At 64.6% G+C, this 55863-nt stretch carries 54 protein-coding genes, 1 pseudogene and 1 riboswitch (2 of these 56 running past the window's edge); of the genes and pseudogenes, 30 read left to right on the forward strand and 25 right to left on the reverse strand.

Going from position 1 to position 55863, the window contains the following annotated elements:
• The 18 genes and pseudogenes from ACEN2S_RS10400 to ACEN2S_RS10485 form a co-directional block, all read right to left on the reverse strand.
• Positions 1-864, reverse strand: the 5' portion of a protein-coding gene (locus tag ACEN2S_RS10400; RefSeq protein ID WP_441865907.1) for an NADH-quinone oxidoreductase subunit M. 675 nt of this gene lie to the left of the window's left edge; only the first 864 of its 1539 coding nucleotides appear in the window; it begins with the start codon at positions 862-864; its stop codon lies beyond the left edge, outside the window.
• Entirely contained in the window at positions 864-2984 is a 2121-nt protein-coding gene (nuoL, locus tag ACEN2S_RS10405; RefSeq protein WP_441865908.1) for an NADH-quinone oxidoreductase subunit L, read from the reverse strand. The genes ACEN2S_RS10400 and nuoL overlap by 1 nt, the downstream gene beginning before the upstream one ends.
• A 6-nt stretch (positions 2985-2990) precedes the next feature.
• Positions 2991-3296: an NADH-quinone oxidoreductase subunit NuoK gene (nuoK, locus tag ACEN2S_RS10410; RefSeq protein ID WP_441865910.1), complete on the reverse strand. Its 306-nt coding sequence runs from the start codon at positions 3294-3296 to the stop codon at positions 2991-2993.
• Between the two features lie 72 nt (positions 3297-3368).
• A complete protein-coding gene (locus ACEN2S_RS10415) occupies positions 3369-3977 on the reverse strand; it encodes an NADH-quinone oxidoreductase subunit J (RefSeq protein ID WP_441865912.1) in 609 nt (202 codons plus the stop codon).
• Positions 3974-4393 (reverse strand): carboxymuconolactone decarboxylase family protein, encoded by a 420-nt coding sequence (locus ACEN2S_RS10420; protein ID WP_441865914.1) that lies wholly within the window; start codon positions 4391-4393, stop codon positions 3974-3976. Before ACEN2S_RS10420 ends, ACEN2S_RS10415 begins: the two co-directional genes overlap by 4 nt.
• A complete protein-coding gene (nuoI, locus tag ACEN2S_RS10425; RefSeq protein WP_441865916.1) occupies positions 4390-4881 on the reverse strand; it encodes an NADH-quinone oxidoreductase subunit NuoI in 492 nt (163 codons plus the stop codon). The genes ACEN2S_RS10420 and nuoI overlap by 4 nt, the downstream gene beginning before the upstream one ends.
• A gap of 4 nt (positions 4882-4885) precedes the next feature.
• The gene (gene nuoH, locus ACEN2S_RS10430; protein WP_441865918.1) at positions 4886-5923 is read right to left on the reverse strand and encodes an NADH-quinone oxidoreductase subunit NuoH; all 1038 of its coding nucleotides are present in this window, start codon (positions 5921-5923) and stop codon (positions 4886-4888) included.
• 13 nt (positions 5924-5936) lie between these two features.
• A complete protein-coding gene (locus ACEN2S_RS10435; RefSeq protein ID WP_441865919.1) occupies positions 5937-6347 on the reverse strand; it encodes a hypothetical protein in 411 nt (136 codons plus the stop codon).
• Positions 6347-8377 (reverse strand): NADH-quinone oxidoreductase subunit NuoG, encoded by a 2031-nt coding sequence (gene nuoG / locus ACEN2S_RS10440; RefSeq protein WP_441865921.1) that lies wholly within the window; start codon positions 8375-8377, stop codon positions 6347-6349. Before nuoG ends, ACEN2S_RS10435 begins: the two co-directional genes overlap by 1 nt.
• Positions 8378-8381: 4 nt before the next feature.
• Positions 8382-9677, reverse strand: coding sequence for an NADH-quinone oxidoreductase subunit NuoF (gene nuoF, locus ACEN2S_RS10445; RefSeq protein WP_441865923.1), 1296 nt, complete (start codon positions 9675-9677; stop codon positions 8382-8384).
• Between the two features lie 10 nt (positions 9678-9687).
• Positions 9688-9921 (reverse strand): DUF5337 domain-containing protein, encoded by a 234-nt coding sequence (locus tag ACEN2S_RS10450; RefSeq protein WP_441865925.1) that lies wholly within the window; start codon positions 9919-9921, stop codon positions 9688-9690.
• A gap of 10 nt (positions 9922-9931) precedes the next feature.
• Positions 9932-10159 (reverse strand): hypothetical protein, encoded by a 228-nt coding sequence (locus ACEN2S_RS10455; protein ID WP_441865927.1) that lies wholly within the window; start codon positions 10157-10159, stop codon positions 9932-9934.
• Positions 10160-10188: 29 nt separating this feature from the next.
• A complete protein-coding gene (locus ACEN2S_RS10460) occupies positions 10189-11343 on the reverse strand; it encodes an NADH-quinone oxidoreductase subunit E (protein ID WP_441865929.1) in 1155 nt (384 codons plus the stop codon).
• Positions 11343-12551 (reverse strand): NADH-quinone oxidoreductase subunit D, encoded by a 1209-nt coding sequence (locus tag ACEN2S_RS10465; protein ID WP_441865931.1) that lies wholly within the window; start codon positions 12549-12551, stop codon positions 11343-11345. Before ACEN2S_RS10465 ends, ACEN2S_RS10460 begins: the two co-directional genes overlap by 1 nt.
• 51 nt (positions 12552-12602) lie before the next feature.
• A complete protein-coding gene (locus ACEN2S_RS10470; RefSeq protein WP_441865933.1) occupies positions 12603-13202 on the reverse strand; it encodes an NADH-quinone oxidoreductase subunit C in 600 nt (199 codons plus the stop codon).
• A gap of 13 nt (positions 13203-13215) precedes the next feature.
• On the reverse strand, positions 13216-13740 hold the full coding sequence (locus ACEN2S_RS10475) for a NuoB/complex I 20 kDa subunit family protein (protein WP_441866149.1): 525 nt from the start codon (positions 13738-13740) through the stop codon (positions 13216-13218).
• The gene (locus ACEN2S_RS10480) at positions 13740-14105 is read right to left on the reverse strand and encodes an NADH-quinone oxidoreductase subunit A (RefSeq protein ID WP_441865935.1); all 366 of its coding nucleotides are present in this window, start codon (positions 14103-14105) and stop codon (positions 13740-13742) included. Before ACEN2S_RS10480 ends, ACEN2S_RS10475 begins: the two co-directional genes overlap by 1 nt.
• Before the next feature lie 1063 nt (positions 14106-15168).
• Positions 15169-15447: pseudogene (locus ACEN2S_RS10485) on the reverse strand (phosphorylase family protein); the annotation flags it as partial.
• 212 nt (positions 15448-15659) lie between these two features.
• Here ACEN2S_RS10485 and ACEN2S_RS10490 point away from each other — a divergent pair.
• The 3 genes from ACEN2S_RS10490 (at position 15660) to ACEN2S_RS10500 (ending at position 18357) form a co-directional block, all read left to right on the forward strand.
• Positions 15660-16391, forward strand: coding sequence for a hypothetical protein (locus tag ACEN2S_RS10490; protein ID WP_441865937.1), 732 nt, complete (start codon positions 15660-15662; stop codon positions 16389-16391).
• Between the two features lie 520 nt (positions 16392-16911).
• Entirely contained in the window at positions 16912-17535 is a 624-nt protein-coding gene (locus ACEN2S_RS10495; RefSeq protein ID WP_441865939.1) for an OmpW/AlkL family protein, read from the forward strand.
• A 276-nt stretch (positions 17536-17811) separates the two neighbouring features.
• Entirely contained in the window at positions 17812-18357 is a 546-nt protein-coding gene (locus ACEN2S_RS10500) for a CreA family protein (RefSeq protein ID WP_441865941.1), read from the forward strand.
• 83 nt (positions 18358-18440) lie between these two features.
• On the opposite strand, the gene ACEN2S_RS10505 is transcribed toward ACEN2S_RS10500, so the two are convergent.
• Both ACEN2S_RS10505 and ACEN2S_RS10510 read right to left on the reverse strand, forming a co-directional pair.
• Positions 18441-19625 (reverse strand): DegT/DnrJ/EryC1/StrS family aminotransferase, encoded by a 1185-nt coding sequence (locus ACEN2S_RS10505; RefSeq protein WP_441865943.1) that lies wholly within the window; start codon positions 19623-19625, stop codon positions 18441-18443.
• Positions 19625-20290: an HAD-IA family hydrolase gene (locus tag ACEN2S_RS10510; RefSeq protein ID WP_441866151.1), complete on the reverse strand. Its 666-nt coding sequence runs from the start codon at positions 20288-20290 to the stop codon at positions 19625-19627. The genes ACEN2S_RS10505 and ACEN2S_RS10510 overlap by 1 nt, the downstream gene beginning before the upstream one ends.
• A 125-nt stretch (positions 20291-20415) precedes the next feature.
• Here ACEN2S_RS10510 and glmU point away from each other — a divergent pair, with 125 nt between their 5' ends.
• The 4 genes from glmU (at position 20416) to moaA (ending at position 25510) form a co-directional block, all read left to right on the forward strand.
• Positions 20416-21765 carry a bifunctional UDP-N-acetylglucosamine diphosphorylase/glucosamine-1-phosphate N-acetyltransferase GlmU gene (gene glmU / locus ACEN2S_RS10515; RefSeq protein ID WP_441865945.1) on the forward strand — a complete coding sequence of 450 codons (1350 nt, stop codon included), beginning with the start codon at positions 20416-20418 and terminating at the stop codon, positions 21763-21765.
• Positions 21766-23580, forward strand: a complete 1815-nt coding sequence (gene glmS / locus ACEN2S_RS10520; protein WP_441865947.1) for a glutamine--fructose-6-phosphate transaminase (isomerizing) — start codon at positions 21766-21768, stop codon at positions 23578-23580.
• A gap of 6 nt (positions 23581-23586) precedes the next feature.
• On the forward strand, positions 23587-24366 hold the full coding sequence (locus tag ACEN2S_RS10525) for a DNA alkylation repair protein (RefSeq protein WP_441865949.1): 780 nt from the start codon (positions 23587-23589) through the stop codon (positions 24364-24366).
• Positions 24367-24493: 127 nt separating this feature from the next.
• The gene (gene moaA, locus ACEN2S_RS10530) at positions 24494-25510 is read left to right on the forward strand and encodes a GTP 3',8-cyclase MoaA (RefSeq protein ID WP_441865951.1); all 1017 of its coding nucleotides are present in this window, start codon (positions 24494-24496) and stop codon (positions 25508-25510) included.
• Positions 25511-25514: 4 nt separating this feature from the next.
• On the opposite strand, the gene ACEN2S_RS10535 is transcribed toward moaA, so the two are convergent.
• Positions 25515-25892: a hypothetical protein gene (locus ACEN2S_RS10535; RefSeq protein ID WP_441865953.1), complete on the reverse strand. Its 378-nt coding sequence runs from the start codon at positions 25890-25892 to the stop codon at positions 25515-25517.
• A 118-nt stretch (positions 25893-26010) separates the two neighbouring features.
• Here ACEN2S_RS10535 and ACEN2S_RS10540 point away from each other — a divergent pair, with 118 nt between their 5' ends.
• Positions 26011-26739 carry a Crp/Fnr family transcriptional regulator gene (locus ACEN2S_RS10540; RefSeq protein ID WP_441865955.1) on the forward strand — a complete coding sequence of 243 codons (729 nt, stop codon included), beginning with the start codon at positions 26011-26013 and terminating at the stop codon, positions 26737-26739.
• A gap of 61 nt (positions 26740-26800) precedes the next feature.
• On the opposite strand, the gene ACEN2S_RS10545 is transcribed toward ACEN2S_RS10540, so the two are convergent.
• Positions 26801-27967, reverse strand: coding sequence for a M20 aminoacylase family protein (locus ACEN2S_RS10545; protein ID WP_441865957.1), 1167 nt, complete (start codon positions 27965-27967; stop codon positions 26801-26803).
• A gap of 590 nt (positions 27968-28557) precedes the next feature.
• Between ACEN2S_RS10545 and ACEN2S_RS10550 the strand changes: the two genes are divergently transcribed.
• The 5 genes from ACEN2S_RS10550 to ACEN2S_RS10570 all read left to right on the forward strand — a co-directional run bounded on the left by ACEN2S_RS10550 (position 28558) and on the right by ACEN2S_RS10570 (position 34442).
• Positions 28558-29607: an ABC transporter ATP-binding protein gene (locus ACEN2S_RS10550; RefSeq protein ID WP_441865959.1), complete on the forward strand. Its 1050-nt coding sequence runs from the start codon at positions 28558-28560 to the stop codon at positions 29605-29607.
• Positions 29600-30658: an ABC transporter ATP-binding protein gene (locus ACEN2S_RS10555; RefSeq protein WP_441865961.1), complete on the forward strand. Its 1059-nt coding sequence runs from the start codon at positions 29600-29602 to the stop codon at positions 30656-30658. The genes ACEN2S_RS10550 and ACEN2S_RS10555 overlap by 8 nt, the downstream gene beginning before the upstream one ends.
• A gap of 91 nt (positions 30659-30749) precedes the next feature.
• The gene (locus ACEN2S_RS10560) at positions 30750-32453 is read left to right on the forward strand and encodes a peptide ABC transporter substrate-binding protein (RefSeq protein WP_441865963.1); all 1704 of its coding nucleotides are present in this window, start codon (positions 30750-30752) and stop codon (positions 32451-32453) included.
• An 80-nt stretch (positions 32454-32533) separates the two neighbouring features.
• Positions 32534-33541, forward strand: coding sequence for an ABC transporter permease (locus tag ACEN2S_RS10565; protein WP_441865965.1), 1008 nt, complete (start codon positions 32534-32536; stop codon positions 33539-33541).
• On the forward strand, positions 33534-34442 hold the full coding sequence (locus ACEN2S_RS10570; protein WP_441865967.1) for an ABC transporter permease: 909 nt from the start codon (positions 33534-33536) through the stop codon (positions 34440-34442). Before ACEN2S_RS10565 ends, ACEN2S_RS10570 begins: the two co-directional genes overlap by 8 nt.
• A gap of 509 nt (positions 34443-34951) precedes the next feature.
• Here the strand turns inward: ACEN2S_RS10570 and ACEN2S_RS10575 are convergent.
• Positions 34952-35377 (reverse strand): GlcG/HbpS family heme-binding protein, encoded by a 426-nt coding sequence (locus ACEN2S_RS10575; RefSeq protein ID WP_441865969.1) that lies wholly within the window; start codon positions 35375-35377, stop codon positions 34952-34954.
• Between the two features lie 9 nt (positions 35378-35386).
• The gene (locus ACEN2S_RS10580; RefSeq protein ID WP_441865971.1) at positions 35387-37516 is read right to left on the reverse strand and encodes a malate synthase G; all 2130 of its coding nucleotides are present in this window, start codon (positions 37514-37516) and stop codon (positions 35387-35389) included.
• Between the two features lie 129 nt (positions 37517-37645).
• On the opposite strand from ACEN2S_RS10580, the gene ACEN2S_RS10585 reads away from it, so the two are divergent.
• The 10 genes from ACEN2S_RS10585 (at position 37646) to ACEN2S_RS10630 (ending at position 48725) form a co-directional block, all read left to right on the forward strand.
• Positions 37646-38428, forward strand: a complete 783-nt coding sequence (locus ACEN2S_RS10585) for an IclR family transcriptional regulator (RefSeq protein WP_441865973.1) — start codon at positions 37646-37648, stop codon at positions 38426-38428.
• Positions 38429-38579: 151 nt separating this feature from the next.
• The gene (locus tag ACEN2S_RS10590) at positions 38580-39554 is read left to right on the forward strand and encodes a helix-turn-helix transcriptional regulator (RefSeq protein ID WP_441865975.1); all 975 of its coding nucleotides are present in this window, start codon (positions 38580-38582) and stop codon (positions 39552-39554) included.
• Positions 39555-39700: 146 nt separating this feature from the next.
• Complete coding sequence (locus ACEN2S_RS10595) at positions 39701-40687, forward strand: hypothetical protein (protein WP_441865977.1); 987 nt, start codon at positions 39701-39703, stop codon at positions 40685-40687.
• Complete coding sequence (locus ACEN2S_RS10600; protein WP_441865979.1) at positions 40684-43254, forward strand: vWA domain-containing protein; 2571 nt, start codon at positions 40684-40686, stop codon at positions 43252-43254. Before ACEN2S_RS10595 ends, ACEN2S_RS10600 begins: the two co-directional genes overlap by 4 nt.
• The gene (locus ACEN2S_RS10605; RefSeq protein WP_441865981.1) at positions 43251-43997 is read left to right on the forward strand and encodes a hypothetical protein; all 747 of its coding nucleotides are present in this window, start codon (positions 43251-43253) and stop codon (positions 43995-43997) included. Before ACEN2S_RS10600 ends, ACEN2S_RS10605 begins: the two co-directional genes overlap by 4 nt.
• Positions 43998-44153: 156 nt before the next feature.
• A complete protein-coding gene (locus ACEN2S_RS10610) occupies positions 44154-44651 on the forward strand; it encodes a GNAT family N-acetyltransferase (protein ID WP_441865983.1) in 498 nt (165 codons plus the stop codon).
• A gap of 358 nt (positions 44652-45009) precedes the next feature.
• Positions 45010-45224, forward strand: a riboswitch (cobalamin riboswitch).
• 221 nt (positions 45225-45445) lie between these two features.
• A complete protein-coding gene (locus tag ACEN2S_RS10615; protein ID WP_441866153.1) occupies positions 45446-46465 on the forward strand; it encodes an ABC transporter substrate-binding protein in 1020 nt (339 codons plus the stop codon).
• The gene (locus ACEN2S_RS10620) at positions 46462-47517 is read left to right on the forward strand and encodes a FecCD family ABC transporter permease (protein ID WP_441865985.1); all 1056 of its coding nucleotides are present in this window, start codon (positions 46462-46464) and stop codon (positions 47515-47517) included. Before ACEN2S_RS10615 ends, ACEN2S_RS10620 begins: the two co-directional genes overlap by 4 nt.
• Positions 47514-48278, forward strand: coding sequence for an ABC transporter ATP-binding protein (locus ACEN2S_RS10625; RefSeq protein ID WP_441865987.1), 765 nt, complete (start codon positions 47514-47516; stop codon positions 48276-48278). Before ACEN2S_RS10620 ends, ACEN2S_RS10625 begins: the two co-directional genes overlap by 4 nt.
• A gap of 12 nt (positions 48279-48290) precedes the next feature.
• Complete coding sequence (locus ACEN2S_RS10630) at positions 48291-48725, forward strand: pseudoazurin (RefSeq protein WP_441865989.1); 435 nt, start codon at positions 48291-48293, stop codon at positions 48723-48725.
• A 19-nt stretch (positions 48726-48744) separates the two neighbouring features.
• Here ACEN2S_RS10630 and ACEN2S_RS10635 read toward each other — a convergent pair whose 3' ends face one another.
• Complete coding sequence (locus tag ACEN2S_RS10635; protein WP_441865990.1) at positions 48745-49626, reverse strand: LysR family transcriptional regulator; 882 nt, start codon at positions 49624-49626, stop codon at positions 48745-48747.
• 127 nt (positions 49627-49753) lie between these two features.
• Between ACEN2S_RS10635 and ACEN2S_RS10640 the strand changes: the two genes are divergently transcribed.
• From ACEN2S_RS10640 to ACEN2S_RS10670, 7 genes are all read left to right on the forward strand, one after another.
• Positions 49754-50233 carry a hypothetical protein gene (locus ACEN2S_RS10640; protein ID WP_441865992.1) on the forward strand — a complete coding sequence of 160 codons (480 nt, stop codon included), beginning with the start codon at positions 49754-49756 and terminating at the stop codon, positions 50231-50233.
• The gene (locus ACEN2S_RS10645; protein WP_441865994.1) at positions 50230-50820 is read left to right on the forward strand and encodes a peroxidase-related enzyme; all 591 of its coding nucleotides are present in this window, start codon (positions 50230-50232) and stop codon (positions 50818-50820) included. Before ACEN2S_RS10640 ends, ACEN2S_RS10645 begins: the two co-directional genes overlap by 4 nt.
• Positions 50821-50832: 12 nt before the next feature.
• Complete coding sequence (locus ACEN2S_RS10650; protein WP_441865996.1) at positions 50833-51207, forward strand: Rid family detoxifying hydrolase; 375 nt, start codon at positions 50833-50835, stop codon at positions 51205-51207.
• A gap of 1 nt (position 51208) precedes the next feature.
• The gene (locus ACEN2S_RS10655) at positions 51209-52336 is read left to right on the forward strand and encodes a PLP-dependent cysteine synthase family protein (protein WP_441865998.1); all 1128 of its coding nucleotides are present in this window, start codon (positions 51209-51211) and stop codon (positions 52334-52336) included.
• 209 nt (positions 52337-52545) lie between these two features.
• A complete protein-coding gene (locus tag ACEN2S_RS10660; RefSeq protein WP_441866000.1) occupies positions 52546-53490 on the forward strand; it encodes a LysR family transcriptional regulator in 945 nt (314 codons plus the stop codon).
• 5 nt (positions 53491-53495) lie between these two features.
• On the forward strand, positions 53496-54953 hold the full coding sequence (locus ACEN2S_RS10665) for an NAD(P)-binding domain-containing protein (RefSeq protein ID WP_441866002.1): 1458 nt from the start codon (positions 53496-53498) through the stop codon (positions 54951-54953).
• Between the two features lie 40 nt (positions 54954-54993).
• Positions 54994-55863 carry the 5' portion of a tripartite tricarboxylate transporter substrate binding protein gene (locus ACEN2S_RS10670; protein WP_441866004.1) on the forward strand. It continues 111 nt past the right edge of the window, so 870 of the gene's 981 nt are visible here — the first part of the coding sequence; the start codon lies at positions 54994-54996; its stop codon lies off the right edge, out of view.

The raw sequence follows: 55863 nt of genomic DNA on the forward strand, positions 1-55863 counted from the left end.
CACGAGCGAGGACATCACGTCGGACCCCACCGGGAACATCGGCAGCGAGAAGCGCAGGAAGCCATAGCCCCCCATCTTCAGCAGCACCGCAGCCAGCAGGACCGAGCCCGCCGTCGGCGCCTGAACGTGGGCGTCGGGCAGCCAGGTGTGCACCGGCCACATCGGCATCTTCACCGCGAAAGAGGCGAAGAAGGCGAGGAAGAGCATCGTCTGCACGCCGCCGACCACGCTGAAGCCCAGCACCTTGATGGTTTCATGCGCGAATTCATGCCCCATCAGCGCGACCATGTCGGTCGTGCCCGCATCAAGATACATGTAGATCATCGCCACCAGCATCAGCACCGAGCCGAGGAAGGTGTAGAGGAAGAATTTGAACGCCGCATAGATCCGGTCTTTGCCGCCCCAGATGCCGATGATCAGGAACATCGGGATCAGACCGGCCTCAAAGAACAGATAGAAGAGCACCAGATCCAGCGCGACGAACACGCCGAGCATCAGCCCCTCAAGGACGAGGAAGGCGATCATATATTCCTTGACCCGCGTCTCGACGCCCCAGCAGGCGGCGATGGTCAGCGGCATCATGAAGGTGGTCAGCATGACGAAGAGCACCGAGATGCCGTCGACCCCGACTTTGTAATGCAGGCCCATGATCCAGGCGTGATCCTCGACGAACTGGAAGCCGGTGTTGGCCGGTTCAAAGCCGAAGAGGACAAAGAGCGAGACGAGGAAGGTGGCCGTGGTGGCGATCAGCGCAAGCCATTTGGCGTTGCGTTGGGCCGCCGCATCATTCCCCCGCAGGAACAGCGCGAGGATCGCGGCGGCCACCAGCGGCAGGAAGGTGATGATGGAGAGCAGGTTTTGCATCAGTTCGACCCTCCGAGCGTCACCCAGAGCATCAGAAGTGCCATCCCCGCCACCATCGCGAAGGCGTAGTGGAACAGATAACCCGACTGGAAGCGACCGGCGAGGCGGGTGACCCAGGGGATCAGACCCATCGCGATGCCATTGATGGTGCCGTCAATCACCGCGCCATCCCCCCGTTTCCACAGGAAAGCCCCGAGAGCTTTGGCCGGACGCACGAAGAGGAAGTCGTAGATCTCATCGAAGTACCATTTGTTCAGGAGGAACTGGTAAAGCGCGGGCTGCGCTTCGGCCAGTTGGCGCGGGGTGGCCGGGCTGCGGATGTAGAAGATCCAGGCCGCGATCAGACCGCCGAGCATGGCGATAAAGGGCGAAACCTTGACCCAGGCCGGGCTTTCATGCGCGGCTTCCAGCACATGGTTGTCGGCGCCGATATAGATGGCACCCTGCGGTGCCGCCCCGGCTTCGGCATGCGTGGCCGCAGCATGGGCCTCGGTCGCGGCCGCTTCGGTCGCAACGGTCGCACTGGCCCCTTCGGTGGCGGCCGCAGCGTGACCGGCTTCGGGAGCAGCGCCTTCGGCCGTGGCTTCGGCGTGATGCGGCATGCCGAAGAATTCGGACATTTTCGCATGATCGCCAAAGAAGCTGTTGTACCAGACCATCCCGGAGAAGACCGCACCAAGCGCCAGCACGCCCAGCGGCACCAGCATGACCATCGGGCTTTCATGCGCGTGATCATGCGCATGATGATCGCCGCGCGGTTTGCCGAAGAAGGTCATGAACATCAGCCGCCACGAGTAGAAGGAGGTGAAGGCCGCAGCGATGACCAGCATCCAGAAGGCATACATGTTGCCGCCGCCAAAGGCGCTCTCGATGATCGCGTCCTTCGACAGGAAGCCGGCAAAGCCGATATGGGTCAGCGGGATGCCCACGCCGGTGATCGCCAACGTGCCGATCAGCATCGCGTAATAGGTCACCGGGATCTTTTTGCGCAGACCGCCGTAGTTCCGCATGTCCTGCTCATGGTGCATCGCATGGATGACCGAACCGGCGCCGAGGAACAGCATCGCCTTGAAGAAAGCGTGGGTCAGCAGGTGGAACATGGCCGCGCCATAAACGCCCGAGCCCGCGGCCACGAACATATAGCCCAGCTGCGAACAGGTCGAATAGGCGATCACGCGCTTGATGTCGTTCTGCACGAGACCGACGGTGGCCGCGAAAAAGGCGGTGGTGGCACCGAGATAGACGATGAAGGCCTTGGCTTCCGGCGCATATTCAAACAGCGGCGACATCCGGCAGACGAGGAAGACGCCCGCGGTCACCATGGTTGCGGCGTGGATCAGCGCCGACACCGGGGTCGGGCCTTCCATCGCATCCGGCAGCCAGGTGTGCAGGATCAGCTGCGCCGATTTCCCCATCGCGCCGATGAACAGCAGCACACCGATCAGATTGGCGGCGTTCCACTCGGTCCACAGGAAATGCAGCTGCGTTTCGGCCAGCTTCGGCGCGGCGCCAAAGACCACATCCATGTCGATCGAGCCGGTCAGATAGAAGAGCGCGAAGATCCCCAGCGCAAAGCCGAAGTCGCCCACACGGTTGACCACAAAGGCCTTGATCGCCGCGGCATTGGCCGAGGGTTTCTTGTAGTAGAAACCGATGAGCAGATAGGAGGCAACGCCCACCCCTTCCCAGCCAAAGAACATCTGCACGAGGTTATCGGCGGTGACCAGCATCAGCATGGCGAAGGTGAAGAACGACAGATAGGCGAAGAAGCGCGCCTTGTAATGCTCGTGGTGGCCCCAGGCGTCGTCATGCGCCATGTAACCCCAGGAATAGAGGTGCACGAGCGAGGAGACGGTGGTGACCACGATCAGCATGATCGCCGTCAGACGGTCGACGCGGATGCCCCAGGAGGTGTCGAGCGCGCCCGATTGCACCCAGTCGAGCAGGTGAATGTGCTGCGTCGTGCCATCAAAGGTCAGGAAGACGATCCAGCTCAGCAGACAGGCGAGGAACAACAGCCCGGTGGTGACCACCTGCGCGCCTTTTTCCCCGATCACCCGCCAGCCGAAGCCACCGATGAGCGCCCCCAGAAGCGGGGCAAAAAGAATGATCTGCTCCATTTGCCCTTACCCTTTCATCACGTTGACGTCTTCGACGTCGATGGTGCCGCGGTTGCGGAAGAAGACCACCAGAATGGCAAGGCCAATCGCGGCCTCAGCCGCTGCGACGGTCAGGATGAACATGGTGAACACCTGCCCCGCCAGATCGCCGAGCGACGCCGAAAACGCCACCATGTTGATGTTCACCGCCAGCAGCATCAGCTCAATCGACATCAGGATGACGATGACGTTCTTGCGGTTCACGAAAATGCCGAAGATGCCGATGACGAACAATGCCGCCGCCACGCCCAGGTAATGTGTCAATCCGATCATTTGGTCCCTCCGGGCGCCCGCCCGATGTCTTTATATTGTGCGGCCCCCGAAGGGACCGCCGCCCTGGCGGCCTTAGAGCCCCTGCCCCGGTTTCACGTCTTTCAGTTCCATCTGTTTCGCCGGGTCGCGGTACATCTGGCTCAGAACATTCTGACGCTTGACGTCCTTGCGGTGGCGCAGGGTCAGAAGGATGGCCCCGATCATCGCGACCAGCAGCACCAGACCCGCGGTCTGGAACAGGAAGAGATATTTGTCATAGAGCAGCAGCCCCAGCGCTTCGGTGTTGCTCACCCCGTCCTGCATCGGTGCCACGCGCAGGTTCATCGCCAGTTCCGACGTTTTCCACACGCCAAAGGCCATGCCCAGCATCAGCAGCATGATCACGCCCATCAACAGACCCAGCGGCATGAAGCGCGCCAATTCGCCCTTCAGCTCGGCAAAGTCGATGTCGAGCATCATCACCACAAAGAGGAAGAGCACCGCCACCGCGCCGACATAGACGATGATCAGCAGCATGGCGACGAATTCCGCCCCCATCAGCACAAAGAGCCCCGAGGCCGAGAGGAAGGCCAGGATCAGCCAGAGAACCGAATGGACCGGGTTTTTCGAGACCACGACCATGAAGCCCGATACCACCACCGAGATGGCGAAGAGATAGAAGGCGAATGCAAACACCGTCATGCGGTCTCTCCCGATTTGTCGGCCTGTTCTGCGAACACGCCTTGCGCGATTTCCAGCGCCTTGGTCATGGCGGGAACCCCGCCGAACATACTCATCTGAAAGATCACTTCCGCGATCTCGCGTTCGGTCGCCCCGGCGGCCATCGCATTGCGAATGGTCAGCCGCAGCTGGGCATCGGCCTGCGCCCCCAGCACGACCAGCGCCGCGATGGTGACCAGAAGGCGTGTGCGCGCATCCAGCCCCTCGCGGTTGAAGGTCTTGCCAAAGAACATCTCCAGCATGTCTTTCGACATGGTGGGGAAGAGCTTTTCAAAGGCGGCCGGATTGAAGGTTTCCAGCGCCGGATTGAAAGCACGGGCCATTTCGGCCCCCTGCTCCATCATCGACTTAAAGAGTTTCTGGAATTCTTCATTCATCTGTAGGGGGCATCCATCTCAAGGTTGCGCGCGATCTCACCCTCCCAGCGGTCGCCGTTCGACAGGAGTTTTTCCTTGTCATAGAACAGCTCTTCGCGGGTTTCGGCGGCGAATTCAAAATTCGGCCCTTCGACGATGGCATCCACCGGGCAGGCTTCCTGGCAGAAACCGCAGTAGATGCATTTCGTCATGTCGATGTCATAGCGCGTGGTGCGGCGGCTGCCGTCTTCGCGGGGTTCCGCGTCGATGGTGATCGCCTGTGCGGGGCAGATCGCCTCGCACAATTTGCACGCGATGCAGCGCTCTTCACCGCTGGGATAGCGGCGCAACGCATGCTCGCCCCGGAAACGCGGGGACAGCGGCCCCTTTTCATGCGGGTAGTTCAGCGTCGCCTTCGGGGCGAGGAAGTATTTCATCCCAAGGCCAAAGCCCTTGATGAAATCCAGCATGAAGAAATATTTCGCCGCGCGGGAATAGTCGAGTGCCATGCGCTTAGCCCCCCATGGTCCAGCGGGCCCAGAAGCCGCCGAGGATTTCAAATTTCGCGAGGAATGCCACGATCACCACCCAGCCGAGCGAGAGCGGCAGGAACACCTTCCAGCCAATCCGCATCAGCTGGTCATAGCGGTAGCGCGGGACGATGGCCTTCACCATGGCGAAGAGGAAGAAGAAGAAGACGAGCTTGACCACGAACCACAGGAACCCGTCGGGGATCCCCGGGATCGGCGAGAGCCAGCCGCCGAAGAACAGCAAGGTGATCAGCGCGCACATCAGCCAGATGGCGATGTATTCACCCGCCATGAACAGCAGGAACGGTGTCGAGGAATATTCCACCTGATAGCCGGCGACGAGTTCGGATTCCGCTTCCGGCAGGTCGAACGGCGGGCGGTTCGTCTCGGCCAGCGCCGAGATGAAGAACAGCACCACCATCGGCAAATGCGGCAGCCAGTACCAGTTGAACAGACCGTACGAACCCTTCTGCGCCATGACGATATCGCCAAAGTTCATCGAGCCGGTCGAGATGATGATGCCGACGATGATCAGACCCAGCGAGACTTCATAGGAGATCATCTGCGCCGCCGAGCGGAGCGAGCCGAGGAAGGGATATTTCGAGTTCGAGGCCCAGCCGCCCATGATCACGCCGTAAACCTCGAGCGAGGAGACGGCCATCACGAAGAGCACGGCGACGTTGATGTCCGAGAGCACCCAGCCATCGTTCATCGGGATCACCGCCCAGGAGACCATCGCCAGCACAAAGCTGGCCACCGGCGCCAGGAAGAACACGAATTTATCCGCGCCTGCCGGGACCACGATTTCCTTGACGACATATTTCAGCGCGTCGGCCACGGTTTGCAGCAAGCCCCAGGGGCCTACCACGTTCGGGCCCCGGCGCATCTGCACCGCCGCCCAGATCTTGCGGTCACCGTACACCAGGAACAAGAGCGAGATCATCACGAAGGCGATGACCCCGAGCCCCTGAACCGCGATCAGGAGAAAAGTGCCCAGAGGTGTGGATAGAAAGTCAGCCATTTGCCATTGTCCCTCAGACCGTCGGTATTCCCAGTTCAGCGCAATCGGCCACTGCCACTTCGGCATCGATGGTCCGCAGGCCGCGTGGCAAGGCGGGCGATATGGTGTAAACCGCATCCGCCCGCCAGACGCCACCTTGATGATCAACAGCCGTGCGCACGTGGCGCGCAAAGCCATAGCCGCGGATCAGCGCATATTGCGCCGCCGCACATTTCGCATAATCCGCCGCATCCTGCTCATTCCGCGCGCCCTTCATCGACACGTGGAAATTCACCAGATTGCCCTCCAGCAGCCGCGTCTCCACCCCTTGATAGATCGGGGTGAACGGCTTTTCGGGCGCGGTGGCCCCCGCCTCTGCACAGGCCGAGAGGGCGCCCGGAAGGGCGACCAGCAGGGCCAGGGCAAGAGGCGGGCGCCGGATCATTATTCGGCCGCCAGTGCGGTCGCGCCGCGTGCTTTCGCCCCGGCCGAGAGTTCGGCCATCAGCGTGCTCGCGCGGGCGATCGGGTTGGTCAGGTAGAAATCGGTCACCGCATTGCGGAAATCGGCCACGCCCGGATCGCGGAGCGCCAGCGGCACCCAGTCGTTTTCCGGCACGGTGTCGATCTTGGCCAGATGCGGCACCGCCGCGACCAGCGCCCGACGCAGCGCGGCAAGGCTGTCCCAGGGCTGAACGGCACCCAGTTCCGCCGACAGCGCGCGCAGGATCGCCCAGTTTTCTTTCGCCTCGCCCGGCGCGAAACCGGCGCGGAACGCCAGCTGCGGGCGGCCTTCGGTGTTCACGAAGAGGCCGTTTTCTTCCGTATAGGCGGCCGCCGGCAGGATGATATCGGCGCGGTTGGCCCCGCGGTCGCCGTGCGAGCCCTGGTAGATCACGAAGGGGCCGCCTTCAGCCGCCGGGGTGATCTCGACCTCATCGGCGCCGAGGTTGTAGATCACCTCAACCCCTTGCGTCGCCGCGATCAGACCGCCTTCGGTCACAGCGCCCACATCCATCGCGCCCACGCGGGCGGCGGCGGTGTGCAGCACCAGAAGTTTCGAGCCGGTGGTCTGCGCGAGGTTCATCGCATGCGCCAGCACCGCTTCGCCATCGGCTTCGCGCAGCGCGCCCTGCCCGATGATGATGATCGAGGCTTCGTCCTGCACCTTGCCAAAGGCCATATTTTCCAGATTGACCAGTGCGGCGCGGTCGGTGCCGACGTGATCATAATCATAGGTCAGATCAGCCGCCTGACCGATCAGCCCGACATGCGCGCCCGCGGCCCAGGCCTTGCGGATCCGCGCGTTCAGCACCGGCGATTCAAGACGCGGGTTGGTCCCGATCAACAGGATATGCTTGGCGCTGTCGATGTCTTCGATCTTCGCGGTCCCGGCATAGGCCGAGCGGTTGCCGATCGGCAGACGCGCGCCATCGGTGCGGCATTCCACCGTGCCACCCAGACCCTCAACCAGATTTTTCAGCGCGAAAACCGCCTCAACCGGGGCGAGATCGCCCACGAGGCCCAGCACTTTCTTGCCCTTCAGCGCGGCGCTTGCGGCAGCCAGAGCCTCGCCCCAGCCCGCTTTGCGCAGGCGGCCATTTTCGCGGATATAGGGCGTGTCGAGACGCTGGCGGCGCAGACCGTCCCAGACAAAACGGGTTTTGTCCGAGATCCACTCTTCGTTCACGCCATCATGGTTGCGCGGCAGAATGCGCATCACTTCGCGGCCCTTGGTGTCCACACGGATGTTCGCCCCAAGCGCATCCATCACGTCGATGGTTTCGGTCTTGGTCAGCTCCCACGGACGGGCGGTGAAAGCATAGGGTTTCGAGGTCAGCGCGCCCACCGGGCAGAGATCGATGATGTTGCCCTGCAGGTTGCTGTCGAGCGTCCCGCCAAGATACGAGGTGATTTCCGCATCTTCGCCGCGCCCGGTCTGGCCCATCTGGGTGATCCCGGCAACTTCCGAGGTGAAGCGCACGCAGCGGGTGCACGAGATGCAGCGGGTCATCGAGGTTTCGACCAGCGGCCCCAGATCAAGGTCATCGCTGGCGCGTTTCGGCTCGCGGTAACGGCTGAAATCAACGCCATAGGCCATCGCCTGATCCTGCAGGTCGCATTCGCCACCCTGATCGCAGATCGGGCAATCGAGCGGGTGGTTGATGAGCAGAAACTCCATCACCCCTTCGCGGGCCTTTTTCACCATCGGCGAGTTGGTTTTCACCACCGAAGGCGCGCCATCCGGGCCGGGCCGCAGATCCTTGACCTGCATCGCGCAGGAAGCCGCCGGTTTCGGCGGGCCGCCCACCACTTCCACCAGACACATCCGGCAGTTACCGGCGATTGACAGGCGTTCGTGGTAGCAAAAACGCGGCACTTCGACCCCGGCCTGCTCACAGGCCTGGATCAGGGTGAGGTTGGGATCAACCTCGACTTCGATGCCGTCGATAAGGAGTTTGCGCAGGTTGCTCATGTTCTTACTCCGCCGCCATCGCGCCCATGCGCCCGGTGCGCTTGGCTTTGATACGGTCTTCAATCTCTTCGCGGAAATGCCGCACGAGGCCCTGGATCGGCCAGGCGGCCGCATCGCCGAGCGCACAGATGGTGTGACCTTCGACCTGTTTGGTCACCGCGAGCAGCATGTCGATCTCTTCGACTTCCGCGTCGCCGGTCACCAGACGTTTCATCACCCGCATCATCCAGCCGGTGCCTTCGCGGCAGGGCGTGCACTGGCCGCAGCTTTCGTGTTTGAAAAAGCTCGACAGACGCCAAATCGCTTTGATGATGTCGGTGTTCTGATCCATCACGATCATGCAGGCGGTCCCGAACGAGGATTTGTTTTCCCGCATCCAGTCGAAATCCATGATCGCATCTTCGCACATCGAGGCGGGCAGCACCGGGCAGGACGCGCCGCCGGGGATGACGGCTTTCAGGTTCTTCCAGCCGCCGCGCACACCGCCGCCATGCTTCTCGATCAGCTCTTTCATCGAGATCGACATCGATTCCTCGACGACGCAGGGGGTGTTGATATGGCCCGACATCCCAAAGAGTTTGACGCCCACGTTGTTCGGACGGCCAAAGCCCGCGAACCATTCCGGCCCCCGGCGCAGGATCGTCGGGACAACGGCGATGCTCTCCACGTTGTTCACCGTGGTCGGGCAGCCGTAAAGGCCCGAGCCTGCCGGGAACGGCGGTTTCATCCGCGGCATGCCCTTCTTGCCCTCAAGGCTTTCCAGCAGCGCGGTTTCTTCGCCGCAGATATAGGCCCCTGCCCCGTGGTGCAGGTAAATGTCGAAATCATAGCCGGATTTCGAGGCGTTGCGGCCGATCAGACCCGCATCATAGGCCTCGTCAATCGCCGCCTGCAGCGCCTCTTTCTCACGGATGTACTCGCCGCGGATGTAGATGTAAGCGGCGACGGCATTCATCGCAAAACCGGCGATCAGGCAGCCTTCGATCAGCGTGTGCGGATCGTGGCGCATGATTTCGCGGTCTTTGCAGGTGCCCGGCTCGGATTCGTCGGCGTTCACCACGAGGTACGAGGGGCGGCCATCCGATTGCTTGGGCATGAAGGACCATTTCAGACCGGTCGGGAAACCCGCCCCGCCCCGGCCGCGCAGGCCCGAGGCTTTCATCTGATCGATGATCGTGTCACGGCCGCGCGCCAGAATATCGGCGGTGCCATCCCAATGGCCACGCTTTTGGGCGCCTGCGAGGGTGCGGTCATGCATCCCGTAGAGGTTGGTGAAGATCCGATCCTGATCTTTCAGCATGTCTTTTCCCTCAATCGCCCCGTTGGGCCTTTTGTCGCTGCCAGATGCGCCAGGTCACAACCAGCGCCCAGATAAAACCGGCGATTGCCGCCAGATCGGCCAGAAAGGCATAGCGGGCTTCCCAGCCCAGTTTTGCCCCCAAGGCCTGTACCGCAAGCCAGAGCAGCATCGTGCCCGCGATCACAAGGGCGACAATGCGCCCCTCGCGGGCCATATTTTGCGGCTCAGGTTGCGGTTTCTTCATTCCGTCCCACTTAACTTCCGTCGTTCTTCTTGCCTGCGACCCGATGCCGGGCCCGGTTCTTGCTTGCCTTCACCCCCGCGAACCAGGTCAGAAAAGACCCGATCAGCCCGCAGGCCGTGATCGCGAGGAACAGCGCCAACAGGAAACTTGCCCCCGCGCCGTAGACCACCGCCAGCACCAGCACCGCCACCGCCCCTGCGATGATCCAACTTTGCTGACGTTCCGCCCCGCTTATCATTCCCACGACCTCATGCTTGGCCCGCAGGCTCACTCTGCGTCGTAGATACCGTCTTTTTTCGCACGAGCCGAGAATTCCGTCTCGGCACCGTTGGCCAATTGCTGCGCCTGCCCGACCCAATTGTCGCGGCTGGCCCGGCCCTTGAAGCCTTCGAGGTTCTGATCCACCCAGGCCAGTTCCGCCTCCGACCAGGCCGCAACCTGATCGTAGTGGTAAAAGCCCATGCTGTTCAGCAATGCTTCCAGTTTCGGACCGACGCCTTTGATCAGCTTCAGATTGTCCGCGCCCGTGTCGCGCGCTGCCAAAAGCGAGACCGGCTTTTCCGCCATGACCGCGGGCATAACACCTTCGGGCTCGGCCACCGACGCCACCGGCGCCTCTTGCACGGTCACGCCCGTCGGGCTGACAGGCACGCCCGCCGCCGGTTTCGGCTCGGTCACCATCGGGGCATCGACATCGCCCTGACCGTGGTTCATTCCCTGTTGCCAGGGCGCACGCAGCGGCACTTCGGTGCCATCAATCCGTTTGATCCCGTCACCGATGCTTTGCGCCGCCGCGACCGAAGCGTTGTTTTGCGCCCGACCCTCAACCCACTGGGTGAGCGAGGTGGCGCCGTTCGCCGGTTCCGACGAGAAACGGCCGATTTCGCTGCCCGGACGCGGAATATAGCCGTTCGCCATATCGTTGATCAGCGCGGTCAGACCAGCCTGCGTCAGGTCTTCGTAGTAATCTTTGCCGATCTGCGCCATCGGCGCATTGGCGCAGGCGCCCAGACACTCAACCTCTTCCCACGAAAACTTGCCATCGGCCGAGATTTCATGCGGGTTGGCAGCGATCTTTTCCTTGCAGACCTTCATCAGGTCTTCGGCACCGCAGATCATGCAGGACGTGGTCCCGCAGATCTGGATATGCGCCACCGAGCCGACCGGCTGCAGCTGGAACATGAAGTAGAAGGTCGCCACTTCCAGCGCGCGGATATAGGGCATGCCCAGCATATTCGCGACATATTCAAGCGCGGGCCGCGACAGCCAGCCCTCTTGTTCCTGGGCGCGCCACAACAGCGGAATGATCCCCGAAGCCTGACGGCCCTCGGGATATTTCGTCAATTGCGCCTCGGCCCAGGCCTGGTTGGCGGGGGTGAAGGCAAAGCTCTCGGGTTGAACCGGATGAAGGCGGCGAAGCATTAGCGGTCGATCTCCCCGAACACCACGTCCATCGTGCCGATGATGGCCGCGACGTCGGCCAGCTGGTGGCCTTTGGCAATGTAATCCATGGATTGCAGATGCAGGAAACCGGGGGCCCGGATCTTGCTGCGGTACGGTTTGTTGGTGCCATCGGCGACCAGATAGACGCCAAACTCACCCTTCGGCGCCTCCACCGCGGCATAAACCTCGCCCGCGGGGACGTGGAAACCTTCGGTGTAAAGCTTGAAGTGGTGGATCAGGCTTTCCATGTTCCGTTTCATGTCACCGCGTTTGGGCGGGGTGATCTTGCCACGGGCCAGAACATCGCCCTTTTCCACCTTCAGCTTGGCCACAGCCTGACGGATGATGCTGGTCGACTGGCGCATCTCTTCCATCCGGCAGAGATAGCGGTCGAAACAATCGCCGTTCTTGCCGACCGGAATGTCAAACTCGAACTCATTGTAGCATTCATAGGGCTGCGAGCGGCGCAAATCCCAGGCGAGGCCCGAACCGCGCACCATGATGCCGGAATAGCCCCATTTCAGAATGTCATCCTCGGTCACGATGCCGATGTCGGCGTTGCGCTGTTTGAAGATCCGGTTGTCCGACAAGAGGCCGTCGATGTCATCGAGCACGCGCGGGAATTCCACCGCCCATTGGTCGATGTCTTCCAAAAGGCCCTCGGGCAGGTCCATATGCACGCCACCCGGGCGGAAATAGGCTGCGTGCAGACGCGCGCCCGAGGCGCGCTCATAAAAGCCCATCAGCTTTTCACGCTCTTCAAAGCCCCAGAGCGGCGGCGTCAGCGCGCCCACGTCCATCGCCTGCGTGGTGACGTTGAGGATGTGGTTCAGAATCCGGCCGATTTCCGAATAGAGCACCCGGATCAGGCTGGCGCGGCGCGGCACCACGGTGCCGGTCAGCTTTTCGATGGCCAGACACCAGGCATGTTCCTGGTTCATCGGCGCAACATAGTCGAGCCGGTCGAAATAGGGCAGGTTCTGCAGATAGGTGCGGCTTTCCATCAGCTTTTCGGTGCCGCGGTGCAGCAGGCCGATATGGGGATCGCAGCGCTCCACGATCTCGCCATCCAGCTCCAGCACCAGACGCAGCACGCCGTGTGCCGCGGGGTGCTGAGGCCCGAAGTTGATGTTGAAATTGCGGATCTTCTGTTCGCCCGTCAGAACGTCGTCAAAGCTGCCGTCCATAGTCTCACCTTTTTCCTTGCGGTCAGGGCCGGGATCAACCGGCCCCGGGGCTCAGGCCTGCTTTTCGTCGCCGGGAAGCACGTATTGCGCGCCTTCCCAGGGGGACATGAAATCGAATTGGCGGTATTCCTGCACCAGCTGGACCGGCTCATAGACAACGCGCTTTTGCACGTCATCATAGCGCACTTCCACATAACCGGTGGTCGGGAAATCCTTGCGCAGCGGAAAGCCCCGGAAGCCGTAATCCGTGAGGATGCGGCGCAGGTCGGGGTGACCCGAGAACAGGATGCCGAACATGTCGAAGACTTCGCGCTCAAACCAATCCGCGGAGGGATGCACCGAGGTGATCGAGGGCATGAAATCTTCTTCGCGGATCGCCGCTTTCACGCGGATCCGCTGGTTTTGGTACATCGACAGGAAATGATAGACCACGTCGAACCGCGCGGGGCGCTGCGGCCAGTCGATCGCGGTGATGTCCACCAGCGAGGAAAAGCGGCAGGTCGCATCCGTGCGCAAAAACTCGGCAAATTCGACGATCGCCGTGGGCGTGATGGTCACCGTCAGCTCGCCAAAGGCGACCTCGGTGGCCAGTACCGCGTCGGGACGTTTCATCTCGATATGCGCGGCCAGTTCCAGAAGGGCTTGGGTCATGCTCGCATCTCCCTCAGCGAACCAGCGTGCCGGTGCGGCGGATTTTGCGCTGCAACTGCAAGATGCCGTAGAGCAGGGCTTCGGCGGTCGGCGGGCAGCCCGGAACATAGATGTCCACCGGGATCACCCGGTCACAGCCGCGCACCACGGAATAGCTGTAGTGGTAATAGCCGCCGCCATTGGCGCAGGAGCCCATCGAGATCACATAGCGCGGCTCGGGCATCTGGTCATAGACCTTGCGCAGCGCCGGGGCCATCTTGTTGGTCAGCGTGCCTGCGACGATCATCAGGTCAGACTGGCGCGGGGAGGCGCGCGGCGCGGTGCCGAAACGCTCAACATCATAGCGCGGCATGGCGACGTGGATCATCTCAACGGCGCAGCAGGCCAGACCAAAGGTCATCCAGTGCAGCGAGCCGTTGCGCGCCCAGTTGATGATATCCTCGGTCGAGGTGAGCAAAAAGCCCTTGTCCTGCAGTTCGGCGTTCAGGGCCTGCGTGGCCACTTCACGGTCCGCGCCTGCGGTATTGGCTCCGGTCATCACGCCCATTCCAGCGCCCCTTTCTTCCATTCATAGGCAAAGCCCACGGTCAGCACGCCCAGGAACACCATCATGGACCAGAAGGCGACCATGCTGATCGAGCCGAAGGCCACGGCCCAGGGGAACAGGAAGGCGACCTCGAGGTCGAAGATGATGAAGAGGATGGAGACGAGGTAGAAACGCACGTCGAATTTCATCCGGGCGTCGTCGAATGCGTTGAAGCCGCATTCATAGGCCGACACTTTTTCCGGGTCCGGATTCCGCACCGCGACAATCACCGCGGCGAGGATCAGGATAAGACCCAGGGCAATGGCCATCGCAAGAAAAATGAGGATGGGAAGGTATTCTCTCAGCAGTGTGTCCACTGGTGGCTCCCTCGGTTCGCGGCGTTGCGCGCAGGTTCTGGCTATTTGGGGGTTTACTCCCCAAGGTTTGCCGGGTCAACCGAACCCAGCACGGATTTTGGTGCTTTGAGAGAGGTTTGCTCTGTGCATCTGCGCGGGAACTGCGGCTTTTTTAACCAATGCCGCCTGCCGCCTTAACCAAATCGCCGCGCCGGATGATTCCCCCGCACCGGCAAAAGCGCGGTCAGATGCTGCAAATGCAGCATCGGCGCCCGCGGCGGCACCGGGACAGCGGCGGGCGGCGGGACTGAGTCTCTCCCCTCCCGACCTCTGGCGGCCCGGGGCGCACCCGCGCGCCGCTGCCGCGACGGCAAGAAGCGCCAAGGCCCGCCTCCCGGGGTTGGACGGGCAGCGCCCTGCCGCCCCTGCGCCGCCCTCCCCTCACCCCTGCCCCTGAAGCCCTGCCATGCCCCGCCTGAGCTGCCAGCACCGCCCGGGCCGCAAGCGAATTCCACAGGCGCGGTCACATGCCACCGCGCAGCCGCCTGCGTGTCAGGTCACCAACGCGGCCGAGCGTCCGTGCTGGGCGCCGACCAGCGCGCGGCGTGTCCGCCAGCGCGCCCTTCGCGGGCGGAGGCATGGCGGCCTGCCGGGGCAGCTTTTGCCCATCGAATGCCGCGCAACGTCGCCTCTTCTTCGCGCATTTTCTGAAGCGTGCCAGTGGGTCCTGCCGCATCCTTCCGCCCGAAGTGCCCGGCGCGCCCGGCCCAAACCGGATCCTGAGCGCGGTTTGCGGCGCGGGCCTCGCCTCCGGACCTCCAGCCGGGCACCGGAGGCTGACCGCTCCACAGCCACGTCAGGTCATTGCCATTAACTTCCGTGATCCGCAGCAGGTCATTCGCCTCCATGATCTTCCGAACTTCGGGCACAGGACGGTCAACGCGTTCCAATGCATCTGCATGGCCTGCGACATCGCGGCCATGCCCCCCCCTCGCTGTCAAACGCGACGATATTGACGAAGTCCGTGCTGCCATCGGGGGCGCCCGCATCGCCGTCATCGGGGGCAGCAGAGATCCGAAGGGCCTCAAGGACAAAAGGAAAGGCGCGCGGCTTGGGGACGTCCTTTCCTGACAGCAGTCAGGAGGCGGCCGGGGTCGCTTTGGGCCACAAACGCCGTGCCCCACCGGCAGAACCGCTCGGAAGTCGCCGTGCTGTGCGCCCGTTTCTGCTCGTGGCTGAGAACGCCTCTGGCATCAAGGCCTGTGGCGAGATTGGTGATGGCGGAGGCCGCGACGACCTTCATGCCGCAAGGAACGGCGGCGATGGTTTCCGGCACCGCCGACATTGCCACCGCATCGCCCCCCGTATCCTGAAGGCGCGGATGTCCGCAGACATTTCAAAATTCGGACCCGTGGACCGGAAACTGTCCCCTTTTCGCAGATCAATGCCCCCGGAAGCCGCAATCTCCTGCAGTTTGGTGCGCACATCGCGGTCACAGGCATTGGACAGGATCAATGTTCCCACGCCCAAAGCGCGCATCTCTCGGATCAAAAGTACCCGTGCCGGGAACGGGTCATGGCGGTGCAACCGGCCCTGCATGCGGAGGACATCCTGCCCTCTCAACCGCCCGATGACGCGCCGTCCGGAACGGCTGGCCACGGTGGCGTGCGGAATATCCGTGAACTGCGGGATATGTGGTGGCAGGAAGCTGAGGCCAATGGTGTGATGCCCCTCGACGACGGCTCCCTTGCTGACATTATCCTCCTCCGCCAGCCTACCGGTCTGATGTCCGGCCGCAACCTGACCCTGTATCCCGGTCAGGGCCATGAGCCACTCTCCGGCATGATTGCCGCAGGTGAGCGCTCCATGGGACTCGTGGCGCATCTGTCCGCGCCGTGGCAGGGCGACAGCGGCAGGCCGGTCGCGTCGGGCAACAGCTTGGGCGGCGATACGCCTTGCATTCAGAACGACGGGTTGAGCTGTGCGCATGTGCCTATGGGCGACTGCGTGACGGTTGTGGTGCCACCTCCCAAAGGGGCGGCGAGCGTGGCAATGACCCCGCAGGTCAGCGCGAAAAGCGCCGCCAAGCTGCGCCTGTTCGCTGATCGCGGCGCATTTGCCCAAGGCAACATCCCGTCTCAGCCCGCCATTTGCCGTTCCGGGGGCTGGATGCCGGACGCGATGCGGGTCTGCCGGTGTCACCCGCCTGTGCCGCGCCTGATGCCTGCCCGGAGGACCACCAAACATGTCGTGCGACGCTTCTTTGACCCGGTGAATGCTCGCGAACTGGCGCCCGCCGCGGAATAGGCAGGCCCCGCCGCTTTCCGGCCGCCCGGACCGCTGAAGACAGACAGACGAAATGACCGCCCAGCCGCGCCCTCCACAGCCCGAGATGGCGCCGCTCCCGGCCGCAAGCCGAGAGGACAAGGAAGCAGCCGTCCCGCATGCGGCAGGCGGCTCCGTCAGCGGCACCTGCGGGAACTGCGTTCACAGCATGGCAGACAGGCTTTGTGCGAGGAGAGGCTTGCGCAATCAGGCGGGCTGGATTGGCTGGAGCCTACGATCACCGGCTCCACGGGGCAAAGCTGCCATGGTTTCTGAAAGCGCAGGACTTGGGTCAGCCGCCTGACACGAAAGCCGGTTTTGCGGGGCGGCTGCCATCGGGGCGCGGCCAGAGGGGCGTTTCGGGCGGGGCGCTTGTGGTGGAGCACCTCCGCTGGGGCGCGGCGGTTCGCCGCAGCCCGTGCCGCGATTAATTGATCCAAATCAAAGTTTTGCTCCGCCATCGGGCGCAGGTTCCGCCGCAATAAAAGCAGAGGGACTTCCCATGAAACACAGCATTCTCACCCTGTCACTTCTGGCCGCCAGCGCCGGAATCGCCGCCCCCGCCGCCGCGCAATCGGCGGGCGACATCACGCTGGGCTTTGGCTTTCATCAGGTCATGCCGAAATCCGACAACGGGGCGCTCGTCGGTGGCACGCTGCCGGTGAGCGTCGGCAATTCGGCCCGCCCCACCTTCACCGCCGAATATTTCATCCGCGACAATCTGGGGATCGAACTGCTGGCGGCGCTGCCGTTCAAGCATTCGGTGAACATCGACGGCCTGGGCCAGGTCGGCACGGTCAAGCACCTGCCGCCGGTGATCTCGCTGCAATATCACTTCCAGACCGGCAGCGCCTTCAGCCCCTTTATCGGCGCGGGCCTGAACTACACGGCTTTCTTCAGCGAAAAGACCTCGGGCGCGCTGGCGGGCAGCAAGCTGGAGCTGAAAGACAGCTGGGGCCTCGCGCTGCATGCGGGCTTTGACTACAAGGTCTCGGATCATGGCGCGCTGCGCACCGATCTGCGCTGGATGGACATCGACACCAGCGTCAAGCTGGATGGCGCCAAGATCGGCACCGTCAACATCGACCCGGTCGTGGCGGGCGTCTCCTACGTCTACCGGTTCTGAGCGATACCGGCGGGATGAAACGAGATGCGGCGGGCCTCCGGGTCCGCCGTTTTCATCCGTTTTGCACTTTTCGGGCGGCGCGGGCCGGAACCGGCATGGCTCTGATCGGTTGGTTTTGCGGCAAAGCGGGGTGACGGCACCGCCCGCCCCCGGCAAGATGGCGCCAAATCAGCAGCAAGGGATCACAGGATGCGCATCGACTTCACAAGAGCCCGCCCGGCATCCGCCGCGCTGACAGGCGGCCCTGGACAAAGCGGCAGTGCCGCTGCGCCGGAGATGGCCCGCACATGGTCCATCGCGGGCGCATGGTCCACCGCGGGCGCAAGGTTCGTCGCGGGCGCAGCGCTGTCGGCATGCCGGGCGGTTTCGGCATGCACCGCTCTTGCGGTCAGCGCCGCGGCACTCTTGTCGACCGCTGCGGCGGCAGATGAGGTGGGCCGGGTCGGCGTGGATTGGGTGGGCAATGACATTGTCATCGAGGCGATCCCCGACCCCAAGGTGGCGGGCGTGACCTGCCATGTCGCCTATTTCGACCGCTCGCTCATCGACCGGCTGAGCAAGGGCAACTGGTTTGAGGATCCCTCGAACGGCTCCATCGCCTGCCGGCAGACCGGGCCGATCACATTGGGCGATATTGCCAAGGGGCCGAAGGGGGAAAAGGTTTTCTCGGAAAGCCGCTCGCTGGTGTTCAAATCGCTGCGGGTGACGCGGATCTATGACGCGGAACATCAGGTGCTGATCTACCTGACCCATGCCAATGAGCTGACCGATGGGTCGGCGAAGATGGCAATCTCGACGGTGCCCCTCTACGGGTCGGAGTGAGGGCGGGACCCCCGGGGGCTGTCTGCCCCCGGACCCCCGAGGATATTTTTCCCGAAGCAAGCCCCTGCGCGGAAACAGAGAAATCAGGCGCGGGACACTTCGTCGGTGATGATGCGGGCGATCTGCGCGGCATCTTCCGTGCTGAAGGTCAGCGGCAGCCGCATGTCGAGGAGCGTGGAGAGGATGCGGTCGGTTTCGGGCATCGCCTGCGCCGGGGCATAGTGCCAGCTGTGATGGGTGGAGGTGAAGGCGACGGGCTCGGGCGCGCCGAACCATTTCAGCTCAACCCCGCGGGCGGCGCAGGCGGCGACGAAGGATTGGATACGGGCGGGTGGCCAGCCCGGCAGGCGGAACTGGATCGAAGATCCGACATAGGCCTCGGCCTGCGGGCGGTGCGGCAGCTGGATCCCGGGGGTTTCGGCGAGGCCCCGCTCTGCGGTCTGGTACAGCGCGTTCCAGCGGGCAATCTGGCGCGGCAGATCGGCCAGTTGCGGCCGCAGGATCGCCGCGCGCAGATTGTCCATCCGGCCCGAGATGTTCGGCGTGGTCCAGCGGGCGGCCTCAAAGGCTTCGGCCGACGGCGCGGCGCGGTGGCGCGGGTAGAGCATATAGGAACCGGACAGAAGGATCGCGCGGGCCATCAGATCGGCGTCATCCGAGACCAGAAAACCGCCCTCGCCTGAATTCATGTGTTTGTAGGTCTGGGTGGAATAGCAGCCGATCACCCCATGGCGGCCCGAGGCGGTCCCCGCCCAGGAGGCCCCCATCGTATGCGCGCAATCCTCGATCACCCGCACCCCAGCCGCGTCGCAGATCGCCATCAGCGCTTCCATATCCGCCAGATGGCCGCGCATATGGCTGAGCATCAGCACCCGCGCGCCTGTGGTATCGATCTTTGCGGCGAGGTCCTTGAGATCAATCGTCAGATCCTCGGTCACCTCGACATAGGCGGGCACCAGACCCACACTGGCAATCGCCCCCGGGACCGGGGCCAGAGTGAAAGCATTGGTCAGCACCACCGAGCCCGGCGCAAGGTCGAGCGTGCGGAGCGCGCAGGCGAGAGCATAGCCGCCCGAGGCCACGGCGAGGCAATAGCGCGCCCCGGTGAAGGCGGCGAATTCCTCCTCAAGGAGCGCGGTTTCGGCGATCTCGCCCGGCGCCACATTGTAGCGGTGCAGCCGCCCGTGGCCGAGCACCGCCAGTGCCGCATCAAGCGCCGCCCGCGGCAGGGGTTCCTGCTGGGTGAAATTGCCGGTGAAGATTTCCATCAGGCGGCCCCCAGCAGTTTTTCGGCGAGATCCGGCAGATCGTCGTAATGCGCGAGCAATGCATCCGGGGCGAGGCGCGCCACCCCTTCCCCCTCGGGGCCAAAGCTGACCAGCACCACCGGCACGCCCACGGCGCGCGCGGTATCACGGTCGGTCACCGTATCGCCGATCAGGATCGAGCGATGCGCCGCGCCGCCTGCCCCGGTCACCGCCGCGAGGTAGGGCGCGGGGTCGGGTTTGCGGGTGGACAGCGTATCGGCGCCGATCAGCGCCGCGAAATGGTCGCGGATGCCGAGGCGGCGGGTAAGTTCCTCGGCGAGAGCCGCCGGTTTGTTGGTGCAGATCGCCACCGCAAAGCCGCGCGCCTTCAGCGCCGCCACCGCCGCCATCGCGCCGGGATAGAGCCGGGTGTGGGTGTCGATATGCTCGGCGTAATGCGCGAGCAGTTCGGGATAATCCGCCTCAACTTCGGTTTCCGTGTGGCCGGAGCGCGCATATCCCGCCCGCAGCATCGCCCGTCCGCCGTGAAAGGCCACCAGCGCATCCGCCACCGGGTCCAGAAGATCGCCCAGCCCCCGGGCGCGGAAACAGGCATTCGCCGCCGCGATCAGATCGGCGGAAGTGTCCGCCAGCGTGCCATCCAGATCGAAAATCACCGTGCGCATTGCCATCCTGCCTGTCTCAAGAACCGGTCTCGTTGTAACCTGCGGCAAGAATAGGTGAAGAGCGGCCCCTTGCGGCTGGTCGCCCCATGCGTAAAACGGGCAAGAGCAGAAGAAAAGGCATCATCATGGCCCTCGCCGTTATCCTCCTTGCCGCCGGACAAGGCAGCCGCATGAATTCCGACCTTCCCAAGGTCCTGCACCGTCTGGGCGGGGTGCCTTTGTTTGCCCATGCGCTGGCGGCGGGCCGGATGCTGGAGCCTGAGCGGGTGATCCTCGTCGCGGGCCACGGGGCCGAGGCGGTGCAAAAGGCGCTGAGCGCGATTGACGCCGATGTCGAGGTGGCGCTGCAGGAAGAGCAGCTGGGCACCGGGCACGCCGTGGCGCAGGCGCTGCCGCTGCTGGAGGGCTTTGAGGGCCGCGTGATCGTGCATTACGGCGACACGCCCTTCGTGCGCTGGGAAACGCTGGAGGCTTTGGCCGAAAGCCCCGCCGATGTCACCGTGCTCGGCTTTCACGTCAATGATCCCGAGGCGCGTTATGGCCGGCTGATCGAGGATGAGATGGGGCTGGAACGCATCGTTGAATTCAAGGATGCGACGGATGAGGAACGCGCGGTAACGCTTTGTAACTCAGGCCTTCTTTGCGCAGATGCCGATCATCTGAAACTGCTGATCGCCGGGCTGAAGAATGAGAATGCGGCGGGGGAATATTACCTGACCGATGTGATCGCGGGGGCACGTGCGATGGGGCTGACCACCGCCGCCGTCACCTGCGACGAGACGGAGACCTTGGGCATCAACACCCGCGCCGAACTGGCCCGCGCCGAGGCCGCCTTTCAGGCCCGCGCCCGCGCGCAGGCGATGGAAGATGGCGTCACGCTGAGCGATCCGGCCTCGGTCTATTTCGCGCTGGACACGGCGATTGGCCGCGATGCGGTGATCGGTCAGCATGTGGTCTTTGGCCCGCGCGTGACTGTGGAATCCGGCGCGGAAATCCTGCCGTTCAGCCATCTGGAAGGCTGCCATGTCAGCCGTGGCGCCACCGTCGGGCCCTTTGCCCGGCTGCGTCCCGGCGCTGAACTGGCCGAAGATGTGCATGTGGGCAATTTCGTTGAAATCAAGAATGCCATTTTGGATGAAGGGGTTAAGGTGGGTCACCTCACCTATATCGGCGATGCGCAGGTGGGCGAGCACACCAATATCGGCGCGGGCACCGTCACCTGCAATTACGATGGGGTGATGAAGCACCGCACGACGATTGGCGCGCATGCCTTCATCGGCTCTTCGACCATGCTGGTGGCGCCGGTGAATGTGGGGGCGCATGCGCTGACCGGCTCCGGCTCGGTCATCACCGAGGATGTGCCCGAGGGCGCGGTGGCCTTGGGGCGCGCGAAACAGGTGACCAAGCCGGGTCTGGCGGTGAAACTGATGGATATGCTGCGGGCCGAGAAAGCCCGCCGGGCGGGGAAACAGTAAATGTGTGGAATCATTGGTGTTCTGGGCAATCACGAAGCCGCGCCGCAGCTGGTGGAATCGCTGAAACGGCTGGAATATCGCGGCTATGACAGCGCGGGCATCGCCACGGTGAACGGGGGCGTCCTCGACCGTCGCCGCGCGGTGGGCAAGCTGGTGAACCTCTCGGACCTGCTGGTGCATGAGCCTTTGGCGGGCAAAGCCGGGATCGGCCATACCCGCTGGGCCACGCATGGTGCGGCGACCACGGGCAATGCGCACCCGCACCGCTCGGGCCCCGTTGCGGTGGTGCACAACGGAATTATTGAGAATTTCAAGGAGTTGCGGGCCGAACTTGCCACGTTCGGTTTGACGCAGGAATCCGAGACCGACACCGAAACCGTTGTGATGTTGACCCGGCACTACATGGAGCAGGGCAAATCCGCCCGCGAGGCGGCCACCGCGACACTGGCGCGGCTGGAGGGGGCCTTTGCGCTGCTCTTTCTCTTTGAGGGCGAGGAAGACCTGCTGATCGCCGCCCGCAAGGGCAGCCCGCTGGCCATTGGCCATGGGACGGGCGAGATGTTCGTGGGCTCGGATGCCATCGCGCTGGCGCCGATGACCGACCGCATCACCTATCTGGAAGAGGGCGATTACGCCTTTGTCACCCGGCAGGGCGCCGAAATCTTTGACCGCGAGGGCCGCCCCGCCAACCGTGAGATCCACCAGATCGACCTTGGTCAGGCGCGGATCGAAAAGGCGGGCTACAAGCATTTCATGGCGAAGGAAATCGCCGAGCAGCCCGCGGTTCTGGGCGACGCTTTGGCGCATTATCTGAAAGGTTCCGCGCTCAACCTGCCGGAGGAATTGGATTTTTCCAACCTCGATCGGCTAACCCTCGTGGCCTGCGGCACGGCCTCTTATGCCTGCCATGTGGCGAAATACTGGTTCGAGAGCCTCGCGCATCTGCCCTGCGAGATCGATGTGGCCTCCGAGTTCCGCTACCGCGAGCCGCCCTTGCCCGCGAAAAGCTGGGCGCTGTTTGTCAGCCAGTCGGGCGAGACGGCGGACACGCTGGCCGCCCTGCGCTATGCCGCACCGCGGGTGGAAAAGACGCTGGCGGTGGTCAATGTCCCCACCTCCTCCATCGCGCGGGAAGCGGATCTGGCGCTGCCGATTCTGGCGGGGGTTGAGGTGGGTGTCGCCTCGACCAAGGCCTTCTCCTGCCAGCTGCTGGTGCTGGCCGTGCTGGCGCTGAAGGCGGGCCGGGATCGCGGCGTGCTGAGCGAGGCGGATCTGGCGGGCCATCTGGAAACCCTGCGGCTGATGCCGGGGCTGATGAACCAGGCGCTGGCGCTTTCGGGCGAGATCGAGACCCTGGCCGAGCGGCTGGCCGAGGCGCAGGACATCTTGTTTCTGGGGCGTGGGCCGATGTATCCGATCGCGCTTGAGGGCGCGCTGAAACTGAAAGAAATCAGCTACATCCACGCCGAAGGTTATGCATCGGGCGAGCTGAAACATGGCCCCATCGCGCTGATCGACCGCATGGTGCCGGTGGTGGTGATCGCGCCGCATGACCGCCTGTTCGACAAGACCGTCTCCAACATGCAGGAGGTGATGGCGCGGCACGGCAAGGTGCTGCTTATCTCGGATGCGCGCGGCCTTGCCGAGGCGGCCGAGGGCACCTGGGCCACGCTGAAACTCCCCGCCGTGGCCGAGCCTTTCGCGCCGCTGCTCTACACGATACCCGCCCAGCTTCTGGCCTATCATACGGCGGTCGCCAAAGGCACCGATGTGGACCAGCCCCGCAATCTCGCCAAATCGGTGACCGTTGAGTAATTTGCCATGAGCATCACGATCGAAACTGCCCTGACCCAATTGAAGGCTCTGGGCGATGCGACCCGCGCCACAGAGGCCGCCGCCTATCACAAGGTGGACCGGATCTACTGGGGCGTCACCGTGCCGGAAATTGACGCTTTGGCAAAGGCCTGGCGGCCGGAGTTGACGCTGGAGGAACGGGTGGATCTCGCCTCGGCGCTCTGGGACAGCGATATCCATGAGGCGAAAGTCGCCGCCGCGAAACTGCTGACGCAGGCGCGGATCAAGGGGGATGAACCGGTCTGGGAACTGATCGCCTCCTGGGTGCCGGGCTTTGACGCCTGGGCGATTGCCGATCACGCCTGCAAGGCGGGGGAAAAGCGGCTGGAGGCCGATCCGGAGCGGCTGGATGCGCTGGAAGACTGGCTCGAGAGCGAGAACATGTGGACCCGGCGCGCGGCGCTGGTGATGACGCATCCTTTCACCAAATCGAACAACCCGAAACCGGCGGAACTGGCGGCGCGCGAGCGGGTGCTGAGCTGGTGTGTGTTCCTCGCCGAGGACCGGGATTGGTTCATTCAGAAGGCCATCGCGGGCTGGCTGCGGGATCTGTCCAAGCACGATCCGGCGCGGGTGGCGCAATGGCTGCGCGGCTATGGGCCGGATCTGAAGAAATTCGCCCGGATCGAGGCGGCGAAATATCTGCCGGAAGTGCTGGCGGTGCCGGCAGAGGCCTTGGCGGCGGAGGACTCCATTGATGACGCAGCGCCGGTGACGGATGCGGAAGCCTCCGGCGGGGATATTTAAGATCAGGCAAAGGGGGGCCGGGAAAGTGACCGGCCCCTCTGCCTTGCGGCAATCTTTTTGCAGTTTTGAGAGGCGACCGGGGGTGGCCTCTCTTGCCGAGGGGGGCGGCACGGCTTACCTCTGAGCGATGAACACGCGCGCGCCCCTGCCCCTGATTGATCCTTTCGCCCGGCCGATCCGCTATTTGCGGGTCTCGGTCACCGACCGTTGTGATTTTCGCTGCACCTATTGCATGGCCGAACAGATGCAGTTCCTGCCGAAAAAGGATCTGCTGACGCTGGAGGAGCTGGACCGCCTGGCCTCGACTTTCATCGGGCTGGGGGTGGAAAAGCTGCGGATCACCGGTGGGGAACCTTTGGTGCGGCGCGGGATCATGACCTTTTTTCAGGGCATGTCGCGGCATCTGGAAAGCGGCGCGCTGAAAGAGCTGACGCTGACCACCAATGGCAGCCAGCTGGCGCGCTTTGCCGATGATCTGGCGGCCTGTGGTGTAAAGCGGATCAATGTCTCGCTCGACACGCTGGAGCCGGGCAAATTCGCCGAGATCACCCGCTGGGGCAAGCTGGAGCCCGTGCTCGAGGGGATCCGCGCGGCGACACAGGCGGGGATCCGGGTCAAGATCAACACCGTGGCGCTGAAAGGTTTCAACGAGGCGGAGTTGTTCTCGCTGGTGGAATGGTGTGGTGGCGAGGGGCATGATCTGACCTTCATCGAGGTCATGCCGATGGGCGAGATGGGCGAAGAGCTGCGGCTCGACCAATATTGGGCGCTGAGCGATCTGCGCGGGCGGTTGGCGGAGCGCTTCTCGCTGGAAGACTTGGATGAAAACTCGGGCGGCCCCGCGCGCTATGTGCGGCTGCGCGAAACCGGGCAGAAGATCGGCTTTATCACCCCCCTCACGCATAATTTCTGCGAAAGCTGCAACCGGGTGCGGGTGACCTGCACGGGCGAGTTGTACATGTGTCTGGGGCAGGAAGACCGCGCCGATCTGCGCGCGCCGCTGCGGGCGAGCGCAGAGGATGCCGCCCTGGTCGAGGCCATCCGCGCGGCGATTGCGCGCAAGCCGAAGGGGCATGATTTTGACTATTCGCGCGCGCATGTGGCCGGGCAGATGCCGCGCCACATGAGCCATACCGGCGGCTGACCCTTCAGGCGCAGACCAGCGCCCGGCGCAAGGCAGCCTCAAGCATGTCGGTGGTGAAGGGTTTTTCCAGCGTCAGCCAGCCCTCCGGCGCGGGGTCGCGTTGCAGGTCCTGATCGCCGATCAGCACCACACGCGTGGCGCGGGCGCGCAGCACATCGCTCAGGCCCGACTGCCGCAACCGTTCGCTCGAAAACCCCACCAGCACCAGATCAGGCGGCATATCCGCCAGGGTCAGCCGTGACACAGCCGCCTCCGGGCTGCTGACCCGGGTGACGCGGGCCTGCGGCAGATGCAGGGCGACCGTCTCGGCGATATCAACCGCGACAATCATATTAGCCTCGACCACCAACACATCCGGGCGGTGGTCTCCCTGCGTCAACATCCTGAAAATCCTTTTTGAAACCGGCAGGAACCGCCCCCACGGGGGCCGCGTTGCCCCCTGAAGGTTAACGCCTGCCGGACCGGCGCGCAGTTAACTGTGACATAGGAAGGTCCGAGAGATGAAAACCGCCTGCGCCCATTGCCCGCTCCGCTGCCTGCCGCAATTCCAGCCGATGAGCGAGGCGGATGTTGAGTTCATGCAGGTCCTCAAACGCGGCGAGATGGTGGTGGACCCGGGCACCACGCTGTTCGTCGAAGGCGCCTCCAGCCCGCAGCTTTACACGGTGCTGAGCGGCATGGGGCTGCGTTACAAGACATTGGAAGATGGGCGGCGGCAGGTGGTGAACTTTGTTTTCCCGGGCGATTACCTCGGCCTGCAATCGGCGGTGATGGGCGAGATGCGGCATTCGATCGAAGCCTCGACGCCGATGGTGCTCTGCGTGTTCAACCGCACCGACCTGTGGGAGATTTTCCGCAACCACCCGGAACGGGCGTTTTCGCTGACCTGGCTCGGCTCGGTCGAGGAGCATTTCCTGTCGGATGCTTTGGCGACTTTGGGCCAGCGCGAAGCCTATGAGCGGGTGGCCTGGGCGCTCTATCGCATCTGGTCGCGGCTGGCGGCGATGGAAATGGTGCGCGACGGTTCGGTGCCGCTGCCCTACCGACAACGGGATCTGGCGGATGCGGTGGGGCTGTCGCTGGTGCACACCAACAAGACGCTGGCCAAGCTGCGCGGCGCCGGGATCGCCGATTGGCGCGGCGGGCGGCTTTATGTCACCGATCCGCTGGCTTTGGCCAAGATCGGCGCCTTGGAGCCGGACCATATCGAGCTGCGCCCGCTGTTTTGACGGGCGCAGCCTTGTCGGGTCAGAGCGCGCCCATCAGGCAGCGCGCTTCAGATGGTGGGCATCAGGCGGCGGGCATCCGCGCTTCGACCATGCCCGCATACCAGCTGGCGCCAAAGGGCGCGGCATTGTCGTCAAAGTTATAGGCCGGATGGTGCAGGCCCGCCGTGTCGCCATTGCCGAGGAAAATATAGGCGCCGGGGCGTTCGTTCAGCATATAGCTGAAATCCTCGGCCCCCATCAGCGGCGCGGCATCGGCATTGACCTGCCCGGAGACGGATTGCGCCACCTCCACCGCATAGCCGGTTTCCACCGGGGCGTTCATCGTCACCGGATAGCCGCGCATGTAATTCACCTCAGCCCGGGCGCCGAGCGCCAGCGCCGTGCCCTCGGCCACCTGGCTCACCCGCGCCTGCACGAAATCCTGCACCTCGGGGTCCATCGTCCGCACCGTGCCGCGCAGCAGCACGCTTTCGGGAATCACATTATGCGCCTCGGATTCGGTGCGGAAGGTGCAGACCGAAACCACCACCTGTTTCAGCGGATCGACATTGCGCGAGGCGATGGATTGCAGCGCCACCACGATATGCGCCGCCACCAGCGTCGTGTCCACGCCCAGATGCGGGCTCGCGGCATGCGCGCCCTTGCCGGTCACCACGATGTCGAACTGATCGGCGGCGGCCATCATCGCGCCGGGCCGGATCGCGAAATGGCCGACCGGAATCCCCGGCATATTGTGCATGCCATAAACCTCCTGAATGCCGAATCGCTCGATCATCCCGTCCTGCACCATCTCGCGCCCGCCGCCGCCCCCCTCTTCGGCGGGCTGAAAGATGACAATCGCGGTGCCGTCGAAATTCCGCGTCTCGGCCAGATATTTCGCGGCACCCAGCAGCATCGACGTGTGCCCGTCATGGCCGCAGGCATGCATCTTGCCGGGCGTTTTCGACGCATAGTCAAGGCCCGTCGCTTCAAAGATCGGCAGCGCGTCCATATCCGCGCGCAGGCCGACAACCTTGCCCGCGCTGTCGGTTTTGCCGCGGATCACCCCCACGACACCGGTGCGGCCAATGCCCTCAACCACCTCGTCACAGCCAAAATCGCGCAGCAGGCCCGCCACTTTGCCCGCGGTGCGGTGGACATCATAGAGCAGCTCGGGATTTTGGTGGAAATCGCGTCGCCATTCGGTGATTTCGGGCAACATTTCGGCAAAGCGGTTCTTCACGGGCATGGTTCGCTCCTTGGGGGAAACGGCCCGGGGGCGGGCCAAGATCGGCAAAGCCTGTTACAAACCGACCCCGGCTTCAAGGCCCCGATCATCGGCCGGGGGCGAAATTTTACCCGCTGGTCAATCCGGCAGGAGCCCCACCTCCCCGGCCAAGCCCATCGTTTCCCCCGAAAAATCGAAGCTCGCGGCCGAAGTGACGTAACGTCCCAAACGCCCGCCAGAAAAACATGCGGCGAAATTTTCAAAATGCCGAACGTGCTCGCAGATGCACAATATTGCGGCGATTGTTCCGGGAAATGGCGGGGTTTCAGGAACGATTTCCCATCGGCCTTGGCCGGGGAAACCTTGGGAATATTGGGTTTTTCGAGCCATTTCGGAAATTTCGACGATCCGGAATCCGAAGTTTTCCGCGCCCCCGCCAAAGCGGACCCAAAAGACCCCGGCACCGGCCTTTGACGGCGCCGCAGGGGTCCGGCCTCAAAATCCGTCTTGCGTGGCTCTGGGAAATCCCTAACACTTGGTCAAATTCCGGGCCAAAGGTCCGGGCCAAAAGCAATAAAAACACTGCAATAACAACCAACTGGGGGAATATAATGCCAGATGGGGCAACACCCGTCCTGGCGGTCTCGGGATTGAAGTGCATCTTCAAAACCCGCGGCGGCGAGGTACATGCCGTCAACGACGTCAGCTTTGAGCTGCGTCCCGGCGAACTATTGGGCGTGGTGGGTGAATCCGGCTCGGGCAAATCAGTGACGATGATGTCGCTGATCGGCCTTTTGCCCTCGCCGCCAGCGGAAATGCGCGGCGGCCAGGTGATGTTTGACGGGCTTGATCTGCTGAAGGCCACACCGGCGCAATTGCGCGCGGTGCGCGGGCCCGGCGTCGGCTTTATCTTTCAGGATCCGATGACCTCGCTGAACCCGGTGTTCACCATCGGCTTTCAGCTGATGGAGCCTTTGCGCAAGCATATGGGCCTGTCGAAGGCCGCCGCAAAAGTGCGGGCGCGGGAACTTCTGGAGCTGGTGGGCATCCCAGATGCCGCACGGCGTCTCGATGATTACCCGCACCAATTCTCGGGCGGGATGCGGCAGCGGGTGATGATCGCGATTGCGCTGGCCTGCGATCCGAAAGTGCTGATCGCCGATGAGCCGACCACCGCGCTCGACGTGACGATTCAGGCGCAGATCCTCGAACTGGTGCGCGACCTGCGGCAAAAGCTGGGGATGGCGATCATCTGGATCACCCATGATCTGGGCGTGATCGCCGGGATCGCCGACCGGGTGATGGTGATGTACGGCGGCCAGATCGTGGAAAACGCCCCGGTGAAAGAGCTTTTCGCCCAGCCGCGCCACCCCTATACCCGCGCCTTGCTGGAGACCATCCCCTCGATCCGCGGCCCGCGCGAAGACAAGCTGAACGTCATCGAGGGCCAGCCGCTGATCCAGCGCGAAGAGCCTGCGGCCTGCGCCTTCCGCGCCCGCTGCCCGCTGGCTTTCGCGCATTGCAGCATCGAAAATCCGCCGCTCTTCGCCGAAGGCCCCGGCCATACCGCCGCCTGCTGGTGGGACTTCTCCACGAATGCGCCGCGCGCCGCGGCGCTGAAAACCACCCCCGCGCCGCGGGCAGGAGCCCTGAATGTCTGAGCGAATGTCTGAGCGAAATTCTGGGCGCAAACCCTTGGTTGAGGTGAAGAACCTCAAGATGTATTTCCCGATCACCGCCGGGATCTTCCGCACGAAAGTGGGGGATGTGAAGGCGGTGGATGATGTCTCTTTCGATATCTATGAGGGGGAAACCCTGGGTCTTGTGGGCGAATCCGGCTGCGGCAAATCCACCTGCGGCCGCGCGCTGATCCGGCTTTACGATCCGACCGCGGGCAGCATCAAGATCGGCGGCACCGATATTGCCAAGGCCAGCCCGGAAACCCTGCGCCAGATGCGCCCCGCCATGCAGATGGTTTTTCAGGACCCGCAGGCCAGCCTCAACCCAAGGATGACCGTCGCCGCCATCATCGGCGAACCATTGGATGAGCACACCAAACTGTCCAAGGCCGAGAAGCTGGCGCGGATCTATGAGCTGATGGATCAGGTCGGGCTGAACCGCGATTTTGCCAACCGCTATCCGCATGAATTTTCCGGCGGCCAGCGGCAGCGGATCGGCATTGCCCGCGCGCTGGCGCTCAATCCGAAATTCATCGTCTGTGACGAGCCGATCGCGGCGCTCGACGTCTCGATCCAGGCGCAGGTGGTGAATCTTCTGGAGGAATTGCAGGACCGGCTGGGCCTCACCTATCTGTTCATCAGCCACGATTTGTCGATGGTGCGCCATATCGCGGACCGGGTGGCGGTGATGTATCTGGGGCAGATCATCGAACTCGCCCCGCGCGATGACCTCTATGCCGAGCCGCTGCACCCCTATAGCCAGGCGCTGCTCTCGGCGGTCTGCGAACCCGATCCGGAGCTGGAGGCCAACCGCCGCCGCGTCATTCTGACCGGCGATGTCCCCTCGCCTTCCAATCCGCCCAAGGGCTGCAATTTCTGCACCCGTTGTCCGAAAGTCATGCCACATTGCCATGAGATCGAACCGCGACTCGTGGAAGTGGCCCCGGGGCGGCAGGTGGCCTGCCACCTGTTTCCCGCCCCCGATACAAAAAGCAGAACCACCGATCCCACGGTGGCAGGGCTGAGCCCATAACTGAGCGCAGTGTAACCTCAGGCAAACCCCTTCGGCACAATCAACATTTCCCAAGGATTTCCAAAGGGAAAGTCCAACAAGGAGAAGACCCATGAAACTGAAAACCGCCCTTTTGGGTGCAGCGGCGGCCCTCGCCTTTGCCCCCGCCGCCTTTGCCGAACGCGGCACGGATGGCGAAGTGAAAATCATCTACAGCCAGGCTGTATCGACGATGAACGCCTATCTCTCGGGCGGCACCAAGGACATTGAAGTGGGCAGCCTCGTGCTGGAACCGCTGGCGGGCTTCAACGAAAAAGGCGAAGTGATCCCGCGTCTGGTCACCGAAGTGCCGAGCATCGAGAACGGCGGCATCTCGGAAGACCGCACCTCGATCACCTGGAAACTGATCCCCGGGCTGAAATGGTCCGATGGCACCCCGGTCACCGCAGAAGATGCGGTGTTTACCGCAGGTTACTGCATGGACCCGGCCGGTGGCTGCGCGCAGCTCGCGCATTATGAAGGCGTGGAAAAGGTCGAAGCGGTGGACGAAACCACCATCAAGATCACCTTCAAGGAACCGAAGCCGAACCCGTTCCTGGCCCTTGTCGGCGCGCAATCGCCGCTGCTGCAAAAGGCACAGTTTGAGAACTGCACCGGCGCTGCGGCGTCCTCCTGCACCGAGCAGAACTTCAAGCCGATCGGCACCGGCCCGTTCCGCGTGACCGAATTCCGCACCAATGACGTGGTGCTGCTCGAGGCCAACCCGAACTACCGCGACCCGGCGAAACCGGCCTTTGCGACTGCGATGGTCAAAGGCGGCGGCGATGCCACCTCGGCGGCGCGTTCGGTCATGGAAACCGGCGAGTTTGACTATGCCTGGAACACCCAGCTGTCGCCGGAAGTGCAGGCGACGATGGTTGAGGGCGGCAAGGGCGTCTTTGTCAGCTCCTTCGGCACGCTGGTGGAACGCATCGAGATGAACCTGACCGATCCTTCGCCGGATCTGCCGGAAGGCGAGCGTTCGACCGCCAAGCACCCGCATCCGATCCTGTCGGACATCCGCGTGCGCACCGCCTTGTCCAAGGCCATCGACCGCGAAACGCTGGTGGAAATCGGCTATGGCGAGGCCGGTCGCCCGACCTGTAACCTCGTGCCCGCGCCGGAACTTTATGCCTCCGACAACAAGGACTGCATCCCGCAGGACGTTGAAGGCGCCAAGGCCCTGCTGGACGAAGCCGGCTGGACCGACAGCGACGGCGACGGCATCCGCGACAAAGACGGCAAGAAACTCAGCCTCTTGTTCCAGACCTCGGTCAATGCCGTGCGTCAGGACTTCCAGTCGATCATCAAGCAATACTGGAACGACATCGGCGTCGAGGTTGAGCTGAAATCCATCGACGGTTCGGTCTATTTTGGCGGCGATGCGGGCTCGCCCGACACGTTCCAGAAGTTCTATGCCGACGTGGAAATGTACGCCAACAACTTCGACGGCACCGATCCGGAGGCCTATCTGGCCGCCTATACCTGCGACAAGGCACCGCGTCCGGAAAACCAATGGCAGGGCGAGAACATCAACCGCTTCTGCGATCCGGCCTATGACGCGATGGTCGCGGAACTGGGCGCCACCGGCGATATCGAGAAACGCGCCGCTCTGGCCAAGAAAATGAACGATGCCGTCACCAAGGACAGCATGGTCATCGTGCCGCTGGTCGACCGTGGTCGTCTCTCGGCGCATTCCAACACCCTGGGCGGCGTTGTGCTGAACACCTGGGATTCGGAAATCTGGAATGCCTCGGACTGGTACCGGATCAAGTGATCTGACCTGACCTTGTCCCCTCCGGCATCCCTGCCGGGGGGGATATACCCCGAAGGCCCTGCCAAAGATCCGAGGCGCCGATGCTCACCTTTACCCTCCGACGATTGCTGACCGCGATACCGGCCCTGCTGGTCATCAGTCTTGTCATCTTCCTTCTGCTCGAAGCCGCCCCCGGCGACCCGCTGGGCGAGCTGCCGCTGACGATTCCCGCGGAAGTGAAAGAGAAAATGCGCGCGGCCCTTGGCCTCGACAGCGCATGGTACGTTCGCTACTTCCTGTGGCTCAAACAGTTTTTCTGGGTCGAACCCCTGCATTTGTTCGACCATTACGCCGGCACGCATTTCGGCGATGGCATGCAACGGGTGATCTCGTTCCAGTCGCGGCAACCGGTTATGGACATCATCGCCGAGCGGATGCCGCAGACGCTGCTCGTGGTCGGGCTCTCCTATCTGCTGGGCGTGCTGATCGCGCTGCCGATCGGCATCATCTCGGCCTATAAGCAATACAGCTGGTTCGACCAGATCGGCACCTTTGTCAGCATGATCGGCTTTTCGGTGCCGACCTTCTTCACCGGCGTGGTGATGATCATCCTCTTCGCGGTCAAGCTGCAGTGGTTCCCCTCGGTCTATGACACCACGCTGAAGGTCACCGACTGGTCGAGTTTCTGGATGCAGATCCGGCAGATGGTGATGCCGGTCACCGTGCTCGCCCTTTACAACGCCAGCCAGATCAGCCGCTTCATGCGCGCCTCGATGCTCGACAACCTCGGCCAGGATTATGTGCGCACCGCGCGGGCCAAGGGCATGGGCGAAAAGGTGGTGGTGCTGCGCCATGTGCTGCGCAATTCGATGATCCCGGTGGTCACCGTCATCGCGCTCGGCGTGCCGACGATTTTTGGCGGCGCGATCATCACCGAGCAGGTGTTCAAGGTGAATGGCCTCGGCCAGCAGCTGATCACCTCGATCCATTCCAACGATCTGCCGATGGTGATGACGCTGACCTTCATCTTTGCCATCCTGATCGTTGTCTTCAACCTGATTGCCGATCTGCTCTACGGCATTCTCGACCCGAGGATCCGCTATGACTGAGGTCACCGCCGTGAAAATCCGCCCGCCGCGCAGCCAGTGGTGGGATGTCTGGGACCAGTTCAAGACGCATAAGGGTGCGCTGGTCGGCCTTGCGGTCTTTGTCACCATTCTGGTGCTGATCTTTCTGGGGCCGCTGGTCTGGAAGATTGACGCGACCTTTGTTGACCTCAAGATGCGCAACAAGGGCTTTTCGATGGCGCATCCTTTGGGCACCGATCAGCTGGGCCGCGACATGCTGGCGCGGCTGATGGTGGGGGGCCGGGTCAGTCTCGCCGTTGGCATCACCGCGATGGCGCTGGCGATTGTTCTTGGCACCTTTGTCGGCGTTCTGGCGGGCTATTTCAGACGGTTGGAGAACCTGCTGATGCGGCTGACCGACCTCTTTCTGGCGCTGCCGCTCCTGCCCCTGCTCCTCTTGATGGTCACCCTCTTCCGCGAGCCTTTGTCCAAGGCATTTGGCCCGGAGACCGGGATTTTCCTGCTGATCGTCACCGCCATCGGCGCGACCAGCTGGATGCAGACCGCACGCATCGTGCGCGGTGAGGTGCTGGCGGTGAAAGAGCGCGAGTTCGTGCTGGCCGCCCGCTCCATCGGGACGCCCTCGCGGCGGATGATCACCCGGCATATCCTGCCCAATGTGATGAGCCCGATCATGGTCTCGGCCACTTTGGGCATCGCCTCGGCGATCATCACCGAAAGTGCGCTCTCCTTCCTCGGCCTCGGCTTTCCGCCGGATTTCCCGACCTGGGGACGGCTCTTGTTTGATGCGGTGGACCAGATCCGCCTGTTCCCCAGCCGGGTGATCATGCCGGGTGTCGCGATCTCGCTGGTGGTGCTGAGCGTGAATTACATCGGTGACGGGCTGCGCGACGCGCTCGACCCCCGCATTCGCGGCCGCTGATCCCCTGCCCCTCGAACGTCACCCCCGGCTCAGATGCGCCGGGGGTTTTGCGTTCCGCGCCCGATGACGCATGCCCCGCCGCTTCGCCCCAGCCACATCAACCGAGTCCCATCGGGGCCGTGGCCAGTTGATGCGCAAAAAGAACCCCGCTCCTTCAGACAAGACCCGGGAGAGGTGGCTCTGTCGGAAGCGGGGTTCGAACTTTATCAAAATGGTCTGCATGTTCATTCTGCGCCGCAGCATTGTCCCGGTCAACGACAGCGGGGCAATGCTCAGGCACCACCGCATGAAATCCGCCCATCGCCCATATCCCGACCTCTCAAAAGTGGTATTTGCCGGGTTTTATCGCGAAATGATGGTTCCGCGCGGCGACTCACCCAGAAAATCCCGCGCGCGGGCGGGGTTTGAGCGCGGCGGACGGGCGCTGTGCAGCTGCAGAAGAACCCGATCACCGGCGCGTGCCATCCCCCCGGATCCGGGAAGCCGGGATGGCGCGCCCCGAAAACGCCTCAGCCGAGCGTGGCCAGAAAGGCGTCGATCCCCGCCTGCGCCACCGCCTGATCCTGCGCGGGCGTGCCGGAGGAGACGCCGATCCCCCCCACCACCGCGCCCGCAACCAGCACCGGCAGGCCGCCGCCCACCACCATCAGCCGCCCGCCAATCGCCGAGGCGATGCCATAGGCCGGGGCACCGGGCTGGCTGGCCGCGCCATATTCATGCGTCGCCTTTTTCGCCGCCGAGGCGGTGTAGCTCTTGTCGATGGCAATGGTGATCGAGGTCACCTTGCCGCCATCCATCCGCTCAAAGGCGATCAGATTGCCGCCCTCATCGGTGATGGCGATGCACATCGGCACGCCGATCTCCGCGGCTTTCGTCCGGGCGCCTGCCAGAAGCACCCCGGCATCGGCAAGATCAAGTCTTTGTACTGTCAGCATTTTCAATCCTCAGGCAGCTTTGACCGCACGCCGGGCGGCATGCAGCAGGGGTTCGGTATAGCCCGAGGGCTGGGTGACGCCCTGCAGGATCAGATCGCGCGCGGCGTTGAAGGCCGTGCCGTCAAAGCCCGGCGCCATCGGGACATAGGCGGCATCCCCGGCGTTTTGCGCATCGACCTTCGGCGCCATCCGCCGCAGGCTCGCCTCCACCGCCTCCACGGTGGTGATGCCGTGCAGGATCCAGTTCGCCAGATATTGCGAGGAAATCCGCAGGGTTGCCCGATCCTCCATCAGCGCCACATCGTTGATGTCCGGCACTTTTGAGCAGCCTACCCCCTGATCGACCCAGCGCACCACATAGCCGAGGATCGACTGGCAGGCATTGTCCAGCTCTCGCGTGACTTCCTCGACCGAGAGGTTGCGGCCAAACATCACCGGCGGCGTCAAAAGATCCGCGCGCGAGGCTTTCGGGCGGGATTTCAGGCTCTCCTGCAGCGCCGCCACATCGACCTGATGGTAATGCGTGGCATGCAGCGTCGCCGCCGTCGGGCTGGGCACCCAGGCGGTGTTCGCCCCCGCTTTCGGATGGCCGATCTTCACGCTCAGCATCTCGGCCATGCAATCGGGTTTCGCCCACATGCCCTTGCCGATCTGCCCGCGCCCGGCCATGCCCGCGGCCAGACCCGCATCGACATTGCCCGCCTCATAGGCCGGCAGCCAGAGCGAGGTCGCCATTTCGGCTTTCGGCACCACCGGCCCCGCCTGCATCGAGGTGTGGATCTCATCCCCCGTGCGATCCAGAAAACCGGTGTTGATGAAGACGCAGCGATCCTTCACCGCCGCGATACAGGCGGCCAGATTGGCCGATGTGCGGCGCTCTTCATCCATCACGCCGATCTTCACCGTGTTCTGCGGCAGGCCCAGAATGGCCTCCACCCGGGTGAAGAGCGTATCGGCAAAGGCCACCTCTTCCGGCCCGTGCATCTTCGGTTTCACCACATAAATCGACCCTGCGCGCGAGTTTTTGGCCCCGGACTTGGCCAAATCATGCATGGCGGCGGCCACGGTGACCATGGCATCCATGATCCCCTCGGGCGTTTCCTGCCCCTGCCAGAGCACGGCATCCGTGGTCATCAGATGGCCGACATTGCGCACCAGCAAGAGCGCGCGGCCCGGATGCGTGACCGGCTTCCCCTGCGGGTCAAGATAGGTCACATCGGGGTTCAGGCTGCGGGTCATCACCCGGCCGCCCTTCTCAAAGCTCTCGCTCAGATCGCCGCGCATCAGGCCCAGCCAGTTGCTGTAGATCAGGCATTTATCCTCGGCATCCACCGCCGCGACGCTGTCTTCACAGTCCTGAATTGCGGTCAGCGCGCTTTCCAGCCGGATGTCGGCAATGCCCGCCGGATCGGCGGCGCCGATCACCGAAGCGCGGTCAATCACCACTTCGATCAGCAAGCCATTGGCGCGCAGGAAGATGTTGCCCTCAGTGGTATAGCCCGCGAATTGCGCGGGATCGGCGAGCGTGGTCGCCCCCGCCGGGGTGGTGATGCTCAGCGCGGCATCTGCCACCGCAAGACCCGTCACCTCGGCCCAGGACCCTGCGGTCAGCGGCACGGCGCGGTCGAGATGCGCGCGCGCCCAGGCGATCACCTCGGCCCCGCGTGCGGCGTCATAGCCCTTGCCCTGCGCCGCGCCGGGAATCGCATCGGTGCCATAGAGCGCGTCATAGAGGCTGCCCCAGCGGGCGTTGGCGGCGTTCAGCGCGAAACGCGCATTCATCACCGGCACCACCAGCTGCGGCCCGGCCATCCGCGCGATTTCGTCGTCGACATTCTCGGTGCCGAGCGTGAAAGGCGCAGGTTCGGGCTGCAAATAGCCGATTTCGCTCAGAAAAGCGCGGTAGGCCTCGCCGTCGAACGGTTCTGCCCGATGCGCCAGATGCCAGGCGTCGATCTGCGCCTGCAGATCCGCGCGCTTGGCCAAAAGCGCGGCGTTCACCGGCGCGAGATCGGCCAGAAGGGCCGCATAGCCCGCCCAGAAATCCTCGGCGCTCACGCCCAACAGCACGCGGGTCTCGATCAGCGCGGCCAGTTCGGCGGCCACTTGTAGCCCGGCGCGGTCAACATAGTTGGTCATGGGATCCTCCAGTCATTGGCTCGGTTTCAGGCGCCTCCGGGGCAGCCTGCGTTGCCCCCTGCCTAACGCAGCCTGCCGCCTCTTGTGAGAAATGGAAAAATGTTTTTCACTATGTGGAAAGGGAGTCAGATGGAACAGGCAAAATCCGAGGGTGTGCAGTCGGTTGCGCGGGCGTTGACCCTGCTGAAGGTGCTGGCGCAGCATGATGAGGGCAGCCGGGTCAGCGATATTGCGCGGCAGACCGGATTGGCGGTGTCCACCGCGCACCGGCTTCTGACCACGCTGGAAGTGGCGGGTTTCGCGCAATTCGAGAGCGATACCGCGCTGTGGCATGTCGGGCGCGAGGCTTTTGCCGTGGGGTCGGCCTTTGGGCGGCGGCGCAATTTCGTGGCCCCCGCCCTGCCGTTTCTGCGCCGCCTGCGCGATGCCACGCGCGAAACCGCCAATCTGGGCTTGCTGGATGCCGATCAGCTGGTCACCGTCTCGCAAGTGGAAAGCCGCGAAATCATGCGCGCCATTTCGCCCCCGGGCGGAAGGGTGCCGGTGTTTTGCTCCGGGATGGGCAAGGCGATTTTGGCCACCTGGCCCGATGCCGATATCGCCGCCTTTGCCGCGCGCACCGGGTTCCATCCGCTCACCAGCCGCTCGCACCGCGATCTGGCGACCGCGATGGCGGAGATTGCGGACATCCGCGCCCGGGGCTGGGCGCTGGATGATGAGGAACATGTGACCGGGCTGCGCTGTGTGGCCGCCGTGGTCTGGTCGCCGCAGGGCGAGGCCGCCTGCGCGATCTCGGTCTCCGGGCTTGCCGCACGGCTGACGCCGGAGCGGTTGCCGGTTGTGGGGCGACAGGTGATGCAGGCCGCCCGCGACCTGACCGAGAGTTTGGGCGGCGTCGCGGGGCCGTTGTGACCCGGGTCGCCGCGCCGTGCCGCCCCCGCCCCCGCCCCGCGCAGGCGCGGACATTGTGGAAACATCCCGCCCGCAGCACCACCGCGGTTGACAGAAGCCCCCGCCACACCGTGTAATCGGAGATTGTCGGACAATGGGAGATGTCAGGGCCGTGCGTGATCCATTGATGGTGGTGACCCTCTCGACCAATGATTATGAGCCCCGACAGCGCGTCTCGGCGTTTGAGGCGGCCGCCGCCTCCATCTGCAAGCTGGCGATCGAGCCGACGTATGAAGACAGTTACAGTTCGCATACCACCATCAAGTTGCTGCCGGGGGTGGTGACGGCCCGCACCAGCCATTCCGCCTCGGTCACGCGCCGCACGCGGGCGATGGCGGCGGATGAGGCGGATAATCTTCTGATCCATGTGCCGCTGAACCAGGGGTTTCAGATGGCGCAACTCGGCGGGCAGGAGGTCAGCTGTGGCGCGGGTCAGGTCTATCTTGACCCCAATGAAGTGGCGGGCCGCGCAGAGTTCGGCGCGCCGCAGACCGAGATGTTCTACATTTCGATCCCGCGCGCGGCACTGGCCCTGCCCGCCCGCACGCTGAACGGCAGCCTGCGCGAAGTGGTGAAGATGACGCCGCAATGGCGGCTTTTTGTCGGCTATGCCCAGATGCTGCACAGCGAAGCGGCGACGCTCGGCGCGGATGAAATCGGCCTCTGCACGTCGCATCTGCACGAATTGGCGCGGATGGCGCTTTGTGCCGATGAGAATGAGCGGCTGCAGATGCAGGGCCGCGGGGTGCGGGCCGCCCGCCTGCGCGCGCTGAAATCCGACATCGCGGCGCATCTGGCGACGCCGGGGATGGGCCTGGCGGAAATCGCCGCGAAGCAAGGGATTTCAGAGCGTTACGCCCGCGCCCTCTTCACCGATGAGGGCACGACATTTCGCGATTACGTCACAGGGCGGCGCCTGCAACTGGTGCACCGGATGCTTCTGGATCCGGCGCAGGATCACCGCTCGGTCAGTGATCTGGTGATGGCGGCGGGCTTTGGCGACCTGTCGTGGTTCAACAAATGCTATCGCCAGCTCTATGGCGAAACGCCGTCGGACAGCCGCGCCGCCGCGCAGAGGGCGCGCTGATCCGTCTGCACCGCCCTTTGTGCCGCCCAGCCCGCAATCAGTGCCGCCCACCCCAAGAACAGCGGCGGCGTTCCGCATAGCCTGAGCATATTGATCGCGGCAATTTCGGCCGCGCCAAACCGGTGAGTAAGAGGTACGGGCCAGGGATGACGCATTTCAGTCTGGGAATTTCACTGCGCCTGATGCGCCAAACCTGGCCCTTTTTGCTGTTTCGGGTGCTGGTCTATTTCGGCATCGCCGCGGGCTTTGTGCTCGCCACCGGCACCGGTGCCGGTCTGGGCTATGGCATCGGCGGCTTTTGGGACGATGAAACCCGGCTGGGCGCGGCTGTCTGGGGCGGCGTCGGCGGCTTTGGCCTCAGCGCGGGCCTGCTCTATCTCGCGCGCGAATATCTCCTGTATCTGGTCAAAGCGGGCCATATCGCGGTGATGGTCGAGGCGTTGCAGGGCCGCGCCCTGCCCGAGGGGCAAGGGCAGATCGCCTATGCCCGCGCCATTGTGACCGCGCGTTTTGGTCAGGCGAGCCTGCTGTTCGGCCTTGATCAGCTGGTCAAAGGGGTGATCGGCGCGGTGACCGGCCTCTTGCAGGGGCTGTTCAGCATCCTGCCGATTCCCGGGCTGGAGCGGGTGATGGCGCTGGTGCGCGCCTATCTGAAAGTGGCCGTCGGCCTGATGGATGAGGTGATGCTGGCGCATGTCCTGCGCACCCGCGCCGAAAACCCCTATGCCGCCGCGCGCACGGCACTGGTGCTTTACGCGCAAAACGCCCGGCCCCTGCTGATCAGCGCCGCCTGGATCACCGCGCTGATCTGGCTGCTGTCAGTGGTGGTGTTTGTGCTGATGCTGGCGCCCGCGGCGGCGCTGGTCTGGTTCCTGCCCGGTCAGGCCTCGGCCGCCAGTCTGGTTTTTGCGGTGCTTTTTGCCTGGGCGGTGAAGGCCGCCCTGATCGAACCTTTCGCCATTGCCTGCCTTTTGCAGGCGTTTTTCACCGTTTCCGAGGGCCAGAGCCCCAATCCAGAGTGGCAACGCAAGCTGGACGGGGTTTCTGAGCGTTTCAAGACCCTCGGCACCCGCGCAATGTCCTGGACGGGGCGCGGGTCCACTTCCTCTTCCAACACCGGAGATGCCGCATGAAACCCTGGATTGGCGTCTTCGTGACCGCCCTCACCCTTCTGGCGACGCCCTTGGCCGCCGAAACCCCGCGCACGATCATCGTGATGGATGGTTCCGGCTCGATGTGGGGGCAGATCGACGGCCGCCCGAAACTTGAGATTGCCCGCGACACGGTGGCGACGGTCCTCGCCGGAATTCCCGCCGGGCAGGCGTTGGGGCTGATGGCCTATGGTCATCGGCGCAAGGGTGATTGTGGCGATATCGAGCTGATGGTGCCGCCCGCCGCGGGCACCGCCCCCACGATTGCCGCTGATGTCAACGCGATGAAATTCCTTGGCAAAACGCCCCTGTCCGAGGCCGTGCGCCAGGCCGCCGAAGCCCTGCGCTATGGCGAAGAGGCCGCGACTGTCGTGCTCGTCACCGACGGGTTGGAGACCTGCGCCGCCGATCCCTGCGCGCTCGGGCGCGAGCTGGAGGCCGGCGGGCTGAACTTTACCGCCCATGTCATCGGCTTTGGCCTGACCGCAGCCGAGGGCGCGCAGGTCTCCTGCCTCGCGGCGGAAACCGGGGGCAAGTACATTCAGGCCGGCGATGCGGCGGGCCTTGCCGAGGCGCTGACCGCCACCGTCACCACGCCGGCCGCCCCGCCCGAAACCGCCGCCGCCCCCCTGCCCGAAGCCCGGCTGACCGCGCCGGATGAGGCCGCCATTGGCACCATGGTGCAGGTGGGCTGGACCGGACCGCAGGAGGATTTGGACACGATCGAGATCGTCGCGCCGGTGGATGACAGCTATCTCGAATATGCCTATGTCTCCGAGGGCAATCCGGTCTCGCTGCAGATGCCGGGCACGCCGGGGATCTATGAGCTGCGCTACAAGCATCAGGATCACAGCATTGTCGCCACGCGGCCGATCACCGTCATCGAAGGGCCTTTGGCGCTGATGGCGCCCGATCAGGCCGCGGTGGGGCAGTTGGTCCCGATCGGCTGGAACGGACCGAACGCGGTCTATGACAATATCCAGCTGCGTCTGGCGGGCGACGACAGCTATGTCGATTATGCCTATGTCGCCAGCGGCAATCCGGTGGTGCTGCGGATGCCCGACACCGCGGGCAACTACGAATTCACCTACAAATTCAACGATGCGCAGGTGCTGATCACCCGGCCGATCACCGTGCTGCCCGCGGGCAGTACACCGGTGCTGGCCCCCGCGAGCCTCTCTGGCCCCGCCAGCGCGGCGCCGGGCGCAGATCTCTACATCGGCTGGACCGGCCCCCGCGCGGCGGGCGACCGGATCGAGATCCGCGCCCCGGGCGAGGCCGGGGCGCTGGCCTCGGCCGATGTGGAAGACGGCACCCCCGCCAGCCTGACCGCGCCCGAGACGCCCGGAACCTATGAGTTGATCTATCATTTCCAGTCCGAGGATGTGCTGGCCCGCGCGCCCTTGACCGTGGCGGCGGATATGCCCGCCGCCACAACGCCCGGCGGCCCGGTGCCGGTGACGATTGAAGCGGATCAGGGGGGGCTGGAGCTCTCGGTCCAATGGTCGGCGGTGCCCGCCACGGATGTCGCCAACCCGCTGCCGCCCGAGGCCTGGGCGCTGAACGACCGCGTCTCGGCCCCGGTGGCGGCCAGCTTTCTGCCCGGCGTCTATGACGTGCGCGGCGAGGCGGGCGATCAGGTCTTCACCGGGCGGATCACCGTGGTGGCGGGGGCCGAGAACCATTTCGTGATCCCCTATGATCCGGCGCAAAGCCCGGCGGGGCCCGATGCGCCCGGGGCTGGCGCCGCACAGCCGGGTGATCCGGTCGCCCTGAAGATCTCGGGGGAATATGTGGGCATGCGCATCCGCTGGCAGGCCACCCCGGCGGGGGGGCAGGACAGCCTGATGCTCGGCAGCGGCGATTTTGCCGCCGAGGCCTGGGACACCCGGCTGGATCCCGGCCGCTGGCTGATCGAGGGTCAGGCCGAGGGAGGCCAGGGCCCGCTCTATGTCGCGGTGATCTCGGTGGCGCCGGACGGCCCCGCGGCGATCACCCTGCCCCGCACCGTGGCGGCGGACCGCAGCGCCTTTGCCCTGCCCGATGGCGCCGAGGGCCTGGCGCGCTGCGTTGCAGAGCCTGCCTGCTATGTCACCGATGCCGCGGCGGGGCTGCGCTACCACCTTCTGCCCGGTTGGGCTTCCGGTGCCGGCTATGGGATGGAAACCGCTGCCGGGGTCGCGGCCACCCAGCCCAGCGCGGAATTCTACACCGGAACGCCGCTGGCGGTGCAGATGGCGCTGAACCCGCGGCAATGGGCTGCCAGCCTCGGGCCCTGCGAGGCGGTATCGGTCGGCCTGCTCTGCGCGGTGACCGGCACCGACCCTGCCGCCCTCGCCCTGTTGCGCAGCACGTTGGGCGCCGCACGGGCTGAGGATGCCGCCGCCACGACGACACCCACCGCGACACCATCGGCCGCAACCGCCTCCGGCACCGGCCCTGATCTGGCCGAGGTGATGCGCAGCCTTCAGGGCATCGCGATCACCGCACCCGAAGGCCTTGATCTGCGAGAGTTTCTGGCCCCCGGCCTTGCAAAGGACACCCAATGACCCGCATTGCATTCCTGCCTGTCATCGCCGCGCTCGGCCTCTCTGTCCCGCTCGCGGCACCTGCCCGCGCCGAAGCCAACCTCGGCACCGGCGGCAAGGCGGTCTATGCAGACTGCCGCGACGGCGGCTGCCGCTGCACGCTGAGCCCGATGACCACCGATGAGGTGAGCGCGCTGATCGGCACCGCGCCGCCCGAGGGGGCGCGCGACTGGGTCGTGGTCTCTTATGCCGACAGCTATTTCTGGAGCGCGCAAAGCCTTGAGGACATTGACAGCGCCATGGGCGGCGACGGGCGCTGTGATCTGGAGGTTTTCGCCCCGGTGGTGCCGCGCGACGGCACCTGGACGGGCAAGGTGCGCACTACGAAGATCGCGGGTTGCCCGGAGGGTCTGGCGCAGACCCTGCCCGGCATGGTCAGCGGCATGGTTTTCGCCCGCCGCATCGCCTGGGGCGGGGTGTTTCACCCGGCGCAGCTGAACATGAACCCCTCGGATCAGGTGGTGAACTGGACCGAGATCGGGCCGACGATGTTTCAGGGGAAACTGGTGGCGCCCGTGCAGAATGACATGCTGAGTGTCTCAGGCACGCTGACCTCATCGCTGGTGGATGAAGACAGTGCGGTCGCCCGTTTTCACCTGCGCGTCGGGGCCGGTTCGGGCGCCAATGCCGCCGCCCTCGCCATGTTGGGCATGGCCGATTGCCGCGTCGATTCCACCTATCAGTTCAAACGCAGCGGGGCCTGAGGCGACGCGGGCCTGAGGTGGCACAGGGGGGGGCACAGGGCGCGGGGCGGGTGGCGCGGGTCGGCAGAGGCAGCCCCTGTCCCCGGTTGCGGCTCTTGCAGCGCGCGGCGGCATTGTGGGATGGTGTGACACCAGCCCGCTGCAGCACAGGATGCGATGGACGCGATACCAACCCTGACCACCGCCAGGCTGATCCTGCGCCCGATGCAGGCCGGGGACTGGCCTGCCTACCATGCGCTGATGGCCTCGGACCGCGCGCTGCATATGGGGGGGCCCTTCTCCCCCACGGCCGCCTGGGGGATGTTTTGCAGCGATCACGCGCAATGGAGCCTCTTTGGCCTCGGGGCGCTGATGATCGAGGACCGGGCAAGCGGCCACTGCCTCGGGCAGGTCGGCATCAACACCGGCCCCCTTTTTCCCGAACATGAGCTTGGCTGGTTCCTCTATCCAGAGGCGGAGGGGCATGGCTATGCCTGCGAGGCCGCATCGGCGCTGCGCGACTGGGCGAAAGAGGGCCGGCATCTCGCCACGCTGGTCAGCTATATGGACGCTGCAAACGCCAGATCCGCCGCGCTGGCTCTGCGGCTGGGCGCCCGGTTGGACGCGCAGGCGGCACGGCCCGACCCCGGTGATCTGGTCTATCGGCACTATTGACGGGCACGGGGCCCAAATGACCCGCGCGGGCAGGATAGGCGGGCCGCAGCGAATTGACGGGCGCGGGCAGATCACCGGCCATGCCACGCGCTGCCCGTGATCCTCACGCTCCTCATGCTCGCTGCAGCCGCTGCAGCCGCTGGTGATGACGGTGGCGCGGCGCGCCTGCCGTGATGCGAGGGTTGCAGGCACACGGTGGTCCCGGTCGGCATCCTTCACCGCCGAAGATCATTCTATCCATATGTAAAACACGGGAAATTCAGAACAGCGCATCCCCCGCAGCAAAGCCCTGGAAACCGAAATCCGCCCAAACAGCGTCCTGCCGCGCAACCGGCGATTGACTTCACGGCCGTTCGGCGGCATCTCTGACGCTGATGGTTCCCGCGTCGGCAAAAGCTCCGAACGGGTGAAAAGGGAATGCGGTGAGGAGTAGCCATCAGGCGCCGAATCCGCGACTGCCCCCGCAACTGTGAGCGGTAGCCAACCCCGATATGCCACTGGTGCCCTGCACCGGGAAGGCGGGGAAGGCCACGATCCGCGAGTCAGGAGACCTGCCATCATGATCGAAGCCACACCGGGCGGGGTGCCCCGGAGAAAGACCGCATGTGCCGATACCGGCATCCATCCAGCCTGACCGCCAGATGCAGCGGTGCCGGGGCTTTTGCCCGGACACCCTTGTTGCGCCTTCTTCAACCCCGTCCTTCGTTTCATGAAGGACGTCTCTGATGCTGAAAAACGCACCAAAAACCGAACCGAAAACCGGCCTGAAAACCAAACCTGGAACCGGGCTGAACATGGGGTTCACCCCCAAGCTGACGGCCATGATCACCGCCGTTCTGGCCCTCTCCGCGGCCACCGCCGCCGGGGCCGCCGAGACCCGCTATCCGCTGACCCTCGACAATTGCGGGCATGTGCTGACGATACCGGCGCGCCCCGACAATGTGGTCTCCATCGGGCAATCCACCACGGAAATCCTCTATGCGCTGGGACAGGCGGACCGCATGGCCGGCACCGCGCTCTGGTTCAACGCGGTGCTGCCCGCCTATGAGGCGCAAAACGCCCGGGTCGCGCGGATCAGCGACAACATGCCCAGCTTTGAAGCGGTGGTGAACAAGCGCCCCGGTTTCGTGCCGACGATGTTTGAATGGATGATCGGCGCCCAGGGCGCGGTCGGCACCCGTCCGCAATTCGCCGATCTGGGGATCCCGGCCTATGTCATGCCCACCGATTGTGAGGGCAAGGACAATCTGGTCGGCGCCGATGGCACCCGGCTGGCCCCCTTTGACATCGGCACCCTGTGGAAGAGCATCGCGCAGATGGCTGAGGTCATGGATGCGCAGGATGCGGGTGCCGCGCTGATCGCCGATCTGCAGGCGCGCGATGCGGCGGTCGTGGCGCGGGCGCAGGCGATGGCGCTGCCCGATGCCTCGGCGGCGGTCTGGTTTTCCTCGGCCGATCTGGAACTTGACCCCTATATGGCGGGCGGGATGGGGGTGCCGGCCTGGATGCTGGCGCGGCTCGGCCTGCGCAATGTGGTCACGTCGGATGAGGAATGGCCGACGGTGGGTTGGGAAACCATCGCCCGCGCCGACCCTTCGGTGCTGATCATTGCCCGGATGGACCGCCGCCGCTTTCCCGCCGATGATGTCGCGGAAAAGCTGCGCTTTTTGCAGTCTGACCCGGTGACGCGGCAGATGACGGCGGTGCGCGAAGGCCGCATCGTTGTGCTGGATGCCGAGGCGATGCACCCCGGCATCCGGCTGATTGACGGGCTGGAAGTGCTGGCCGAGGGCATGGACGGGCTGACGCAATGACCGATTGTGCATCGGTGGCGGTGGCTCAGCGCCGCAGGTCCCTGCCCTGGCTCTGGGTGCCGCTCCTCGTGGTGCTGGCCCCGATGATCGGCACCGCTCTGGGCGAGACGCCGATCCCGCTCGGCACGGTCTGGCAGGCGCTGGCCAATCAGATCTGGGGCGCGGACCATCTGATCGACCCGATCGATCAGGGCATCATCTGGTCGTACCGCCTGCCGCGCGCGCTGGTGGCCGGGAGCTGCGGCGCGGGCCTCGCGATCTCGGGGCTGGTGCTGCAGACCCTGTTGCGCAACGCGCTGGCCGATCCCTATCTTCTGGGGATTTCGGCGGGTGCCTCCACCGGCGCGGTGCTGGTGGCGGTGACCGGTCTCGGCGCGGCCTTCCTGCCGATGTCGGCGGGGGCGCTTTTGGGCGCGCTCGCGGCCTTCGGGCTGGTCGTCGGGCTGGCGCGGCTGGCGGGCGGCGGGCCGGGGGCACGCGGGGCGGCACAGATCGTGCTGGCGGGCATTGCCGGGTCGCAGCTGTTCAATGCGTTGACCAGTTTTATCATCGCGCGCTCGGCCAGTGCCGAACAGGCGCGCGGCATCCTGTTCTGGCTCCTTGGCAATCTCTCGGGGGTGCGCTGGGAGGATGTCGGCCTCACCCTCGTGGCGGTGCTGCTCGTGCTGGGCGCGGCGCTGTGGCATGTGCGGGCACTTGACGCTTTCACTTTTGGCACGGAATCCGCCGCCTCGCTGGGCGTGCCGGTGCGGCGGGTGCAGGCGGTGCTGATCCTTGCCACGGCGGCGGCGACGGCGGTGATGGTCTCGGTCACCGGCGCCATCGGTTTTGTCGGGCTGGTGGTGCCGCATGCCGCGCGGTTTCTGGTGGGCAGCGCCCATGCGCGTCTGGTGCCGGTCTCGGCGCTGATCGGCATGGTGTTTCTGATCGCCGCCGATGTCATCGCCCGGGTGCTGGTGCCGGGCCAGACCCTGCCCATCGGCGTGGTCACCGCGCTTGTCGGGGCCCCGGCCTTTGCCATCATCCTGATCCGCGCGGGGGCCGGCCGATGACCCTCTCCGCCCATGATCTGACACGCCGGGTGCGGGGCCGCACCCTGCTCGACGCCGTCAGCCTCACCCTTGCCCCCGGCGAGATGCTGGGGCTGATCGGGCCGAACGGCTCGGGCAAATCGACGCTGCTGCGGCTGATGGCGCGGCTGATCCGCCCCGACCGCGGGCATCTGACGCTGCACGGGCGGCCGATGGAGGACATGCCGCAGCGCGAGATCGCCCGGCAGATCGCGCTGGTGGCGCAGAGCGCCGAGACCACAGACCGCATCCCGGTGCGCGATGCGGTGGCGCTGGGGCGGACGCCCTGGCTGGACGCGCTGCGCCCCTGGTCTGACGCGGATGAGGCCGAGGTGACACGGGCGCTGGCGCGGGTCGATCTGACCCATCTCGCCGCGCGGGACTGGTCGACCCTCTCGGGGGGCGAGCGGCAGCGCGCGCATATTGCCCGGGCTCTCGCGCAGAACCCGCAGATCCTACTGCTGGATGAGCCGACGAACCATCTCGACATCCGCCATCAGATGTCGATCCTCGATCTGATCGGCACCCTCGGCCTCTCCACCGTGATCGCGCTGCATGACCTCAATCAGGCGATGCGCTGTGACCGGGTGGCGGTCTTGCATCAGGGGGTGCTGGTGGCGCTCGGCCCGCCCTCAGACGTACTGAGCCCTGAGCTGCTGGCCCGGGTCTTTGGCGTCCGCGCAAGCCCGCTGATTGATCCGCAAGACGGCAGCCGCCTGATGCGCTTTCACCCCCTTCATTGAAAGAAACCTTTGATGCGAAACGCACTTTCCGCAATCACCTTTATGATCATCCTGCCCGCGACGGCGGCTTCCGCGACCCATGAGGTGAAAATGCTCACCCGGGGCGAGAGCGGCAGCATGGTCTATGAGCCCGCCTTCCTGCAGCTGAACCCCGGCGACAAGGTCCGCTTTGTCGCCACCCAACCCAGCCATAATGTGGCCAGCATCCCCGAAATCTGGCCCGAGGATGCCGCGCAGGTGAAAGCCCCGATCAACGCGGAGATCGAGATCACTTTCGAGACCCCCGGCCTTTACGGCATCAAATGCAGCCCGCATTACACGATGGGGATGGTCATGCTGATTGCGGTGGCACCGGTGGCGCTGGCGGATCTGACCGTCCCCGCCACGCTGCCGCCGATGGCCCGCGACCGTCTGACGGGCATTGTGCGGCAGATGCAGCCCGAGTAACGCCCCCTCCGCGCGGTGCTCAGCCCTGCAACGCCGCGGCGACATCGGTGAAGGCGGCGGTCAGCGCCGTCTCCAGCTCGGCCAGACCCGGGCGTGTGCTGCGGAACAGGCCCCATTCATAAGGAATGGCCACCGCCAGCGGCAGGATGCGGATGCCCTGCAACGCGATCCCGCGCGCCGAGACCGGATCAACCAGCGCGATGCCAAGGCCCGCCCGCGCCGCCAGCATCGCATTGAGCGAGCTGTTGGTGGTCAGTTTGGCGATGGGCACGATCCCCTGATCGCCAAAGGCCGCGTCGATCCGGTGGCGGATCCGGTAGCTGTTGCCGACGCTCAGAAGCCGCGCCTCGCGGAACGCGTCCAGCGCGACCACCTCGCCCGCATGATCTTCGGCCACCACCGCCACCAGATGGCTCTCGGCCTGCGCCAGACAGTCAAGCCCGGCATGCGCCAAAGGCAGCGCCGAGACGGCATAATCCGCCTCGCCCCGCAAGAGCGCCTGCACCAGATGCTCGGCATCCATCGTCGGCAGGGCCACTGTCCCCGGAAGCTCCGCGCCCAGCGCCCGCAGCATCTGCGGCACCATCCCCGCCGACATCGCCGGGGTCGCGGCCAGGGTCAGCGATTGCACCCGCTCTTCGCGCAGATTGGCGGCCCGCTCGGCCACCTGAGCATAGCTGGTCAGCAGGCGCTGCGCATCCTCGTAAAACTGCACGCCTTTCGGGCTGGGCGAGATCCGGGGGCCGTTGCGCTCAAACAGGGTAAAGCCCAGCACCGCCTCAAGATCACGCACAAGACGGGTGATCACCGGCTGCCCGATGCCCAGACGCTTGGCCGCCGCGGTCATCGAACCCGAGGCCATCACCGCTACGAATGCCTCTATGCCGCGCATATCCGGCATATCACTATTCTTGATTGACATAATTAAACCCAAATCATCCGATTTTAGCATAGACAGCCCGGCACTATGCGCTTTATGAATACAGAATGTCTCCATCACTGGGGCGGGAAAAATTCAAGAGGTTCTTTTGACACGGAAATCGGATGCCATTGACCGGGCCGCTGGCCTGGCGCCCGAGGGGGCGATCCACGCCTTGCGCCGTTTTCGGCCGGAATTCGTTGACGGGGCCGAGGCCTGCCGTGCCGCCGTGCTCAGCCCCGAAGAGGCTTTGGGCCTGTCGGAGGATCTGCGGCAGGCGGTGGCATACCGCGCGGCGCGGGGCGCGGAAAACCCCGCCCTTCTCGGGGTTTACCGGGTGCCGGAGGGCGCGGATCTGGCCACGCTGGCCCGGGGCGAGACCCCGGCCGACCCGGCCCTCGCGGCGCTCGCGCGGCATGCCGACATGATCGCGGCGCGGCCCGCAGAGGCCAGCGGTCAGGATCTGGCCATGCTGCAAGCAGCGGGGTTCACCGTGCCGCAGATCATCGCGCTGTCGGAGCTTCTGGCCTATGTCTGCTTTCAGATCCGCGTCGCGCATGGTCTGGCCCTGATGGAGGCCGCCGGATGACCACCGCTGACACCCGCACCAAGACCGCCGAAATCCCGCAGATCAAACTGAAGCCGCTGTCCTGGACGCCCTATCTGCCCCCGGTCGAGATCAACGAGGCGACGCCGCGCCAATTGGCAGCGATGCAGGTGACGCCTTCGGCCAAAAAGGTCTCGCCCTATGTGCGCACGCTGGCGCATGACCCCGACAGCTATGTCGCGCGCACCCTGTTGTTCAATGCGATCATGTATGTGGAGGGCGGCCTGCCGCGCGAGGACCGCGAGCTGGGCGCGCTGGGCGCCTCGCTGGTCAATGGCTGCCGATACTGCGCCAATGTGCATGCCCGCCAGCACTCCCGGCTGCGGGACTCGGCGGCGGTGATCTCGGCGCTTTATGCCGGGCGGCGCGATCTTTTGGCGCCGCGCGATGCCGCGATCATGGATTTTGCCGAGGCGCTGACCGCCACCCCGCCCCGCGCGGAGGCCCGTCATCTGGCCGCGCTAAAGGCGGCAGGGATGGACAATACGGAAATAATTGATCTGATCCATGCCATCGCGATCTTTGGCTGGGCCAACCGCCTGATGCACCCCCTCGGCCATTCCACCTGAAGGACAGCTCTCATGACCCCCATCGACACCCCGAATGCCCCCGCCGCCATCGGCCCCTATTCGCAGGCGATCCGCATCGGCGATCTGCTCTTCGTCTCGGGCCAGCTGCCGATTGACCCCGCCACCGGCGCCTTTGCCGCCGAGGATGCCGTGGGGCAGATGACGCAATGTCTGGCCAATATCGCGGCGATTGCCACAGCGGCGGGCACCGACATCTCGCGCACCGTCAAGACCACGATCCTGCTGACCGATCTTGGCCCCTTCGCCCAGATCAACGAAGCCTATGGCGCGGCCTTTAGCGCCCCTTATCCGGCGCGGGCCTGCTATGAGGTTTCGGCGCTGCCCAAGGGCGCGCTGGTCGAAGTTGAAGCTGTGATCGCCTGCTGAAATGACCAACCTCACCGCCCCCGCCTCCGCCTGCTGCGCCCTGTTGCCGCTGCCCGATTGCGCGGGCCGCGCCTGGGCCCGCCGCGCCATCGCGCTTTTGCAGGGCGATGCGCGCCGCTCTGCCGACACCCATCTGATCAAGCCCGTCTTCGGCGGGCTGACCGGCATCGACATCTATCTGAAAGATGAGAGCACGCATCCCACCGGTTCGCTGAAACACCGCCTCGCGCGGTCGCTTGTGCTCTATGGGATCTGCAACGGCCACATCGGCGAGACGACGACGCTGGTCGAGGCCTCATCCGGCTCGACCGCCGTTTCCGAGGCCTATTTCGCCCGGCTGCTTAACCTGCCCTTCATCGCCGTGATGCCGCGCACGACCTCGCCGCAGAAGATCCGCGAGATCGAGCGGTTCGGCGGGCGCTGCCATTTCGTCGAGAAATCCTCGGAGGTCTATGCGGCGGCGCAGGCGATTGCCGAGGAAACCGGCGGCCATTACCTCGATCAGTTCACCAATGCCGAACGTGCCACCGACTGGCGCGGCAACAACAACATCGCCGAGAGCATCTTTGCCCAGATGGAGGGCGAGGCACATCCCGTCCCCGATTGGGTGGTGATGAGCGCGGGAACGGGCGGCACTTCGGCCACCATCGGGCGCTACATCCGCTACCGCAATCTGGCGACGCGGCTCTGTGTCGTCGATGTCGAGCATTCGGTGTTTTACGACAGCTATTGCTCGGGCGACCGCGAGGTGACCTGCACGCAAGGCTCGGGCATCGAAGGGATCGGCCGCCCCCGCGTGGAGCCCTCGTTCCTGCCCAGAGTGATCGACCATATGATCCGCATCCCCGATGCCGCCTCGATCGCCGCGATGCAGATCCTGTCGGATCTGATCTTCCGGCGGGTGGGCGGTTCGACCGGCACCAATTTCTTTGGCCTGTGCTGGGTGGCCTCGGAAATGCGCAAGGCGGGGCGCGAAGGCTCGCTCGTCTCGGTCATCTGCGACAGCGGCGCGCGCTATACCGATACCTATTACAACGACGCCTGGCTGGATGCGAAAGGCTATGATCTGGCCCCCTGGAAACGCGCGTTGGAGACCTTTTTGGAGGGCGGCGATCTGGTGCTGCCGTAAGGCCGCGGACCAACCCACCGGCGCGCCCAGCGCGACATCTCAGGAAAGGCCCGTGTTTCACGGGCCTTTTTGCTGCCTGCGGCATCCCACCGCCCGAACCTGCCTAAAATCGCATCATGGAGATTTAATTATTCATAATTGCGATAATAAAACTTGATTCATGTCATTTTTGTATTGATCATCACATTAGATGCAAAAAGAATATGAGTATGAATCACAAAGACCTCATCATCTTCCTGAAAGTCGCCGAGACCGGCTCTGTCACCCAGGCCGCCGAGGCTTTGGGACGGTCGCAGCCTTCCGTCACGCGCTGCCTGCAAGATCTCGAAGCCAGCATCGGTTTCGCGCTGTTCGAGCGTGTCGGGCGGCGCATTTCGCTGACCGCCGAAGGTGTTGCCTTTGAAGACGAGGCGCGGCGCCTGATGGTGATGATGCAGGACCTGCCCGCCCGCACACGCGCCCGCGCCAGTGGCCTGAAGCCGCCGCTGTCGATTTCGGCGACCTATGCTTTGGGGTCGGGGCTGGTGCCCTACGCCGTGGCGCGCTGGCCCGAGGCCGAGCGGCCCGCCGAGGTCAAGCTGCTGCAGACCACCCCGAATGGCGTGGCGCAGGATCTTCTGAGCGGCAATGCGCGGATCGGGCTGGCCTCGCTGCCGCTCGATGTGCCGGGGATCATCTGTCAGCGCCGCTACAGCGCGCCGCTGGTCGCCGCTTTGCCCGAGGCACGGGCGGCGGAATTTCCCGAAGGGCGGCCGGTGTCACTGGCCGATGTCGCGGGCGATACGCTGGTCACCATGCTGGACCAGACGCGGCTGCAGGGCCGCATCCAGCAGGCGCTGCAAAACGCGGGCCTGCATCCGGCGCAGGTGATCCGGGCGAATGCCTCGCTTTCGGCGCTGCAATTCACCCGCCTGCTCGGCGCCACCGCGATTGTCGAGCCGGTCACCGCCTATGGCGCCACCCCGCGCGGCGTGATCCTGCGCGCGCTGACCGAACAAATCCCCTTCTCCTTTGGCTTTTTCGCCGCCGAAGGCACCACCGCCTCACGCGAGGCCTCGACCTTCTTCGACTATTGCGAGGCCGCCTTGTTCGATCTGGTGCCCGATGTGCGCCGTCTGGACGCGCCCTCCCCCTCCCCGCAAGACAAAGAGTGACCGATATGAGCATCCCCACCGGCCTGCCCGCCCTCGAAGCCCGCCTTGCGAAAGATCTGAGCCTGCTGGAGCTGCCCGCCAAAGCCTGGGTGCCCGAGATGCGGCATGACGGACGCCGCGTCTGGGATGTGCTCTTTGTCGGCGCGGGCATGTGCGGGCTGGCGGGGGCGGCCAAGCTGATGCTGACCGGGGTCGATAATGTCGTGCTTTATGACGCGGCACCCATGGGGTTTGAGGGGCCTTGGGAAACCTTCGCGCGGATGCAGACGCTTCGCTCGCCCAAGACGCTGGCGGGGCCCTGCCTTGGCCTGCCCGCGCTGACCTTTCGCGCCTGGTATGAGGCACAATGGGGAGAGGCCGCCTTTGACGCGCTCGACAAGATCCCGAAGGGGATGTGGATGGACTATCTGCGCTGGTATCGCCGGGTTCTGGCGCTGCCGGTGGTCAATGACACGCAGGTGACCGAGATCCGCGATGCGGGAGATGATCGGATCGCGGTGACGCTGCGCGGGCCGCAGGGCACGCGGGTCGAACACTGCCGGCATCTGGTGCTGGCCACTGGCCGCTCGGGTCTGGGCGGCGGCACGGTGCCCGCCTTCCTGCAGGGGATCGACCGGCGTTTCTGGGCGCATAGCGCGGATGACATCGATTTTGACGGGCTGCGGGACAAGCGGGTGATCGTGATCGGCGCGGGCGCCTCGGCGATGGACAATGCCGCCACCGCGCTGGAGGCGGGTGCTGCGCAGGTCGATATGCTGATCCGGCGCAGGGAAATGCCGCGGATCAACAAGATGACCGGCATCAGCTCGCAGGGCGTGGTGCACGGGATGCGCGGGCTGCCCGATGCGTGGAAATACCGCTTCAATGACTATGTGAACAGCGAACAGGTGCCGCCGCCGCGCTCGTCCACCCTGCGGGTGAGCCGGTCCGAGAATGCCCGCATCTTTCTGGGCTGCCCGGTGCAGGATGTGCGCGCCGCAAGCGATCATGTCACCGTCGTCACGCCACTGGCCGAGTTTCAGGCCGATTTCATCATCGCCGCCACCGGCTTTCGCAATGATTTCACCGGCCGCGCCGAATTCGCCACCTTCGCGCCGCATATCCGCACCTGGAAAGACGGGATCTACACCCCCGAGATGGGCAAGCGCCTGCCCTTCCTGACCGATGCGCCCTATCTCGGCGAGGGGTTCGAGTTTCTGGAAAAGACCGATGGCGCCTGCCCGATGCTGGCGCGGATCCATTGTTTCAACGATGCCGCGATGCTGTCGCATGGCAAATTGTCGGGCGATATTCCGGCGATTTCCGCCGGGGCCGACCGGCTGACCCGCGCCATCGTGGCCAAACTCTTCGCCGCGGATGTGGAGACGCATTTCGCGCGGCTGCAGGCCTTCGACACCCCCGAATTGCAGGGCGACGAATGGGAAGATGCCACCCCGAGCCTCCGCATGACCAAGACTGCCTGAAAGGCGGCCCTCTTCACCTTCAACACAGGGACATGACCCGATGACTTCACGCATTCTGACCACCCTCGGCGCGCTCGGCTTGACCGCCGCCACCGCGCTCAGCGCCACCACCCTCAGCGCCACGGCGGCCGATTATCCCGACCACCCGCTGGATGTGATCGTGGCCTTCAACCCCGGCGGCGGCACCGATGTCGCGGCCCGCACCATCGAGCCCTATATCGAGAAATATCTCGGGCAGGATCTGGTGATCCTGAACAAGCCCGGCGCGGGCGGCGAGGTGGGCTTCTCGCTGTTGGCCAATGGCAAACCCGATGGCTACACGATGGGCTTCGTCAACCTGCCCGCGATGTTCAGCTATTCCTATGAACGCGAAACCGCCTATTCGCCCGCCAGCTTCACCGGCGTGGCCAACCTCGTCTATGATCCCGGCGTGCTGGTCGTGCGGGCCGACAGCGAGTTCAAGACGCTGAAGGATCTGGTGGACTACGGCATCGCCAACCCCGGCGCCATGCCCATCGGCACCTCCGGCTCGGTCGGCTCGTCGGAGCATATCGCCATTCTGGGCGTGCAGGCGGCAACGGGGGCCAGCTTCAACCATGTGCCCTTCGGCGCCACGGCACCGCTGCGCACAGCGCTTTTGGGCGGGCATATTCAGGTCGCGGCCTTCAACCTGTCGGAATCCGAAGAATATGTCAAAGACGGCACCATGCGCCTTTTGGGTGTGATGAGCGAAGAGCGCGCCGAAACCGCGCCCGACACGCCCACCTTCCGCGAACAGGGCGTTGAGGTCATCTCCGGCTCGTCGCGCGGGCTGGCGGTGCCGGCGGGGACGGATCCGGCGATTGTCGCGGTGCTGGCCGAGGCGGTGAAGAAAGCGGTGAACGATCCCGAATATCTGGCCAAGGCCAAA

The sequence above is a fragment of the Phaeovulum sp. W22_SRMD_FR3 genome, assembly GCF_052113705.1.
In the GTDB taxonomy this organism is placed as follows: Bacteria; Pseudomonadota; Alphaproteobacteria; order Rhodobacterales; family Rhodobacteraceae; genus JBGQOG01.

Bases quoted from the DNA above. Each gene is read 5' to 3' on its own strand.
- nuoL (WP_441865908.1), bottom strand. From the start codon at position 2,984: ATGGAGCAGATCATTCTTTTTGCCCCGCTTCTGGGGGCGCTCATCGGT.
- nuoK (WP_441865910.1), bottom strand. From the start codon at position 3,296: ATGATCGGATTGACACATTACCTGGGCGTGGCGGCGGCATTGTTCGTC.
- ACEN2S_RS10415 (WP_441865912.1), bottom strand. From the start codon at position 3,977: ATGACGGTGTTTGCATTCGCCTTCTATCTCTTCGCCATCTCGGTGGTG.
- ACEN2S_RS10420 (WP_441865914.1), bottom strand. From the start codon at position 4,393: ATGAATGAAGAATTCCAGAAACTCTTTAAGTCGATGATGGAGCAGGGG.
- nuoI (WP_441865916.1), bottom strand. From the start codon at position 4,881: ATGGCACTCGACTATTCCCGCGCGGCGAAATATTTCTTCATGCTGGAT.
- nuoH (WP_441865918.1), bottom strand. From the start codon at position 5,923: ATGGCTGACTTTCTATCCACACCTCTGGGCACTTTTCTCCTGATCGCG.
- ACEN2S_RS10435 (WP_441865919.1), bottom strand. From the start codon at position 6,347: ATGATCCGGCGCCCGCCTCTTGCCCTGGCCCTGCTGGTCGCCCTTCCG.
- nuoG (WP_441865921.1), bottom strand. From the start codon at position 8,377: ATGAGCAACCTGCGCAAACTCCTTATCGACGGCATCGAAGTCGAGGTT.
- nuoF (WP_441865923.1), bottom strand. From the start codon at position 9,677: ATGCTGAAAGATCAGGATCGGATCTTCACCAACCTCTACGGGATGCAT.
- ACEN2S_RS10450 (WP_441865925.1), bottom strand. From the start codon at position 9,921: ATGAAGAAACCGCAACCTGAGCCGCAAAATATGGCCCGCGAGGGGCGC.
- ACEN2S_RS10455 (WP_441865927.1), bottom strand. From the start codon at position 10,159: ATGATAAGCGGGGCGGAACGTCAGCAAAGTTGGATCATCGCAGGGGCG.
- ACEN2S_RS10460 (WP_441865929.1), bottom strand. From the start codon at position 11,343: ATGCTTCGCCGCCTTCATCCGGTTCAACCCGAGAGCTTTGCCTTCACC.
- ACEN2S_RS10465 (WP_441865931.1), bottom strand. From the start codon at position 12,551: ATGGACGGCAGCTTTGACGACGTTCTGACGGGCGAACAGAAGATCCGC.
- ACEN2S_RS10470 (WP_441865933.1), bottom strand. From the start codon at position 13,202: ATGACCCAAGCCCTTCTGGAACTGGCCGCGCATATCGAGATGAAACGT.
- ACEN2S_RS10475 (WP_441866149.1), bottom strand. From the start codon at position 13,740: ATGACCGGAGCCAATACCGCAGGCGCGGACCGTGAAGTGGCCACGCAG.
- ACEN2S_RS10490 (WP_441865937.1), top strand. From the start codon at position 15,660: ATGGCGGTGCAACCGGCCCTGCATGCGGAGGACATCCTGCCCTCTCAA.
- ACEN2S_RS10495 (WP_441865939.1), top strand. From the start codon at position 16,912: ATGAAACACAGCATTCTCACCCTGTCACTTCTGGCCGCCAGCGCCGGA.
- ACEN2S_RS10500 (WP_441865941.1), top strand. From the start codon at position 17,812: ATGGCCCGCACATGGTCCATCGCGGGCGCATGGTCCACCGCGGGCGCA.
- ACEN2S_RS10505 (WP_441865943.1), bottom strand. From the start codon at position 19,625: ATGGAAATCTTCACCGGCAATTTCACCCAGCAGGAACCCCTGCCGCGG.
- ACEN2S_RS10510 (WP_441866151.1), bottom strand. From the start codon at position 20,290: ATGCGCACGGTGATTTTCGATCTGGATGGCACGCTGGCGGACACTTCC.
- glmU (WP_441865945.1), top strand. From the start codon at position 20,416: ATGGCCCTCGCCGTTATCCTCCTTGCCGCCGGACAAGGCAGCCGCATG.
- glmS (WP_441865947.1), top strand. From the start codon at position 21,766: ATGTGTGGAATCATTGGTGTTCTGGGCAATCACGAAGCCGCGCCGCAG.
- ACEN2S_RS10525 (WP_441865949.1), top strand. From the start codon at position 23,587: ATGAGCATCACGATCGAAACTGCCCTGACCCAATTGAAGGCTCTGGGC.
- moaA (WP_441865951.1), top strand. From the start codon at position 24,494: ATGAACACGCGCGCGCCCCTGCCCCTGATTGATCCTTTCGCCCGGCCG.
- ACEN2S_RS10535 (WP_441865953.1), bottom strand. From the start codon at position 25,892: ATGTTGACGCAGGGAGACCACCGCCCGGATGTGTTGGTGGTCGAGGCT.
- ACEN2S_RS10540 (WP_441865955.1), top strand. From the start codon at position 26,011: ATGAAAACCGCCTGCGCCCATTGCCCGCTCCGCTGCCTGCCGCAATTC.
- ACEN2S_RS10545 (WP_441865957.1), bottom strand. From the start codon at position 27,967: ATGCCCGTGAAGAACCGCTTTGCCGAAATGTTGCCCGAAATCACCGAA.
- ACEN2S_RS10550 (WP_441865959.1), top strand. From the start codon at position 28,558: ATGCCAGATGGGGCAACACCCGTCCTGGCGGTCTCGGGATTGAAGTGC.
- ACEN2S_RS10555 (WP_441865961.1), top strand. From the start codon at position 29,600: ATGTCTGAGCGAATGTCTGAGCGAAATTCTGGGCGCAAACCCTTGGTT.
- ACEN2S_RS10560 (WP_441865963.1), top strand. From the start codon at position 30,750: ATGAAACTGAAAACCGCCCTTTTGGGTGCAGCGGCGGCCCTCGCCTTT.
- ACEN2S_RS10565 (WP_441865965.1), top strand. From the start codon at position 32,534: ATGCTCACCTTTACCCTCCGACGATTGCTGACCGCGATACCGGCCCTG.
- ACEN2S_RS10570 (WP_441865967.1), top strand. From the start codon at position 33,534: ATGACTGAGGTCACCGCCGTGAAAATCCGCCCGCCGCGCAGCCAGTGG.
- ACEN2S_RS10575 (WP_441865969.1), bottom strand. From the start codon at position 35,377: ATGCTGACAGTACAAAGACTTGATCTTGCCGATGCCGGGGTGCTTCTG.
- ACEN2S_RS10580 (WP_441865971.1), bottom strand. From the start codon at position 37,516: ATGACCAACTATGTTGACCGCGCCGGGCTACAAGTGGCCGCCGAACTG.
- ACEN2S_RS10585 (WP_441865973.1), top strand. From the start codon at position 37,646: ATGGAACAGGCAAAATCCGAGGGTGTGCAGTCGGTTGCGCGGGCGTTG.
- ACEN2S_RS10595 (WP_441865977.1), top strand. From the start codon at position 39,701: ATGACGCATTTCAGTCTGGGAATTTCACTGCGCCTGATGCGCCAAACC.
- ACEN2S_RS10600 (WP_441865979.1), top strand. From the start codon at position 40,684: ATGAAACCCTGGATTGGCGTCTTCGTGACCGCCCTCACCCTTCTGGCG.
- ACEN2S_RS10605 (WP_441865981.1), top strand. From the start codon at position 43,251: ATGACCCGCATTGCATTCCTGCCTGTCATCGCCGCGCTCGGCCTCTCT.
- ACEN2S_RS10610 (WP_441865983.1), top strand. From the start codon at position 44,154: ATGGACGCGATACCAACCCTGACCACCGCCAGGCTGATCCTGCGCCCG.
- ACEN2S_RS10615 (WP_441866153.1), top strand. From the start codon at position 45,446: ATGGGGTTCACCCCCAAGCTGACGGCCATGATCACCGCCGTTCTGGCC.
- ACEN2S_RS10620 (WP_441865985.1), top strand. From the start codon at position 46,462: ATGACCGATTGTGCATCGGTGGCGGTGGCTCAGCGCCGCAGGTCCCTG.
- ACEN2S_RS10625 (WP_441865987.1), top strand. From the start codon at position 47,514: ATGACCCTCTCCGCCCATGATCTGACACGCCGGGTGCGGGGCCGCACC.
- ACEN2S_RS10630 (WP_441865989.1), top strand. From the start codon at position 48,291: ATGCGAAACGCACTTTCCGCAATCACCTTTATGATCATCCTGCCCGCG.
- ACEN2S_RS10635 (WP_441865990.1), bottom strand. From the start codon at position 49,626: ATGCCGGATATGCGCGGCATAGAGGCATTCGTAGCGGTGATGGCCTCG.
- ACEN2S_RS10645 (WP_441865994.1), top strand. From the start codon at position 50,230: ATGACCACCGCTGACACCCGCACCAAGACCGCCGAAATCCCGCAGATC.
- ACEN2S_RS10650 (WP_441865996.1), top strand. From the start codon at position 50,833: ATGACCCCCATCGACACCCCGAATGCCCCCGCCGCCATCGGCCCCTAT.
- ACEN2S_RS10655 (WP_441865998.1), top strand. From the start codon at position 51,209: ATGACCAACCTCACCGCCCCCGCCTCCGCCTGCTGCGCCCTGTTGCCG.
- ACEN2S_RS10660 (WP_441866000.1), top strand. From the start codon at position 52,546: ATGAATCACAAAGACCTCATCATCTTCCTGAAAGTCGCCGAGACCGGC.
- ACEN2S_RS10665 (WP_441866002.1), top strand. From the start codon at position 53,496: ATGAGCATCCCCACCGGCCTGCCCGCCCTCGAAGCCCGCCTTGCGAAA.